At 68.3% G+C, this 56,027-nt stretch carries 57 protein-coding genes (2 of these 57 running past the window's edge); 33 read left to right on the top strand and 24 right to left on the bottom strand.

Going from position 1 to position 56,027, the window contains the following annotated elements:
• Both ACLJPX_RS39975 and ACLJPX_RS39970 read right to left on the bottom strand, forming a co-directional pair.
• Nucleotides 1-141, bottom strand: partial view of a magnesium transporter MgtE N-terminal domain-containing protein gene (locus ACLJPX_RS39975; protein WP_101612483.1) — the 5' end (the start) only. 1,167 nt of this gene lie to the left of the window's left edge; only the first 141 of its 1,308 coding nucleotides appear in the window; it begins with the start codon at nt 139-141; its stop codon lies off the left edge, out of view.
• A gap of 44 nt (nt 142-185) precedes the next feature.
• Nucleotides 186-1,097 (bottom strand): aminoglycoside phosphotransferase family protein, encoded by a 912-nt coding sequence (locus ACLJPX_RS39970; protein ID WP_410605435.1) that lies wholly within the window; start codon nt 1,095-1,097, stop codon nt 186-188.
• A 90-nt stretch (nt 1,098-1,187) separates the two neighbouring features.
• Between ACLJPX_RS39970 and ACLJPX_RS39965 the strand changes: the two genes are divergently transcribed.
• On the top strand, nt 1,188-2,048 hold the full coding sequence (locus tag ACLJPX_RS39965) for a slipin family protein (protein ID WP_410605434.1): 861 nt from the start codon (nt 1,188-1,190) through the stop codon (nt 2,046-2,048).
• Nucleotides 2,049-2,075: 27 nt separating this feature from the next.
• Here ACLJPX_RS39965 and ACLJPX_RS39960 read toward each other — a convergent pair whose 3' ends face one another.
• Genes ACLJPX_RS39960 through ACLJPX_RS39950 form a run of 3 tightly spaced genes read right to left on the bottom strand, consistent with a single transcriptional unit; the run spans nt 2,076 to nt 3,492 of the window.
• Nucleotides 2,076-2,714 (bottom strand): DUF4190 domain-containing protein, encoded by a 639-nt coding sequence (locus tag ACLJPX_RS39960; protein ID WP_410605433.1) that lies wholly within the window; start codon nt 2,712-2,714, stop codon nt 2,076-2,078.
• Between the two features lie 49 nt (nt 2,715-2,763).
• Nucleotides 2,764-3,141 (bottom strand): DUF4190 domain-containing protein, encoded by a 378-nt coding sequence (locus tag ACLJPX_RS39955; RefSeq protein ID WP_101612488.1) that lies wholly within the window; start codon nt 3,139-3,141, stop codon nt 2,764-2,766.
• A gap of 33 nt (nt 3,142-3,174) precedes the next feature.
• Nucleotides 3,175-3,492, bottom strand: a complete 318-nt coding sequence (locus ACLJPX_RS39950; RefSeq protein ID WP_410605432.1) for a DUF4190 domain-containing protein — start codon at nt 3,490-3,492, stop codon at nt 3,175-3,177.
• Between the two features lie 158 nt (nt 3,493-3,650).
• Between ACLJPX_RS39950 and ACLJPX_RS39945 the strand changes: the two genes are divergently transcribed.
• The 6 genes from ACLJPX_RS39945 to ACLJPX_RS39920 all read left to right on the top strand — a co-directional run bounded on the left by ACLJPX_RS39945 (nt 3,651) and on the right by ACLJPX_RS39920 (nt 9,937).
• Nucleotides 3,651-4,847, top strand: a complete 1,197-nt coding sequence (locus ACLJPX_RS39945; RefSeq protein WP_410605431.1) for an acyl-CoA dehydrogenase family protein — start codon at nt 3,651-3,653, stop codon at nt 4,845-4,847.
• 60 nt (nt 4,848-4,907) lie between these two features.
• The gene (locus tag ACLJPX_RS39940; protein WP_410605430.1) at nt 4,908-5,417 is read left to right on the top strand and encodes a general stress protein; all 510 of its coding nucleotides are present in this window, start codon (nt 4,908-4,910) and stop codon (nt 5,415-5,417) included.
• Between the two features lie 226 nt (nt 5,418-5,643).
• A complete protein-coding gene (locus ACLJPX_RS39935) occupies nt 5,644-6,966 on the top strand; it encodes an ABC transporter substrate-binding protein (protein WP_410605429.1) in 1,323 nt (440 codons plus the stop codon).
• The gene (locus ACLJPX_RS39930) at nt 6,963-7,913 is read left to right on the top strand and encodes a carbohydrate ABC transporter permease (RefSeq protein WP_410605428.1); all 951 of its coding nucleotides are present in this window, start codon (nt 6,963-6,965) and stop codon (nt 7,911-7,913) included. The genes ACLJPX_RS39935 and ACLJPX_RS39930 overlap by 4 nt, the downstream gene beginning before the upstream one ends.
• The gene (locus ACLJPX_RS39925; protein WP_101612496.1) at nt 7,913-8,755 is read left to right on the top strand and encodes a carbohydrate ABC transporter permease; all 843 of its coding nucleotides are present in this window, start codon (nt 7,913-7,915) and stop codon (nt 8,753-8,755) included. The genes ACLJPX_RS39930 and ACLJPX_RS39925 overlap by 1 nt, the downstream gene beginning before the upstream one ends.
• A 3-nt stretch (nt 8,756-8,758) precedes the next feature.
• Nucleotides 8,759-9,937 (top strand): ABC transporter ATP-binding protein, encoded by a 1,179-nt coding sequence (locus tag ACLJPX_RS39920; RefSeq protein ID WP_410605427.1) that lies wholly within the window; start codon nt 8,759-8,761, stop codon nt 9,935-9,937.
• 78 nt (nt 9,938-10,015) lie between these two features.
• Here the strand turns inward: ACLJPX_RS39920 and ACLJPX_RS39915 are convergent, their stop codons facing one another.
• Nucleotides 10,016-10,216, bottom strand: a complete 201-nt coding sequence (locus tag ACLJPX_RS39915; protein WP_101612498.1) for a PspC domain-containing protein — start codon at nt 10,214-10,216, stop codon at nt 10,016-10,018.
• A 200-nt stretch (nt 10,217-10,416) separates the two neighbouring features.
• On the opposite strand from ACLJPX_RS39915, the gene ACLJPX_RS39910 reads away from it, so the two are divergent.
• Nucleotides 10,417-11,343 (top strand): hypothetical protein, encoded by a 927-nt coding sequence (locus ACLJPX_RS39910; RefSeq protein WP_410605426.1) that lies wholly within the window; start codon nt 10,417-10,419, stop codon nt 11,341-11,343.
• A gap of 67 nt (nt 11,344-11,410) precedes the next feature.
• Here ACLJPX_RS39910 and ACLJPX_RS39905 read toward each other — a convergent pair whose 3' ends face one another.
• Nucleotides 11,411-12,088, bottom strand: a complete 678-nt coding sequence (locus tag ACLJPX_RS39905; protein WP_101612500.1) for a TetR/AcrR family transcriptional regulator — start codon at nt 12,086-12,088, stop codon at nt 11,411-11,413.
• Nucleotides 12,089-12,209: 121 nt separating this feature from the next.
• Between ACLJPX_RS39905 and ACLJPX_RS39900 the strand changes: the two genes are divergently transcribed.
• The gene (locus ACLJPX_RS39900; RefSeq protein ID WP_410605425.1) at nt 12,210-13,715 is read left to right on the top strand and encodes an MFS transporter; all 1,506 of its coding nucleotides are present in this window, start codon (nt 12,210-12,212) and stop codon (nt 13,713-13,715) included.
• 89 nt (nt 13,716-13,804) lie between these two features.
• Here ACLJPX_RS39900 and ACLJPX_RS39895 read toward each other — a convergent pair whose 3' ends face one another.
• The 3 genes from ACLJPX_RS39895 to corA form a co-directional block, all read right to left on the bottom strand.
• A complete protein-coding gene (locus ACLJPX_RS39895; protein ID WP_101612502.1) occupies nt 13,805-14,644 on the bottom strand; it encodes a ParB N-terminal domain-containing protein in 840 nt (279 codons plus the stop codon).
• Nucleotides 14,641-15,288 carry a metallophosphoesterase family protein gene (locus ACLJPX_RS39890; protein ID WP_410605424.1) on the bottom strand — a complete coding sequence of 216 codons (648 nt, stop codon included), beginning with the start codon at nt 15,286-15,288 and terminating at the stop codon, nt 14,641-14,643. Before ACLJPX_RS39890 ends, ACLJPX_RS39895 begins: the two co-directional genes overlap by 4 nt.
• Before the next feature lie 178 nt (nt 15,289-15,466).
• On the bottom strand, nt 15,467-16,555 hold the full coding sequence (gene corA, locus ACLJPX_RS39885; protein ID WP_410605423.1) for a magnesium/cobalt transporter CorA: 1,089 nt from the start codon (nt 16,553-16,555) through the stop codon (nt 15,467-15,469).
• 326 nt (nt 16,556-16,881) lie between these two features.
• On the opposite strand from corA, the gene ACLJPX_RS39880 reads away from it, so the two are divergent.
• Both ACLJPX_RS39880 and ACLJPX_RS39875 read left to right on the top strand, forming a co-directional pair.
• On the top strand, nt 16,882-17,385 hold the full coding sequence (locus ACLJPX_RS39880; RefSeq protein ID WP_076163453.1) for a MaoC family dehydratase: 504 nt from the start codon (nt 16,882-16,884) through the stop codon (nt 17,383-17,385).
• A gap of 32 nt (nt 17,386-17,417) precedes the next feature.
• On the top strand, nt 17,418-18,521 hold the full coding sequence (locus tag ACLJPX_RS39875) for a DUF2332 domain-containing protein (protein ID WP_410605422.1): 1,104 nt from the start codon (nt 17,418-17,420) through the stop codon (nt 18,519-18,521).
• Nucleotides 18,522-18,625: 104 nt separating this feature from the next.
• Here ACLJPX_RS39875 and ACLJPX_RS39870 read toward each other — a convergent pair whose 3' ends face one another.
• Nucleotides 18,626-19,054, bottom strand: coding sequence for an NUDIX hydrolase (locus ACLJPX_RS39870; protein ID WP_410605421.1), 429 nt, complete (start codon nt 19,052-19,054; stop codon nt 18,626-18,628).
• Nucleotides 19,055-19,231: 177 nt separating this feature from the next.
• Here ACLJPX_RS39870 and ACLJPX_RS39865 point away from each other — a divergent pair, with 177 nt between their 5' ends.
• The 7 genes from ACLJPX_RS39865 (at nt 19,232) to ACLJPX_RS39835 (ending at nt 24,335) form a co-directional block, all read left to right on the top strand.
• Nucleotides 19,232-19,402, top strand: coding sequence for a hypothetical protein (locus tag ACLJPX_RS39865; protein WP_085939772.1), 171 nt, complete (start codon nt 19,232-19,234; stop codon nt 19,400-19,402).
• 23 nt (nt 19,403-19,425) lie between these two features.
• Nucleotides 19,426-19,986, top strand: coding sequence for a PH domain-containing protein (locus tag ACLJPX_RS39860; protein ID WP_101612506.1), 561 nt, complete (start codon nt 19,426-19,428; stop codon nt 19,984-19,986).
• A gap of 51 nt (nt 19,987-20,037) precedes the next feature.
• Nucleotides 20,038-20,901, top strand: a complete 864-nt coding sequence (locus tag ACLJPX_RS39855) for a PHP domain-containing protein (protein WP_410605420.1) — start codon at nt 20,038-20,040, stop codon at nt 20,899-20,901.
• On the top strand, nt 20,898-21,527 hold the full coding sequence (locus tag ACLJPX_RS39850; protein ID WP_101612508.1) for a MarC family protein: 630 nt from the start codon (nt 20,898-20,900) through the stop codon (nt 21,525-21,527). The genes ACLJPX_RS39855 and ACLJPX_RS39850 overlap by 4 nt, the downstream gene beginning before the upstream one ends.
• 814 nt (nt 21,528-22,341) lie before the next feature.
• Entirely contained in the window at nt 22,342-23,202 is an 861-nt protein-coding gene (locus ACLJPX_RS39845) for a RecB family exonuclease (RefSeq protein WP_410605419.1), read from the top strand.
• A gap of 35 nt (nt 23,203-23,237) precedes the next feature.
• Nucleotides 23,238-23,582 carry a hypothetical protein gene (locus ACLJPX_RS39840; protein ID WP_410605418.1) on the top strand — a complete coding sequence of 115 codons (345 nt, stop codon included), beginning with the start codon at nt 23,238-23,240 and terminating at the stop codon, nt 23,580-23,582.
• A gap of 120 nt (nt 23,583-23,702) precedes the next feature.
• On the top strand, nt 23,703-24,335 hold the full coding sequence (locus tag ACLJPX_RS39835) for a hypothetical protein (RefSeq protein WP_410605417.1): 633 nt from the start codon (nt 23,703-23,705) through the stop codon (nt 24,333-24,335).
• Nucleotides 24,336-24,378: 43 nt separating this feature from the next.
• On the opposite strand, the gene ACLJPX_RS39830 is transcribed toward ACLJPX_RS39835, so the two are convergent.
• Together ACLJPX_RS39830 and ACLJPX_RS39825 are read right to left on the bottom strand one after the other, a co-directional pair.
• Nucleotides 24,379-25,773, bottom strand: a complete 1,395-nt coding sequence (locus ACLJPX_RS39830; protein WP_410605416.1) for a hypothetical protein — start codon at nt 25,771-25,773, stop codon at nt 24,379-24,381.
• A 35-nt stretch (nt 25,774-25,808) separates the two neighbouring features.
• Nucleotides 25,809-27,407, bottom strand: a complete 1,599-nt coding sequence (locus ACLJPX_RS39825) for a DEAD/DEAH box helicase (RefSeq protein WP_410605415.1) — start codon at nt 27,405-27,407, stop codon at nt 25,809-25,811.
• Nucleotides 27,408-27,911: 504 nt separating this feature from the next.
• Here ACLJPX_RS39825 and ACLJPX_RS39820 point away from each other — a divergent pair.
• The 3 genes from ACLJPX_RS39820 (at nt 27,912) to ACLJPX_RS39810 (ending at nt 30,249) form a co-directional block, all read left to right on the top strand.
• Complete coding sequence (locus tag ACLJPX_RS39820; RefSeq protein WP_034313407.1) at nt 27,912-28,565, top strand: ferritin-like fold-containing protein; 654 nt, start codon at nt 27,912-27,914, stop codon at nt 28,563-28,565.
• Nucleotides 28,566-28,623: 58 nt separating this feature from the next.
• Nucleotides 28,624-28,854, top strand: a complete 231-nt coding sequence (locus ACLJPX_RS39815) for a DUF3107 domain-containing protein (RefSeq protein WP_076163324.1) — start codon at nt 28,624-28,626, stop codon at nt 28,852-28,854.
• A gap of 114 nt (nt 28,855-28,968) precedes the next feature.
• The gene (locus ACLJPX_RS39810) at nt 28,969-30,249 is read left to right on the top strand and encodes a heparan-alpha-glucosaminide N-acetyltransferase domain-containing protein (RefSeq protein ID WP_410605414.1); all 1,281 of its coding nucleotides are present in this window, start codon (nt 28,969-28,971) and stop codon (nt 30,247-30,249) included.
• A gap of 72 nt (nt 30,250-30,321) precedes the next feature.
• Here the strand turns inward: ACLJPX_RS39810 and ACLJPX_RS39805 are convergent, their stop codons facing one another.
• Both ACLJPX_RS39805 and ACLJPX_RS39800 read right to left on the bottom strand, forming a co-directional pair.
• Nucleotides 30,322-30,648, bottom strand: a complete 327-nt coding sequence (locus ACLJPX_RS39805) for a DUF4873 domain-containing protein (RefSeq protein ID WP_101612514.1) — start codon at nt 30,646-30,648, stop codon at nt 30,322-30,324.
• Nucleotides 30,645-31,424 carry a TetR/AcrR family transcriptional regulator gene (locus ACLJPX_RS39800; protein ID WP_101612515.1) on the bottom strand — a complete coding sequence of 260 codons (780 nt, stop codon included), beginning with the start codon at nt 31,422-31,424 and terminating at the stop codon, nt 30,645-30,647. The genes ACLJPX_RS39805 and ACLJPX_RS39800 overlap by 4 nt, the downstream gene beginning before the upstream one ends.
• A 50-nt stretch (nt 31,425-31,474) precedes the next feature.
• Between ACLJPX_RS39800 and ACLJPX_RS39795 the strand changes: the two genes are divergently transcribed.
• A complete protein-coding gene (locus tag ACLJPX_RS39795; protein WP_168214502.1) occupies nt 31,475-32,383 on the top strand; it encodes an AurF N-oxygenase family protein in 909 nt (302 codons plus the stop codon).
• Nucleotides 32,380-33,303, top strand: coding sequence for an alpha/beta fold hydrolase (locus ACLJPX_RS39790; RefSeq protein WP_410605413.1), 924 nt, complete (start codon nt 32,380-32,382; stop codon nt 33,301-33,303). The genes ACLJPX_RS39795 and ACLJPX_RS39790 overlap by 4 nt, the downstream gene beginning before the upstream one ends.
• A 64-nt stretch (nt 33,304-33,367) precedes the next feature.
• Here ACLJPX_RS39790 and ACLJPX_RS39785 read toward each other — a convergent pair whose 3' ends face one another.
• Entirely contained in the window at nt 33,368-33,904 is a 537-nt protein-coding gene (locus ACLJPX_RS39785) for a carboxymuconolactone decarboxylase family protein (RefSeq protein ID WP_101612518.1), read from the bottom strand.
• 222 nt (nt 33,905-34,126) lie between these two features.
• On the bottom strand, nt 34,127-34,750 hold the full coding sequence (locus tag ACLJPX_RS39780; RefSeq protein WP_101612519.1) for a TetR/AcrR family transcriptional regulator: 624 nt from the start codon (nt 34,748-34,750) through the stop codon (nt 34,127-34,129).
• A gap of 243 nt (nt 34,751-34,993) precedes the next feature.
• Here ACLJPX_RS39780 and ACLJPX_RS39775 point away from each other — a divergent pair, with 243 nt between their 5' ends.
• The 4 genes from ACLJPX_RS39775 (at nt 34,994) to ACLJPX_RS39760 (ending at nt 39,334) form a co-directional block, all read left to right on the top strand.
• Complete coding sequence (locus ACLJPX_RS39775) at nt 34,994-35,851, top strand: alpha/beta fold hydrolase (protein ID WP_168214653.1); 858 nt, start codon at nt 34,994-34,996, stop codon at nt 35,849-35,851.
• An 81-nt stretch (nt 35,852-35,932) separates the two neighbouring features.
• Entirely contained in the window at nt 35,933-37,102 is a 1,170-nt protein-coding gene (locus ACLJPX_RS39770) for a DUF3152 domain-containing protein (RefSeq protein ID WP_410605412.1), read from the top strand.
• Between the two features lie 118 nt (nt 37,103-37,220).
• Nucleotides 37,221-38,399, top strand: coding sequence for an adenylyltransferase/sulfurtransferase MoeZ (gene moeZ / locus ACLJPX_RS39765; RefSeq protein WP_101612522.1), 1,179 nt, complete (start codon nt 37,221-37,223; stop codon nt 38,397-38,399).
• Nucleotides 38,400-38,536: 137 nt separating this feature from the next.
• Nucleotides 38,537-39,334 carry a TIGR02569 family protein gene (locus tag ACLJPX_RS39760; RefSeq protein WP_410605411.1) on the top strand — a complete coding sequence of 266 codons (798 nt, stop codon included), beginning with the start codon at nt 38,537-38,539 and terminating at the stop codon, nt 39,332-39,334.
• 44 nt (nt 39,335-39,378) lie between these two features.
• On the opposite strand, the gene ACLJPX_RS39755 is transcribed toward ACLJPX_RS39760, so the two are convergent.
• Genes ACLJPX_RS39755 through ACLJPX_RS39745 form a run of 3 tightly spaced genes read right to left on the bottom strand, consistent with a single transcriptional unit; the run spans nt 39,379 to nt 42,839 of the window.
• Entirely contained in the window at nt 39,379-41,619 is a 2,241-nt protein-coding gene (locus tag ACLJPX_RS39755; RefSeq protein ID WP_410605410.1) for an FtsX-like permease family protein, read from the bottom strand.
• Nucleotides 41,616-42,296, bottom strand: a complete 681-nt coding sequence (locus ACLJPX_RS39750; RefSeq protein WP_410605409.1) for an ABC transporter ATP-binding protein — start codon at nt 42,294-42,296, stop codon at nt 41,616-41,618. Before ACLJPX_RS39750 ends, ACLJPX_RS39755 begins: the two co-directional genes overlap by 4 nt.
• Nucleotides 42,297-42,314: 18 nt before the next feature.
• Entirely contained in the window at nt 42,315-42,839 is a 525-nt protein-coding gene (locus tag ACLJPX_RS39745; RefSeq protein WP_410605408.1) for a PadR family transcriptional regulator, read from the bottom strand.
• A gap of 707 nt (nt 42,840-43,546) precedes the next feature.
• Between ACLJPX_RS39745 and ACLJPX_RS39740 the strand changes: the two genes are divergently transcribed.
• From ACLJPX_RS39740 to ACLJPX_RS39715, 6 genes are read left to right on the top strand one after another with little or no spacing between them, the layout of a single operon-like run.
• A complete protein-coding gene (locus ACLJPX_RS39740) occupies nt 43,547-45,616 on the top strand; it encodes a molybdopterin oxidoreductase family protein (protein WP_410605407.1) in 2,070 nt (689 codons plus the stop codon).
• Nucleotides 45,613-47,040, top strand: a complete 1,428-nt coding sequence (locus ACLJPX_RS39735; protein ID WP_410605406.1) for an FAD-dependent oxidoreductase — start codon at nt 45,613-45,615, stop codon at nt 47,038-47,040. The genes ACLJPX_RS39740 and ACLJPX_RS39735 overlap by 4 nt, the downstream gene beginning before the upstream one ends.
• 29 nt (nt 47,041-47,069) lie before the next feature.
• Nucleotides 47,070-48,428: a nitrate/nitrite transporter gene (locus tag ACLJPX_RS39730; RefSeq protein ID WP_410605405.1), complete on the top strand. Its 1,359-nt coding sequence runs from the start codon at nt 47,070-47,072 to the stop codon at nt 48,426-48,428.
• Nucleotides 48,428-50,932: a nitrite reductase large subunit NirB gene (nirB, locus tag ACLJPX_RS39725; RefSeq protein ID WP_410605404.1), complete on the top strand. Its 2,505-nt coding sequence runs from the start codon at nt 48,428-48,430 to the stop codon at nt 50,930-50,932. Before ACLJPX_RS39730 ends, nirB begins: the two co-directional genes overlap by 1 nt.
• Nucleotides 50,929-51,276 (top strand): nitrite reductase small subunit NirD, encoded by a 348-nt coding sequence (gene nirD / locus ACLJPX_RS39720; protein WP_410605403.1) that lies wholly within the window; start codon nt 50,929-50,931, stop codon nt 51,274-51,276. The genes nirB and nirD overlap by 4 nt, the downstream gene beginning before the upstream one ends.
• Nucleotides 51,273-52,376 (top strand): uroporphyrinogen-III synthase, encoded by a 1,104-nt coding sequence (locus tag ACLJPX_RS39715; protein WP_410605402.1) that lies wholly within the window; start codon nt 51,273-51,275, stop codon nt 52,374-52,376. The genes nirD and ACLJPX_RS39715 overlap by 4 nt, the downstream gene beginning before the upstream one ends.
• Before the next feature lie 58 nt (nt 52,377-52,434).
• On the opposite strand, the gene ACLJPX_RS39710 is transcribed toward ACLJPX_RS39715, so the two are convergent.
• The 4 genes from ACLJPX_RS39710 to ACLJPX_RS39695 form a co-directional block, all read right to left on the bottom strand.
• The gene (locus tag ACLJPX_RS39710; protein WP_410605401.1) at nt 52,435-53,289 is read right to left on the bottom strand and encodes a hypothetical protein; all 855 of its coding nucleotides are present in this window, start codon (nt 53,287-53,289) and stop codon (nt 52,435-52,437) included.
• Nucleotides 53,290-53,333: 44 nt separating this feature from the next.
• Nucleotides 53,334-54,500 (bottom strand): hypothetical protein, encoded by a 1,167-nt coding sequence (locus ACLJPX_RS39705; RefSeq protein ID WP_410605400.1) that lies wholly within the window; start codon nt 54,498-54,500, stop codon nt 53,334-53,336.
• Nucleotides 54,501-54,718: 218 nt separating this feature from the next.
• On the bottom strand, nt 54,719-55,837 hold the full coding sequence (locus ACLJPX_RS39700; protein ID WP_410605399.1) for a DNA glycosylase AlkZ-like family protein: 1,119 nt from the start codon (nt 55,835-55,837) through the stop codon (nt 54,719-54,721).
• An 8-nt stretch (nt 55,838-55,845) separates the two neighbouring features.
• Nucleotides 55,846-56,027: the end of a DUF3224 domain-containing protein gene (locus ACLJPX_RS39695; RefSeq protein ID WP_410605398.1), read on the bottom strand. Its footprint extends 214 nt past the window's final position; only the last 182 of its 396 coding nucleotides appear in the window; its start codon lies beyond the right edge, outside the window; its stop codon occupies nt 55,846-55,848.

The raw sequence follows: 56,027 nt of genomic DNA, 5'->3' as shown, positions 1-56,027 counted from the left end.
GATGCCCAGGATCCGCGGCGGCTGCTGGTCGAGCCGGAGACCCGCCACCAGGTCCCGCACCTTGCCGATCGATTCACCATCGGGTCCGAAAACCGGCAAACCGGCCAGCTGAGCTGCGAATACCCTGTTCAAGGCGGCCATGTCCGAAGGTTATCGGCTCCCGGGCCGGGAGACGATTCGTGTGATCACCGCAATGCCCAGGCGGCGATTCCGGGGACGGCGGCGTAGGCCGGGTCTTCGGCGATGGATTCGGGCGAGGCGCCCTCGGCGAGGTCTTCGTACAGCCAGATCCAGTTCTCCACCGCACGGACGAGAGTCCACGCGCGCGTGCGTTCGGCGTCCACCCCGGCCGCCTTGGTGAACCACGCGATTTTTTCGTCCATTGTGGACTCGTCCGCACGGTTCCAGAGGATCGAGATCGCGCCGAACTCGAGGTCACCCGAAAGCGGCTTCGGGTCGATCACCAGCCAGGGTTCGCGTTCACCCGCCAGGACGTTCTCGAAGTGCAGGTCCTCGTTCACCATCAGCTCGCCGGCCGTGGGACCGAGGTTCACGCAGATTTCCACCGCCGCGTCGATGAACTTGCGGTCGAACGGTTCGCCCAGCTCGCTCCAGGTCTCCGGGAGTTCGGTGACCAGCTCCGCGGCCTCCTCGCGCAGGGACCGTTGCAGCGCTTCGGGAGCAGGGACGGCCAGCCGTCGCGCCATCACGCCGATGGTCTCGACGGCCTCCTGGATCGGCTCCGTTTCGAGCGACCGAGTGGCGTCGAGGCGCTCCAGAAGCAGCACGCCGTCCTCGGGAACGTTGTCGTACATCAGCACCGCGCCCTGACCGGCCCAAGTGGACAGTGCCAGGGGTTCGTCGTCGGACTCCTCGTGCGGCCAGCCGAGCTTGAGGATCGCGGGGGAGCCGTCCGCGCGGCGCACGGGCTGGGCGACGCCGACGAAGCCGTGCATGGCCTCGCCGTCGAGTTCGAGATTCCACTTGGCCGTGTACTTCTCGGCGAGGAACGGGAGGGAGTCGAGCCATTCGGCGGCTCCGGGGCCGAGGCCGGCGGCGCGGTCGAGGAATTTGGGCGGGATCTTGAAACCGGTCACGAACCCACCTTGGCAGGCCTGTCCACCGTGTTTCCCCCGTGACCCGCCGGGCGTACCGTGAACAGGGAGAACACAACCCCGGGAGCAGTCATGGTGGTGGAGATTCTCAGTACGATCGCCGTCGCGGGCGGCGCTTGGCTCGCGACGAGCCTTCGCGTGGTGAAACAGTACGAACGCGGCCTCGTCTACCGGTTCGGCCGGGTGCGCGCGACGATCCGGGAGCCCGGCCTCGCGCTGCTGATCCCGTTCGCGGACAGGCTGCAGAAGGTCAACATGCAGATCATCACGATGCCGATCCCCGCGCAGGACGGCATCACCCGCGACAACGTCAGCGTGCGGGTCGACGCGGTCGTGTACTTCAAGGTGGTCGATCCGGTACTGGCCGCGGTGAACGTGCAGGACTACCGCTCGGCCGTCGGCCAGGTCGCGCAGACGTCGCTGCGGTCCATCATCGGCAAGAGCGAGCTGGACGACCTGCTGTCCAACCGCGAACGGCTCAACGAGGGCCTGGAGCTGATGATCGACAACCCGGCGCTGGACTGGGGCATCCACATCGACCGGGTCGAGATCAAGGACGTCGCGCTGCCGGAATCGATGAAACGCTCGATGTCACGCCAGGCCGAAGCCGAACGTGAGCGGCGCGCGCGGGTCATCTCGGCCGATGGTGAACTGCAGGCGTCGTACAAGCTTTCGCAGGCGGCCGCGACCATGGCCGACACCCCGGCGGCGATGCAGCTGCGGCTGCTGGAGACCGTCGTGCAGGTCTCGGCGGAGAAGAACTCGACGCTGGTCCTGCCGTTCCCGGTGGAACTGCTGCGCTTCCTCGACGCGAATACCCCGAAGAAGGAAGTGCCGAAGAAGGAAACGCCGGAGGACAACGGTCAAGTGGCGCCCTCGCCTCGCGAACCGGACGACGCTGCTCCAGGACTCGTGAGTGGTAAGGACGGTTAGAACCGTCCTTACCACTCACGAGACCCGCTAATCCAGCTCGCCGTTGACACCCAAGATGATCAACGTCCCGAAGAACCCGACGTACAGCGCGAGCACGACGTAGCCGATGATCACCGCCGCGAGCGCCATGCCGCGCCCGCCCGCTTCGCCGCGGTTCGCCTTCGCCAGCCCGATGTGCCCCAGGATCAGCCCGACGATCACGGTCACGCACGAGCAGATCCCGACGAGCGAGCACACCAGTCCGGCGATCGCCATCCCGTTGTCCTGCGAACGCGGCGCCGCCGTTCCCGCGTACGGGTTGTACGGCTGGACGTACGGCTGCGGCGGGTACGCCATCGGCTGAGGCGCGGCCGGGTAGGCCGGAAGAGCCGTCGCGTCCGGAGTCGCGAAGGCGGGCGGAACGGGCTCGGCGGTCAGCGGGTCGATGGCCTGCCCGAACGGCTGAGACTCGGTGGCATCACCAGGAGCAGCAGGCGCGGGATCGGAAGCGGCGGGCGCTCCGAACGGCGGAGGCGGCGTGAACGGCGCGGGCGGCTCGAACCGCTGCGGTTCCGCGGGCGACGGGTTCGACACCGTTTCCGACGCGGACGTCGGATCCGAGAAAGTGTTCGAGTCGGTGTAGGACGACGTCGACGGCGTGTCCTGCGGGTCGGAACTGCTGCTCATCCGGTTGGCCCCCTGGTTCGTGCGGGACCCCACCGTATCCGGGCACGGGTCACGAGACGCCCGCGGCACCGATCGCGAACACCACGAAAACGAACCACAGGACGACCGGGATCAGCCACAGCCCGGTGACGACGTAGCCGATGATCATCCCGGCCTGCGCCATGCCCTTGCCGCCCGCTTCGCCGCGTTTGGCCTTCGACAGCGCGATGTGCCCGAAGATGATCCCCAGGATCGCCGGGAAGCACATGATCAGCCCGATCAGCGAGCACACCAGCGACGCCACCGCCATGCCCTGGTCCGGCGGTCGCACGTAGGTCTGCTGGACGTAGAACTGCTGCGAAGGCTGGTACGGCTGGAGGCCGTACGGCTGCTGGAACTGCCCGGAAGGCTGCTGCTGTTGCCCATACGGGTCGTGCGGATTCGTCATGCGGGGTCCCCTCGTCGGCTCAGGACGGTATCGCTAGCGGAAAGCCCCGTGTTTCGCGGCGATGCTGAGCACGACCGGGATCGCGATGGCGTACAGGATGATCATCAGATAGCCGACTATGAAAGCGGCCAGCGCCATGCCCTTGCCGCCCGCTTCGCCGCGCCTCGCCTTCGCGAAGGCGACGTGGCCCAGGACGATCCCCGGGATCACGGACACCAGTCCGATCAGCCCGAAGAGTGAAAAGATCAGGGCGGCGACGGCCAGACCGGAGTCCTTGCTCTGCGCCGGAGGCTGGTTCGGAAAGCCGTACTGCTGTTGCGGTGGGAACCCACCAAAGGGCTGCTGAGTCATCTTCGTCCCCCTCGGACTGTGATCGGCCTGTCACTGTAGTGCCATGGTCACGGATGGCGTACGCGTGACTGCGCTCATAGCGAGGTCCCCGGACAGGCGTCATACTCACCGGTAACCCAGCGCCGGGAGCCCGGTGCGCGCGAATTTAGGGAGCAGCGATGGCTCGCCTCGCCCAGACCGCCGGCTTGACCGACGTGCAGTCCGAAATCCTGGCCACGGTCCGCCAGTTCGTGGACAAGGAGGTCATCCCGCGCGCGCAGGAACTCGAGCACTCCGACACCTATCCCACCGACATCGTCGAGGGGATGAAGGAGATGGGCCTGTTCGGGCTCACCATCCCGGAGGAGTACGGCGGCCTCGGCGAATCGCTGCTGACCTACGCGCTCGTGGTCGAGGAGATCGCGCGCGGCTGGATGAGCGTTTCCGGCGTCATCAACACGCACTTCATCGTGGCGCACATGATCTCCCGCCACGGGACGCCGGAGCAGAAGCAGCACTTCCTGCCCCGCATGGCGACCGGTGAGGTCCGCGGCTCGTTCTCGATGTCCGAGCCGGATCTCGGTTCCGACGTCGCCGCGATCAAGACCCGCGCCCGCAAGACCGACGACGGTTACGTCATCGACGGTTCGAAGATGTGGCTCACCAACGGCGGCAGTTCCAACCTGATCGCGCTGCTCGTCAAGACCGACGAGGGCGCCGAGAAGGCCCACCAGAACCTGACCACGTTCCTGGTCGAGAAGCCCGAGGGCTTCGGCGAGGTCGCTCCCGGCCTCACTATCCCCGGCAAGATCGACAAGATGGGCTACAAGGGCGTCGACACCACCGAGGCCGTTTTCGACGGCTTCAAGATCGGTGCCGACAAGGTCCTCGGCGAAGCCCCGGGCAAGGGCTTCGCGTACATGATGGACGGTGTCGAAGTCGGCCGCGTCAACGTCGCCGCGCGCGCCTGCGGCATCGCGATCCGCGCGTTCGAGCTCGCGGTGGAATACGCCCAGCAGCGCAAGACCTTCGGCAAGGCGATCGCCGAGCACCAGGCGGTGGCGTTCAAACTCGCCGAGATGGCCACCAAGGTCGAGGCCGCGCACCTGATGATGGTCAACGCCGCCCGCCTCAAGGACTCCGGCGAGCGCAACGACGTCGAAGCCGGGATGGCCAAGCTGATCGCGAGCGAGTACTGCGCCGAGGTCACCCAGGACTCGTTCCGCATCCACGGCGGCTACGGCTACTCCAAGGAGTACGAGATCGAGCGCCTGATGCGCGAGGCCCCGTTCCTGCTCATCGGCGAGGGCACCAGCGAGATCCAGAAGACCATCATCAGCCGGGGCCTGCTCCGCGAATACAAGTCACGCTCCTGAACGTTCGCGCCTTTCGCCCGTCCTTGAGAAGATGGACCCGGACGGGCGAGAGGTGATTACGTGAGTGCTCCCTTTGGCGGAGGCGGCCGGGCCGCGGGTGGGTTGCCCAGGCTGCCGACACCGCCTTCAGGCTGGCCGATCGGCTCCTACGCGACGTACGGCGAAGCGCAGCACGCCGTCGATTTTCTCGCGGAGAAGGAGTTCGGGGTCACCGATGTGACGATCGTCGGTGTCGACCTGATACTCGTCGAGCGGGTTCTCGGCAGGCTGAGCTGGGGCCGCGTGTTGGGCACCGGCGCGGTGTCGGGCGCGTGGTTCGGCCTGATCATCGGCCTGCTGCTGGGCATGTTCAACAACCAGGGTTTCGCCTGGCAGCCGATGATCGGCGGGCTCCTGCTCGGGATTCTGGCCTGGACGGTCTTCGCGGCCATCAGCTACAGCATGTCCCGTCGCGACTTCTCGTCGGCAAGCCAACTGGTCGCCAACCGCTACGACGTGCTCTGCCAGCCACGTTCGGCCGAACAGGGCCGGGAGCTCCTCGCTCAGCTCGCGCTGCGACCGCATCGGTGACATTCGGCGGTACTGGTTCACCTGTTCGTCGTGCGATCCGCTGAATCGTTACCGATACTGCTTGCGGGCGTAGATCGCCCGGAATAGGTTGCACAACACCAGTCGGGCGGTCACGTACTCCAGCGGGGCTCGCCCGAGCACTAGCACGTCGGGGTGCTGGCGCGCGGCTTCTTCAACGCGTCCTAGTGCCGCCGAATCCCCCGGCGTGCGCGGGTGAGGAGGCCTCATGGGGAAGAGGATGAGCGCGAGCCGGAGGGGCCGCTCACCAGGCCGCACCGGCTCGCTACTCGGCGCGACAGCGCTGACGGTCGGCCTGCTGGCGGGCTGTGGGTCGGATGCCGGACTCAAGATCAACGTCTACTACGCGCCCGAAGACAACTTCCAGTCCGTTGTGGACGAATGCACCAAGGCCTCGAACGGGCGGTACGAGGTCGTCTACAACAAGCTCCCGCGCCCGGCCGACGGCCAGCGGGAACAGATGGTGCGCCGGCTGGCCGCCGGTGACGATTCACTCGACGTACTGGGGTTGGACGTCACGTGGGTCTCCGAGTTCGCCGAGGCGGGCTGGGCCGACGAATGGACGGGCGAAGCGAAGGCCGAGGCGACCGCCGGTGTGCTGCCGGGGCCGCTCGAAACCGCCATGTGGAACGGAAAACTCTACGCGGCGACCAAGAACACCAACGTCCAGCTGCTCTGGTACGACGACAGGCTGACCCCGAATCCGCCGAAGACCTGGGACGAGATGATCCAGCAGGCCCAGGCGCTCAAGGCGCAGGGCAAACCGGCGAACGTGGTGTTCACCGGCGCCCAGTACGAAGGCCTCGTGGTCATCTACAACACGCTCGTCGAGTCGGCGGGCGGCAAGATCCTGTCCGACGACGGTAAATCGGTCGTGATGGACGCGGGCGCGATCAAGGCGCTGGAGATGCTCAAGAAGGTCACCACGGCCGGGATCACCGATCCGTCGCTGACCAACTCGAAGGAGGACGAGGTCCGCCAGTCCTTCCAGCGCGGCAACGCCGCCTTCGAACTGAACTGGCCGTTCGTCTACGCCTCCTACGCCAAGGAGAAGAAGGACGAACTGCAGCACTTCAAGTGGACCACCTATCCGCAGCTCGAAGCGGGCAAGCCCGCCAAGACCACGATCGGTGGCTACAACCTGGCGGTCAGCTCGACTTCGAAGCACAAGGCCGAGGCCTACGAGGTCGCACTGTGCCTGCGCAACGAGAAGAACCAGAAGTTCTCCGCGCTCAAGGACGGTGTCCCGCCGACGCTCGAATCGCTGTACACCGACACGGTCCCGCTCGACGCGACCGCCGGGGTGAGCGACGACAACCCGAGCATGGACACGAAGTACCCGATGCGGGAAACGATCCTGGACGCGCTCAAGGACGCCGCGGTGCGCCCGCTGACGCCCGCGTACCAGAACGCTTCGACGGTACTGTCGAAGATCCTTTCCCCGCCTTCTGAAATCGATCCGCAGAAGACGGCGGAGAAGCTGAAAGAGCAGCTCGCCGACGCGCTCCAGTCGAAGGGAGTGATCCCGTGACCGTGCAGGAAACCGCCGGTTCGGCGACCAAGAGCGAGCCGGGCAAGAAGGCGAAACCCGTTCTCAGTGAAGGAAAGAAGGCCGAGCGCAGGCTCGGTCTCTGGCTGTGCGCCCCGGCGGCGTTCGTGATGATCGCCGTCACCGGGTATCCGATCGTCTACTCGATCTGGCTTTCGCTGCAGCGCTACGACCTCCGGTTCCCGGCGCAGCAGGAGTTCGTCGGGTTCGACAACTACGTCGCGGTGCTGTCCAACGGTTACTGGTGGACGGCGTTCGGGACGACGATGGGGTTGACCATAGTTTCGGTGGTGATCGAGTTCGTGCTGGGCATGGGCCTGGCGCTGATCATGCACCGGACACTGGTCGGACGGGGCCTCGTGCGGACGGTCGCCCTGATCCCGTACGGCATCGTGACGGTGGTCGCGGCGTTCTCCTGGTACTACGCCTGGACACCGGACACGGGGTATCTGGCCAATCTGTTCTTCCCCGACACCGCGCCGCTGACCGAGTACTGGCCCTCGCTGGCGATCATCGTGCTGGCCGAGGTCTGGAAGACGACGCCGTTCATGGCGCTGCTGCTGATGGCGGGGCTGGCGCTGGTGCCGGACGACCTGCTCAAGGCCGCGTCGATGGACGGCGCGACCGCGTGGCAGCGGTTCACCAAGGTGATGCTGCCGGTGATGAAGCCCGCGATCCTGGTGGCGCTGCTGTTCCGCACCCTGGACGCGTTCCGCATCTTCGACAACATCTTCGTGCTCACCAACGGCGCGCAGGACACGTCTTCGGTGTCGATGCAGACCTACAACAACCTGGTCAAGGGGTTGAACCTCGGGATCGGGTCGACGATGGCGGTGCTGATCTTCATCACGGTGGCGATCATCGCGTTCATCTTCATCAAGGTGTTCGGCACGGCCGCACCTGGTAGTGACAACGGGGGTAAGCGCTGATGGTGATGGGTGGAGCGGTCACTCCCGGCCGCAAACTCAAGTGGGGCGTGGTGGATCTCCTCGTCCTGGTGTTCGCGCTGTTCCCGGTGCTGTGGGTGGTGTCCCTTTCGTTCAAGACCAAGGAAACCCTGGACGACGGGTCCTTCATCCCGAAGGAATGGACCTGGCAGAACTACGCGGACATCTTCGAGACCACGGAGTTCATCCGGGCACTGGTGAACTCGATCGGGATCGCGATCATCGCGACGGTGATCGCGGTCGTCCTCGGCACGATGGCGGCGTACGCGATCGCGCGGCTCGACTTCCCCGGCAAGCAGCTGCTGGTCGGGATGTCGCTGCTGATCGCGATGTTCCCGCAGGTGTCGCTGGTGACGCCGCTGTTCAACATCGAACGTGAGCTGGGGTTGTTCGACACCTGGCCGGGGCTGATCCTGCCCTACATCACGTTCGCGCTGCCGCTGTCGATCTACACGCTTTCCGCGTTCTTCCGCGAAATCCCGTGGGAGCTGGAAAAAGCGGCGAAGATGGACGGCGCGACCCCGGCGCAGGCGTTCCGGAAGGTGATCGCGCCACTGGCCGCACCAGGGGTGTTCACCACCGCGATCCTGGTGTTCATCTTCTGCTGGAACGACTTCCTGTTCGCGATCTCGCTGACCTCGACCGAGTCCTCGCGGACGGTCCCGGCGGCGTTGTCGTTCTTCACCGGGTCCTCGCAGTTCGAAGACCCCACCGGGACGATCTCCGCGGCCGCCGTGGTGATCACCGTCCCGATCATCCTGTTCGTGTTGTTCTTCCAGCGTCGCATCGTGGCGGGGCTGACGTCCGGTGCGGTGAAGGGCTGACCCATGGCTGAAATCGTTCTCGAAAAAGTCTCCAAGAAGTACCCCGACGGCGCCCTCGCAGTGTCCGAAGTGGACATGACCATCGCCGACGGCGAGTTCATCATCCTGGTCGGCCCGTCCGGCTGCGGCAAGTCCACGACGCTGAACATGGTCGCCGGCCTGGAGGACATCTCCTCCGGCGAACTGCGCATCGACGGCAAGCGCGTCAACGAAAAGGCGCCGAAGGACCGTGACATCGCGATGGTGTTCCAGTCCTACGCCCTGTATCCGCACATGAGCGTGCGGGAGAACATGGCGTTCCCGTTGCGGCTGGCCAAGGTCGACGACAAGACCGTGCGCGCGAAGGTCGAAGAGGCCGCGAAGATCCTCGACCTGACAGGGCACCTCGACCGCAAACCGGCGAACCTCTCCGGCGGGCAGCGCCAGCGGGTCGCGATGGGACGCGCGATCGTCCGTAATCCCAAGGCGTTCCTGATGGACGAGCCGCTGTCCAACCTGGACGCGAAGCTCCGCGGCCAGATGCGGACCTCGGTTTCGAAGATCCAGAAACAGCTGGGCACGACGACGCTGTACGTCACGCACGACCAGACCGAGGCCATGACCCTCGGCGACCGGGTCGTCGTGCTCCGGGCGGGCTACGTGCAGCAGATCGGGTCGCCGCAGTTCCTCTACGACAACCCGGCGAACCTGTTCGTGGCCGGGTTCATCGGCAGCCCGTCGATGAACTTCGTGCCCGCGACGCTGGAGAACGGCACCGCCCGCAGCGCGCTGGGCGACATCCCGCTCACCGACCGGGTGCGGCAGCTGGTCGAGGCCGCCGACGCGCCGCGTGAGGTCATCGTCGGCATCAGGCCGGAGCACTTCGAGGACGCCGCACTGGTGGACGCGTCCGCCCGTCAGGGCGCGACGTTCACCGCCCACGTGGACGTCCTCGAGTCGATGGGTTCGGAGAAGTTCGCGCACTTCTCGGTCGAGGGTGAGGCCGCGTCGTCGTCCGACCTCGCGGATCTGGCCGCCGACAGCGGCTCCTCGGACGTTCCCGGCTCCGAGTCGCAGATCGTGGCCCGGCTGTCCGCGGCGTCCTCGGCCGCGGAGAACCAGAACGTAGAACTCTGGTTCGACGCAGACAAGATCAAGCTGTTCGACGGGGCCAGCGGCAAGAACCTGACCTACACCGCCTAGTCCATCCATGCCCCCGCCGCCGCCCTCAACGGAGGAGCTGCGCTCCCGGGGCTTGACCAAGGCTCGTCCTGCCCGGGCTCAGTACTCGCTCTCGGGCAGGGCGAGCCACATCACGAGGTAGACGATGAACTGCGGGCCCGGCAGCAGGCAGGAGAGCACGGCGAGCAGGCGGACCTTGCCCGGCGTGGTGCCGAACCGTTTGGCGAGACCGGCGCAGACGCCGCCGATCATGCGGCCCTGGCGGGGGCGGGTCAGGCGGGTGGCTACGGAGTTGCTCACGGGTTCTTCCCTCTCGGTCGTCGCGGTGTGTGAAACCCATTTTCGTCGCGCGACGCCGCTCCCGCATCCCACCGCGGAACGAAACAGACCCCTAAGGGCGTGAAATCGCCGTGAGGTGACCACCTGCGAAAACCCGGCTGACCCTGTGTTCTTCGCCCGTAAGGGGTGGTGTTCCGGGCTGTTTTGACGATACTGCTCCGGTGCGCCCGAAGAGTCTGATCGCAGTTCTCGGTGGCCTGTTCCTCGCCGCGGCCTGCGCCGCGCCGGAACCGGCGGTGACGCCGTCGCCGACCACGGCCCGCGACGAGGCCCTGACCGCCGCGGAGGCGCTCGGGGACTACTCGTCCCTCGATTACTGCAGCCTGGTCGACCAGAAAAAGGTGATCGGTGGCGGAAACGCCGTCAAACCACCGCTGACCTCCTTCGAATTCTGCCGCCTGGAATTCGTCGAAGGCGCCAATCGCTACACCGTGACCACCGGCCCGATCACTTCCGGGCAGGATCCGAACAACCAGCCCTACGACTACGCCGGCCTGTTGCCGGAAGGCGTCAGCGTCCAGCAGTCGACGTTCAACGAGGACACCACCTGTACGCGGCTGCTGACCTTCGCCGACGGTATCCGGCTGGCCGTCGCCGTCACCTCCGACAACACCGCCCCGGCCAACCAGGCCGACCGCTGCCGGATCGCCGACGCGACGGTCGGCAGCGCGTCGGGAGCGATCACCGCGCGGAAGGTCGGGCGGCTGAACCTCGACCAGCGCTCGTGGGGCCGCGTCGCCCCCTGCGCGACGCTCGACCAGCACGAGCTCGACGCCGCCGCGGGGCCGGAGACCAAACCCGCCCCGGCGCTGTCCGGGCACAGCTGCATCCGCGGCAAGGTCAGCTTCTCGCTGTCGGTGGGGGCGGACACCACGCCGGGCGCGACGGAGGCGCTGGGCGGACGGCAGGCCCAGGTCGTCACATCGGGCGCGTTCTGCCAGGTGACCACGCACCGGCCGATCCCGGGGACCCCGGAGCGGGTCGAGCAGGCGATGCTCTCGGTGGTCGGCGTCGACGGGGCGGAGGGAGACGCCACGTGCGCCGCGGCGCGGGAAGTCGCGGTGGTGGTGTTCCCGAAGCTCCCCTGACCGCGTTTCGTCCTCTAGTTGCGGTACTTGCGCGCGCAACTACCGCAACTAGAGGACGAAACGCGGGTCAACGCAGCTTCGGCAGCCTGAAGGAGCACATCACTTCGTCCAGTGCCTCGAAGTCCAGCGGCGGATGCGGCAGCGGGGTGGCGCGGCCGGGTTCGGCGCGCAGGCCGTCCAGGAGCAGCGCGAGGCAGCGGCGCCACAGGTCCGGCTGGATACCGTGCGTGAACTCGATGACCGAACCGACCATCTGGTGCAGCAGGGGCATGTCCGTCGGCACGATGTCGGCGCGGAGGACACCCGCCGTCTGAGCCCGCTCGACGAGCTGTGTGATCAACGGCACCATGCGTGCTTTCGCCTCGGCGACGCGTTCCTGGCCGAAGACGTTCGACAGCATGACTTCGCGTAACCCGCGGTCACCGGCGTGCAGTTCGGCCGCGCGCCAGGTGAAGTCGGTGAAGCCCTTCCAGGGATCTTCGGCCCGGAGCGCCTCTTCGGCGAACTGGCGGATCGTCTCGAACTGGTCGACGAACATGGCCTCGACCAGGTGTTCCTTGCTCGGGAAGCGGCGGTAGACGGTGCCGACGCCGACTCCCGCGTGATGTGCGACGTCGTCGAGCGTCGCTTCGAGCCCGCGCTCGCCGAAGACATCGCGTGCCGCCGCGATGATGCGCTGCCGATTGAGTTCAGCGTCGCGCCGCAGCGGCCGCGCCGGTGCGGCGGGAGCGAGGTCCCGTGCCATCTGTCCAGCTTAACAAACGAAGTAGAGGACGCTTCTCCGCTTTTCGGGTACCTTGGCGACGAAAGGGGAGATACCTACTCCACATAGCTTCTCCGTCACTATCGGTGAGGAAACCGCCCGTATGCCTGAGTCATCCACCGCTGTCGTCACGCCGCCGGGGGCCGGCGCCACGCAGCACACCAACCCGCACCACGCCAGGAGATGGCTCATCCTGGTGATGATCGGTCTCGCCCAGCTGATGGTGGTGCTCGACGCCACCGTCGTGAACATCGCGCTCCCGTCGGCGCAGCAGGACCTCAACTTCTCGAACGACGCCCGCCAGTGGGTCGTCACCGCCTACGCGCTCGCGTTCGGCAGCCTGCTCCTGCTGGGCGGCCGGCTCGCCGATCTCTTCGGCCGCAAACGCGCGTTCCTGGTCGGGCTCGCCGGTTTCGCCATCGTTTCGGCGATCGGCGGCGCCGCCGGCAGCATCGAAATGCTGCTCGTCGCCCGCGCCGCACAGGGTGTCTTCGGCGCCCTTCTCGCTCCGGCGGCCCTTTCGCTGCTGACCACGACCTTCACCGACCCGAAGGAACGCGGTAAGGCCTTCGGCGTCTTCGGTGCGATCGGTGGTGGCGGCGCGGCGATCGGCCTGCTGCTCGGCGGCGTGCTGACCGAGTACCTCGACTGGCGCTGGTCGATGTACGTCAACATCATCTTCGCGGTGGTCGCGTTCGCCGGTTCGTTCGTGCTGCTGAAGAACTCCGAGACCGAAGGCCCCCGCCCGAAGCTCGACATCCCGGGCACCATCACCGCGTCGGCCGGGCTCTTCGCGCTGGTCTACGGCTTCGCGAACGCCGAGCGCGACTCGTGGTCCTCGATCTCGGTCTGGGGTTTCCTCGCCGCCGGTGTCGTGCTGCTGGCCGCCTTCGTGGTGATCCAGCAGCGGGCCGAACACCCGCTCCTGCCGCTGCGCGTGCTGCTCGACCGCGACCGCGGCGGCTCGTACCTCGCGATGTTCCTGCTCGCCATCGGGATGTTCTCGATCTTCCTGTTCCTCACCTTCTACATCCAGCTGAACCTCGGGTTCACGCCGGTGCAGAGCGGGGTCGCGTTCCTGCCGATGGTGGCCACCCTGATGGCCAGCGCGACGTCGGCGACAGCCGTGCTGCTGCCGAAGTTCGGCGCGAAACCGTTGGTGTCACTGGGAATGCTGACCGCCGGGGCGGGCCTGTTCTGGCTCTCGGCGATCGACACCACCAGCACCTACGCCAGCGGCGTACTGTTCCCGCTGATGATCATGGGCGTCGGCATCGGCCTCGCCATGGCGCCCGCCATGAGCGTCGCGACCTTCGGGGTCGACACGCACGACGCCGGTGTGGCGTCCGCGGCGGTCAACACCGCTCAGCAGGTCGGCGGCTCGATCGGGACCGCGCTGCTGAGCACGCTGGCCGGTAACGCGGCGACGTCCTTCTTGGTCGGCAAGACGCCTACGCCGCAACTCGCGGCCGAAGCGGCCGTGCACAGTTACACGACCGCTTTCGTTTGGGGCGGGTGGATCTTCGTGATCGGTGCGGTGATCTGCGGGCTGCTGCTGCGGTCCGGCGCTCCGGCGAAGGCGACCGCTCCGGTGGCTGTGCACATGTAGGTCACTGTGCGCGTGGGGGGATGCTATGAAAGGCCCGTTACTTGCAAATTTTGCAAGTAACGGGCCTTTCATAGCACGCGCGGAGCGCGTCAGCGGGACTGCGACCGCACCGCTTCGAAGACCTCGTCGTCCCACCGGTGCGTCCGGATCAGCCGGTACCGTTCGCAGGCGACCCACAGGTAAGCCTCGGCGTCCGTGCGCGAGCCGATCAGATCCGCTTGCCGCAGCATCGCCACCACCGGAACGAATTCCTCGTCGAACCACCGCTGCGCCAGCGTCGCGCGGTCGGAGTAGCGGCCTTCGTCCTGCATCAGCCGGAAACCCCACGCCTCCACGTGCTCACCGAGCCGCGCGTAGTCCCACGGATCCGTGAACACCACCGAAGCCCGCGATTGCCCGGAAAGCGGGACGCGCTCCAGGAACAGCCGCCGGTAGTCCTTGACGATCAGGTCGCCGCGGTACCGGATCCCGCTCGGGTCCAGTTTGGTCCGCACCTCGGTGACCATCGCCTCTATTGTGGACAGTCCCATCGCGTGCGCCACCGAAACGCGGTGGTGCCCGTCGATGATGAAATGCAGTTCCCCGACGCGGTACACCTCGATCGGCGGAATCGACTCGCCGCGCCTGGTCGCGAGGGCCAGCCGTTCCCAGCGTTCGCGGACGCGGCCGGAGGTCGGGCGGAAGCGGCGGTCGAAGTCCCGGCCGCGGTCGACGCTGCCGACGATCGAGTCGAGCCGGATCACCCTTGCCCCGATCCTCCGCTCGCCGAGATAGCCGAGCGCGTCGACGACTTCGTGGAACGGCAGCATGATGTTGACGTCGTCGGGCTCGCCGCGCAGCCAGTTCGCCAGCCGGGACAGCACCTGACGCCGTCGCGCGCGGAGGAAGTCGTGTTCCGCGTCAGCCCTGGGAAATCCGGTGTCCTTCATAGGAACTCCATGATCCGGTGCCCGACCACGTTCCGTACCGTGGTCCCGCCGACCACCCGGTCCGGCACGGGTTCACCGTGCGGGTGGATGTGCCCGTGCAGCAACCATTTCGGCCGCAACAACTCGATCGTGCGATGGAGACAGTCGAAACCGCGGTGCGGCGGGTCCTCGCGGTCGCCGCAGTGCCGCGGCGGCGCGTGGGTGAGCAGGACGTCGACGTCCCGCCCGTCCCGCCAGCGGCGGAACCGCGCCCGGCGCACCAGCCGCCGGGCCCGCCGCGCCTGCTGGCGTTGCGTCCACTGGTTCGGGCCGTCGTTGTAGCGGACCGAGCCGCCGAGCCCGGCGAACCGGAGCCCGCCGATGTCGACGATCCGGCCGTCCGCGTTCACCCCGCCCGCCGGGCCCGGCCACACCGCGGGAAAGCCGTCCTTCATGGACAGCCCGCCGTAGCGGGTGTAGCCGGACAGGTCGGGATCGTGGTTGCCCGGGACGAAGACGCACGGCACGTCGAGCGCGCTCGCCAGGAACTCGAGGTAGTCGTACGGCAGGTCGCCGGCACCGATTACGAGGTCGGCCCGGTGATGGTGGACAGCGGACGTCCACAATCGCTCCTCGACCTCGTCCGCGACGACCAGCGCCTTCATGCGCTCCAGCGTAATGCCGGAGGCGCTACTTGGGGCCGTGCGCGAACGCGGGGTCCTTGGCGATGATCGCGATCACGATGCCCAGCCAGACGACGCAGAAGGCGAGGGCCCAGAACTTGAGGTTGGTCAGGATCCTTGGCATGAGGGAACTCCAGAACTACCGAAAGGGGAAGAGCGGTCAGAGCCAGCGGTTCTTCCGGAATATTCGGTAGAGCAGGATGCAGACGCCGAAGATGACCGTCATCGCCAGCGGGTAGCCGAAGCGCCAGTGCAGCTCCGGCATGTAGTCGAAGTTCATCCCGTAGATACCGGCCAGCGCCGTCGGGACCGCGATGATCGCCGCCCACGCGGTGATCTTGCGCATGTCGGTGTTCTGCTGGAGCGTGATCTTCGCCAGTGTCGCGTCGACCAGGGTGGTCAGCAGCTCGTCGAAGTTCGCGACCCGCTCCGCGACCGTGGTGAGGTGGTCCGAGACGTCGCGGAAGTAGGAGCGGACCTCGTCCGGGATCAGCCGCGTGTAGCCCTCGGCCAGCCGCTGCAGCGGGGTCCCGAGCGGCATGACCGCGCGGCGCAGTTCCAGCACCTCGCGCTTCATGAAGTAGATCTGCTCGGCGCTCACCTTGGAGCGCGGCGCGAAGACGTGCGTCTCCATCTCGTCGATGTCCGACTCGATCGCGGTGGTGACGTCGAGGTAGTGGTCGACGACGTGGTCCGCGATCGCGTGCAGCACCGCGGACGGCCCGAGGGCGAGCCGCTCCGGGTCCTGGTCGAGTTCGCGGCGCAGCCTGGCCAGGCCCGAGTGGTTCCCGTGCCGCACGGTGATCACGAAATCGCGGCCGAGGAACGCCATCAGCTCGCCGGTCTCGACGATCTCGTTCGCCGTCGCGGGCGACTCGTGCTCGACGTAGCGGACCGTCTTCAACACCATGAACAGCGTGTCGTCGTAGCGCTCGAGCTTGGGCCGCTGGTGCGCCTCCAGCGCGTCCTCGACGGCCAGTTCGTGCAGGCCGAAGGTCTCCGCGATGCCCTGGATCTGGACCGCGTCGGGCTCGTGCAGGCCGATCCAGACGAAGCCGGCGTGCCGTTTGCGGACCTCTTTGATGGCCTCGGAGTGCGACCAGCGGCCGGGCAGGCGCTTGCCCTCCACGTACACCGCGCAGTCGACGACGTACGCCGAAAGGGGGACGGGCAGCGGGCGCTCGGGGGCGCCTTTGGCTCGGCCGTTGCTCCGGCCGCGAAGGCCGCCGAGCGAGGGAATGGCAGGCATGGGATCTCCTGGGCAGACGTCGTGCGTTGATGCGCGAAGACGACGGGCCAAGCGGTCGGGGGGCCGCTCGGCGAGGCCAGCGTTCCCGGTTTCGTCAGCCCTGCCAGGTGGGGATCCGGCGAGACGTGAAGGCGGAAACGCTGCGACTACTAGGAAGCGGACTATCGCCACTGGACATCGGGTTCCTCACCTCCTTCGGCTCGGCGGACGGTTACGCAGTGGTGTGGGTCGCGTTGACGACCCGACACCAATGGTCGAGGGTACTCCTCAACACGAAAGCCTGTCGTTCCAGGTTCACGCCGCGTTACTTCGTGCAGGAGGAATGGGTGCAGTTCGGTCGCTATTACGAAGAGTTCGAGGTCGGCGCGGTCTACAAGCACTGGCCGGGCAAAACGGTCACCGAGTACGACGACCACCTGTTCTGCCTCATCACCATGAATCACCATCCGCTGCACCTCGACGCGCACTACGCCGGGGAGACCACCGACTTCGGCAAGAACGTCGTGGTCGGCAACTACGTCTACTCGCTGTTGCTGGGGATGTCGGTGCCGGACGTGTCCGGCAAGGCGATCGCGAACCTCGAGGTCGAGTCGCTGAAACACGTGAAGCCGACCTTCCACGGTGACACCATCTACGGCGAGACCGAGGTCCTGGACAAGACGCCGTCGAAGTCGAAGGACGATCGCGGTGTCGTCTACGTCGAGACCCGCGGTTACAAGCAGGACGGCACGATCGTGTGTGTGTTCCGTCGCAAGGTGATGGTGCCGAAGCGGTCCTACGGTGACGCCAGGGGCGGCGAGCAGCCCGGCCGTCCCGTGCCGCACGAATAACGGCTGTCAGGAACCGGAGAGGGAGCGCGTCGATGCCCATCGGGCTGGATGAGATCAAGAGCCGCCTGCGGAAGTTCGCGACGGTCGAGGCGGCCGGTGTTTCGCCGCTGTACGAGCACCTGGCGTCGAAGGCGTCCGAGGACGACGACGTCGCCGGGCTGCTGGCCGACGCCCGCGGCGGTGAAGCGCGCGGCACGCTGCTCCTGGCGACCGCGCACCGGCTCATCCAGGCCGACCCGATCCACCCGCTCTCGCGGTACTACCCGTCCGTCGGCGGTTTCGACGGTGTGGACTCGGAGACGTGGCCGCTGTTCCGCTCGTTCCTGCTGGAGCGGGCGGACAAGGCACGCGCGATCATCTCCTCGCGGTACACCCAGACCAACGAGGTCCGCCGGGCCGCGCTGGTCTATCCCGCGGTGACGGCGGCGGCGAAGGAGGCGGGCGGCAAGATCGCGCTGCTCGAGGTCGGCTGCAGTGCGGGCCTGCTCCTCGGCCTGGACAAGTACGCCTACCGCTACCAGTGCGCCGGCGGCGAGCAGCTCACCGCAGGGCCCGCGAAGGCCGCCGTCGGCCTGCACTGCGCGCTGGACCTCGCACCCGGCGCCGTCACGCCGAAGGTGCCGAAGAAGCTGACGGTCACCGCCCGCGCCGGCCTCGACCGCGCCCCGGTGGACCTGACCGACGAGGACGAACTGGCCTGGCTCGAAGCCTGCGTCTGGGCCGACCAGCCGGACCGGATCCGGCTCCTGCGCACGGCCGCGGCCGCGCAGGGCAAGCAGCGACCGGACCTGATCACCGGTGACGCCGTCGACGACCTCGCCTCGGCGGCCGCCACGCTGCCCGCCGACGTCCCGCTCGTCGTGCTGACCAGCCACGTGCTGGCGTACCTGGGGGAGCGGCGGGCGGACTTCCTGGAGGCGCTGAAGAACCTCGCCGGGGATCGGCCGCTGTGGTGGGTCAGCGAGGGGTTCTACGCCGCCACGCTGGAGCCCTTGGTGCCCGGCCGGGCCGATCTGGCGGAACCCGCGGGCCTGGCCGTACTCGGGCTCGTCCGCTGGGAAGGCGGTGTTCCGGACGTCCGCGCGCTGGCCAGGACCGCGCCGCACGGACAACGGATGACCTGGCTCCCGGTTTGACTCTTCTGCCCGGTCGCATGTCGATAAAGCATCGACAAGGACATTTTTCACCTCATGTGGCCGCTTTATTCACGGGTCATTCGCCGAATCGGCCACGGCACTTGTCACGCGGGTGAGGCATTCGCGGCGGGCAGGACATCCCAGTCGCGGAGAGTGACGAACAGGAGTTCGGCCAAACGGCCGCCTTTGTCGAGTTCGATCAAGGTTTCGGCGTCGATCCACCGGGCGTCGTCGGCGTCGTCCCCGGCACGGAGAGTGCCGCCGGTGATCGAGCAGGCGTAGTCATGGATGTCGAACGGGCCACGGCGGGCGTTGCCGACGTATGTGCCCGGCATCACGTCCAGTCCGGTCTCTTCGCGCATCTCGCGTATGACGGCCTCTTCGTCCGTTTCGCCGGGTTCAACACGTCCGCCGGGTACCGACCACAGTCCACGTCCGGGTTCATTCGCGCGCCGGATCAGCAGAATCCGCCCGAGTTCGTCATGGGCGATGCCGCCGACACAGCGGACGGTGCTGTTCGAAACGGTGTTCATTCCCGAATGGTAGACACTGGCTTCCTGACAATGGCTGTCCTGTACACGGAGAGTAGCCGTACGGTACACTTCCCCTCGCCGGCTGACCCAAGCGCGGGACTTCCCTCCCGCGCCGGTGGAAGGTGCGGTACAAAATGAATAGCCAGTATCCGCAGTCAGTCACCGTAAGAGACAGGATTGATCGCTGTGAACGCGAAAAAGCTACTCACTTTCGCAGGAATCGCGTTGGTGCTGTTCTTCGTGATCGCGCAGCCAGGTCAGGCCGCGGGCCTCGTGGGAAACATCATCGGGTTCCTGCGTGACTCGGCTGAATCGGTGATCACTTTCGTCAGCAACGTCTTCAGCTAGCGGACGGCGGATACTCTATCGGTATGTTCGCCCCACGCGATCCAGACGAGTATCTCCTCGACACCGAGCGACGGGTCATCAGGATTCGCCGTCACTGGGCGGTGCTGCTGTGGGACACCTTCGAGGCGGTGGCCTTGCTGGCCATCTGCGTCCTGGTGTCCTACCTGCTGCCGCCTGCCGCGTGGGTGATCCAGAACATCCTCTGGTACGCCGCGTTGCTCGTCATCCTGCGCTTCGCGTACGTGGTGATGGAGTGGTGGGTAGAGAGGCTGGTCGTCACGGACAAGCGCTTCGTCATGACCACCGGCGTCTACACCACCAAGGTGCTGATGATGCCGATCACCAAGGTCACCGACCTCACGTACGAGCGTTCGGCGACCGGCCGGATCTTCGGCTACGGGACGATGGTGGTCGAGTCGGCCGGTCAGATCCAGGCGCTGAACCGGATCGACTACCTGCCCAAGCCGGAAGAGTTCTACGACACGATCTCCGAGCTCGTGTTCGGCGACAAGCAGAAGCAGGCCGAGCGCTTTTCGATGATCAAGGCGCAGCGTGCGGCGCGCGGCAAGAAGAAGGTCGGTTAGCGCAGGTCCCGGGGTCGCTGTGACCTGGCGCATCCTCGATACTCATCCCTGATGCGCATCGACCTGCACGCCCACTCCACCGCCTCCGACGGTACCGACAGCCCTGCCGGGCTGGTCGCCGCCGCCGCGAAGGCGGGCCTCGACGTAGTCGCGATCACCGATCACGACACCACGGCCGGCTGGGCCCCGGCCGCCGAGGCACTCCCGCCGGGGTTGTCCTTGGTGCCCGGCGCCGAGTTGTCCACGATCTCCGTCGATCCGGTGACCGGGCGGCACGTCAGCGTCCACCTGCTCGCCTACCTCTTCGACCCGGAGTCGCCGGCGCTCGTCGCCGAGCAGACCCGGCTGCGGTCGGAGCGGCGGTGGCGGTTGCGCGTGATGGCCGAGCGGATGGCCGCCGACGGCCTGCCGGTCGATCCCGACGAGATCATGTCGCTGCTGCCCGAGGACGGTTCGGCCGGACGGCCGCATCTCGCGCAGGCCTTGGTGCGCGCAGGCGTCGTCTCGTCGGTGAACGAGGCCTTCGGGAGCTATCTCGGCAACGGCAGCGGGTACTTCGTGGCGCGCCAGGACACGCTCGTGGAAGACGCGATCGACATGATCGCGGACGCGGGCGGGGTCACCGTCATCGCGCATCCCTTCGCCTACACGCGCGGCGCGACCATCACCGTCGACGTGCTCGCCGCGCTGGCCGCGCACGGGCTCACCGGCGTCGAGGTCGACCACCCGAACCACGACGAGGAGACCCGCGTCCGGCTGCACGGGCTCGCGGGGGAGCTGGGGCTCGTTCGCACCGGGTCGAGCGACTACCACGGCACGAACAAGACCATCGATCTCGGCGACGAGACCACCGACCCGCTCGCGCTCGAAGAACTCGTCGCGCGGTCGACCGGCTACCAGGTCGTGTCCCGGTGACGATCACGGACTTCTTCGACGCGCGCCTGTTCATGAGCGCGACGATCACGCTGATCGTCATCATGGACCCGCCCGGCACGGTGCCGGTGTTCCTGAGCCTGACCGGCCGCAAGCCGGTGGCGTTCCGCGCCAAGGCCGCGCGGCAGGCGGTGCTCGTCTCGCTGCTGGTGATCTCCCTGTTCGCCGTCGCGGGGCAGGCGATCCTGTCGTACCTCGGCATCGGGATCCCGGCGCTGCAGGGTGCGGGCGGGCTGTTGCTGCTGCTCATCGCGTTGCAGTTGCTGACCGGGAAGACCGGCGGCGAGGCCGAGGCGGCGGGCGACGACGTCAACGTCGCGCTCGTGCCGCTCGGGACGCCGCTGCTCGCCGGTCCCGGCGCGATCGCCGCGACCATCGTCTTCGTGCGGCAGGCCGATGGGCACGTCGGCGCGTACGTGGCTCTCGCGCTTTCGATCGTGACGGTGCACTTCGTGCTGTACCTGTGCATGCGGTACTCGGGCGTGGTCATCCGGCTGATCAAGGAAAGCGGGATCACGCTCCTGGCGAAGATCGCCGGTCTGCTGCTGGCCGCCATCGCGGTCGAGCTGGTGGCGAACTCGGTGAAGGGCTTCATCGCCGGGAACTGACCGGGCGGGCGGGGCGTGGCGGGGGCTGAAGGGGCCTTTCCCCTCATGTCATGCGGCGAAAGCTCCCTTCACCGCGTCGGATGCGGGTATGGGCCCCTTCAGCTCCCGGCCCCGACACAGGACCGGCAGGCGATAGCAAAGGTCCCTTGCTGTCGCTGTGGCCTCGCCAGCGTGTCGTGAAGGCCTCCTTCCCTACCCTGAGGGTAGGGAAGGAGGCCTTCACGGACCGCCGCTTCACCCCAAGTGTCACAGAAACCCCAGGCACTTCAGCAACTCCACACACCACAGCGGGCGCCCAGGTACATGAAGGGGTCCTTCCCTGCGCTAGGCGCCAGGGTTCCGGCAAAGTCGGCTAACCGCTGGTCGCAGGGGTGACGGAGTGGGCTCGTCACTTGTGGCCTGACACGCTCCTCGAATGTCCACGGAGGACGGTCTTGGCGCATTTTTGCCCGATTTGGGTGGTTTGCAGGGTGGTCGTGAGTGGTAAGTGTCGTTCTAACGCTTCTTATCGCTCACGACCCCCGCGCGAAACGTGCAGAGTGCTCGAATCGGGCATCAGGGTCCGTCCTGCAGCCCCCTGTGGACAGTCTCACCTCGCCAGGCGACGACCAGCCCGCTGGAAACCCTCGAAACCTGACACGTGCGGATAGCCGACTTTGCCGAGACCCTGGAGCTAGGCGCAAGCAAGGGGGCCTTCATGTACCGACCGTCAGCGGCAGAGGCAGGCGATAGCAAAGGTCCCTTGCTCTCTTCGGCGGGGATGCCCTCGAAAAGTGTCGGTGGGGGTGCGTAGCGTTGCGGGCGGGGTGATCCGATGGAGCAGATTGGTTTCGACTTCGGCGTCGAGGCGCCGCGCAAGCTGACGAAGGTCTCGCCCGCGCGCCTCGCGACGTTCGAAGACTGCCCGCGCCGCTACCGCATGTCGTACATCGACCGCCCGCCCCCGACACGCACCGGGGCGTGGGCACACAGCACGCTCGGCGCGGTGGTGCACAACGCTTTGCGGGCGTTGTTCGACCTGCCGGTGATCAAACGCGTGCCGCAGCGGGCGATGGCGCTCGTCGCCGAGCACTGGAAGGACGCCGGGTTCGAAGACTCCGACCAGGCCGCCCGGTATCGCGCGCGAGCCAAGGGATGGGTCGCGGAGTACGTCGAGCACAACGACGTCAGCGTCGATCCGGTCGGGCTGGAGCGCTGGGTTTCGGCGCCCGTCACGCTCGAGCCGGGCAGCGGCCCCAGCCTCATCATCGAGGGCCGCGCTGACCGCATCGACCAGCGTGGCCGCGAACTGGTGATCATCGACTACAAGACCGGCCGTCGAGAGCCGGACGAGTACGAGGCGCGGTCTTCGCAGGCCTTGGCGCTGTACGCGGTCGCGGCGGCCAGGACGCTGCGTACGCCGTGCTATCAGGTCGAGCTGCACCACGTGCCCACCGGCACCATCGCGGCCGCCGAACACACCGAGCAGAGCCTCAAAAGGCATCTCCAGCGCGCCGACGAGACCGCCGGGGACCTGCGGCTGGCAACGGATACCCTGAAGGCCGGCGGCGACGAGGACGTGTTGTTCCCGGCTCGCCCCAGCCGCCGTTGCTCATGGTGCGACTTCCGGCCCAGCTGCGCGGCGGGCCAAGAAGCCGGTCCCGCGTCTCAGCCGTGGGAGCTGCTGGCGCCCTAGATTCTTCACACCCGACGGATTGGACAGGCGAGGACGTGTCGTCACCGGACACCGAAGAGCTCGCGACCACACCGGCGCCACTGGGCACGGACGAGCCCGCGACGCCCGGCCGCGGCCGGTTCTGGCGCGGGCTGACCGGTTCGCTCGCCGCCGGGATGGTCGTGCTCGCGGTGCTGGTCCTCGCGATCGCCGGGATCTGCCTGTTCACCGGCGCCCCGGGGCCGGGGCCGCTGATGCTGATCGGACATCCGGTCGCGGCGGTGGTCGCACTGCTGGCGCAACGGGTCGCCGATGGGCGCACTGGCCGCGTCGCGGGCTTCGCGGGTCTCGGGGTCGTCGTGAGCGTGATAGCGGCTTTGAGCCTGTTCTGGTGGAACTAGCCGGGACGGCAGCAAACTGCCATTCACCCGGCAAAGGGCTTCGGTGCGGCGAAACTTGGAACTCACTGGGCGCGTCGTAGAGGAACATCCGCCGCGCAGCGAGGACGAAGGGCACCGTTGATGACTTACCCACCCCAGCCAGGACAGCCCCAGCAAGGCCCTGGTGGGCAGCAGTACCCAGAGCAGCAGCAGTACCCAGGGCAGCAGTACCAGCAGGGCGGTTACGACCAGAGCGGCGCGTACCCCCAGCAGCAGTACCCGGGCCAGCAGCCGTACGGCCAGAACCAGCAGTACGGGCAGGGCTTCGGCGGGCCGCCCGCGAAGCCGAACAACAGCAAGACCGGCCTGCTGGTGGGCATCGCCGCCGGTGTCGTCGTGCTGATCACGCTGGGGATCACCGGGTTCGTCGCTCCCGGGTTCTTCCTCGGCGACGACAAGGCCGACAAGGCGTCCGGCCCCGAAGGGACCGCGCAGGCGATCGTCGACGGCATCAACGCCCACGATCAGGCCGCGTTGACGGCGCTCAAGTGCGGGAACGCGGAAAAGGACATCGACCAGATCATCGAACGGGTCGGCGACGCGTCGAACGCCACGCTCGGCGCGGTCACGAAGGTCTCCGAAACCAAGTACACGGTGGCGGTCACGGTGAGCATCGCGGGGCGGCCGGGCACCGCCACCGGCACGCTCGCCGGTGAGGGCGGCACCTGGTGCTGGAAAGAGGTCAGCCGGCTGCGCACCCGGCCCACCACGTGATGACGGCGGGCGACAGCAAGGGACCTTTGCTATCGCCTGGCGGTCACTTGAGGGCGGCCAGGGTGGGGCCGCGCTGCTCCAGCAGCACCGGACCGACCGAAGAGAGCTGCACCGGCCCGTTGTAGCCGCGCCTGTCGACGCCGACGGTGCGGATCGTGGTGCCGGTCAGCTCGTCGAGGACGGCGAGCCCGCCCTGGATCGGCACGACCAGCTGTTCCCCGAAGGTGATGCCGGGGCCGACGGAGCTGTTCAGCGTCCAGCGCGGCGTGAGGTCGTCCCGCGAGAACGCCATGGTCTTCGAGCCGGTGAACCAGTAGACGCCCTGCGCGGTCCACGCGGTCGGCATGATGCCGCCCACCGGATCCTGCGCGATGTCCGCGGCGGGCACGTCGAGCGGGTACGCCGACTTCTGCACGCCGTCGCCGCCGTAGATGACCAGTAGTTTCTGTTCCGGCAGCACGATCAGCGCGAGGTCGCCGGACATCGCGACCAGCTTCGCGTTCTTCCCGGCGAGCACGGTGCTGTAGTCGACCTTCGGGTCGTCGGCCTCGTCGTTGCTCGCGCGGTAGACGGTGAAGCGGTCGGCCGGGTCGCCGGGGCAGCGTTCGATCACGCCGATCTTGCCCGCCGCGGCCGCCACCGTGCCGTAGGTGCAGCCCGTCCTCGGCTGCTTGTTCGCGTTCACGATGGCGGGGACCTGGCCGTACTCCATGCTCTTGACCAGGTCGTCGCGCCAGGTGTTGAGCAGCTTCTTGCCGGTCGTGGTGACGTGAGAGCCGTCGACGACCAGCCGGGTGCCGAGTTCGGCGTCGCCGTTGCGCTGCGCGGTGCGGCGGCCGGTCCCCGCGTCGAGCTGGGTGACCTCACTGCAGCCGGTGTCCTTGCGGTACACCGCGTCCACCTTGATCCCGGCGAGCGCGACGGTGCACAGTTCGAGATCGCGGGAATACCGCCACCGGACGTCGCCGGTGTACGGGTCCCGGCCGAGTACTTCGCCCTTGTCGGCGGTGACGACGCTGTTCGCCTCGCCGATCGGGACGGGCGTGGACGAACTCGGCGCTTGCCACAGTTCGGTCAGCGAGCCGGGTACTTCCGCCGGCGCGGGCGGGAGCCCGGGCGGCAGGGTGGCGGCGACCTGCGCGACCGTCGCCGCGTTGTCGCTGGTCACGCCGATGACGACGCCGGTGACCGCGACGACCACCACGATCCCCGCGGCGAACATACGATCCCGCGTGCGGTTCCACGGCGAGCGCCGGGCGCGTTTCCCGGCCAGCGGTGGCTTGGTGGCCTCCGGCTGGGCGGGTTCGGCGTCCAGCACGTCCTCGGTGCCGATCACGGCCGAGGTCTCCGGCTCACTGCCGTTGGACGTCTGTTCGGGATCGACGGGCACGGGCCGCGCCGGATCGTTCTCCGGCGCGGCGTCCCAGCGTTCGCTCACGTGCCCCTAGCTCCCCACGTCCGCGGTCTGAAAACTCAGTCTGCCGACGCAGGTGTATCAGAAGTCGCCGAGGGACGGCGACGGCGGCGTCGGCGAGCCGGACGCTCGGCGCTGTCGCCGGCTTCCTTCTCGACGGCCGGACCGCTGACCTCAGGGCTCGGCTTCGCGGCGCCACGGCTGCGGCGGCGCGTGCGGGTGCGGCCCTCGGACGAGGTCTCGCCCTCGGTGCCTTCCGCGGAAGCCGCGGCGGCGGCGTCCGCCGCCTCGATCTTGGCGGCCGCGTCGGCTCCGCCGCGGGTCCGCTTGCGCGGCGTGCGGTTGCGCTTGCGGGGCGCCTCTTCGTCCTTGTCCTTCGCCGGCCCCTGGCCACGACCCCGGCGCTTGCCGCCCAGGTCTTCCTCGACCTCGGCCGAAAGCCCGGCGCGGGTCCGCTTCGACAGCGGGAGACGCCCGGTGGTGCCCTCGGGGATGCCGAGGTCGGAGAACAGGTGCTTCGACGACGAGTACGTCTCGGCGGGCTCGGGCATGTCGAGCCCGAGGAGGTCCGAGATCATCTTCCAGCGCGGCTCCTCGTCCCAGTCGACGAGGGTGATCGCGACACCGGTGCGCCCGGCGCGGCCGGTGCGGCCGATCCGGTGGACGTAGGTCTTCTCGTCCTCCGGCGTCTGGTAGTTGATCACGTGCGTGACGTCGTCGATGTCGATGCCGCGGGCGGCGACATCGGTGGCGACGAGCACGTCGACCTTGCCCGCCCGGAACGCGCGCAACGCCTGCTCGCGGGCGCCCTGGCCCAGGTCACCGTGCACGGCGGCGGCCGCGAAGCCACGCTCGACGAGCTCGTCGGCGACCTTCTGCGCGGTGCGCTTGGTGCGGGTGAAGATCATCGTCAGGCCGCGGCCCTCGGCCTGCAGCGCGCGGGCGATCAGCTCGGGCTTGTCCATCGAGTGCGCCCGGTAGACGAACTGGGTGGTGCGCTCGTGGATCGCGCCGGCGTCGTTCTCCTCGGCGCGGATGTGCGTCGGCTGGGTCAGGAACGTGCGGGCCAGCGTGATGATCGGGCCCGGCATGGTCGCCGAGAACAACATCGTCTGGCGCTTGTCCGGGACCATCCGCAGGATGCGCTCGATGTCGGGCAGGAAGCCGAGGTCGAGCATCTCGTCGGCCTCGTCCAGCACCAGACCGCGGACCTTGCCCAGCACCAGGTGCTTCTGCTCGGCCAGGTCCAGCAGGCGGCCGGGGGTGCCGATGACGACGTCGACGCCGCTGCGCAGCGCCGCGATCTGCGGCTCGTAGGGACGGCCGCCGTAGATGGCCAGGGTGCGGATGCCGAGGTGCTTGCCCGCGCCCTTGAGGTCGTTCGCGACCTGGATGCACAGCTCACGGGTCGGCACGACGACCAGCACCTGCGGGGTGCCGTCGCCGGGGACCTCGACACGGTGCAGCAGCGGGACGCCGAAGCCCAGCGTCTTGCCCATACCCGTGCGGGCCTGGCCGATCAGGTCGTCGCCGGCCATGGCCAGCGGCAGCGTCAGCGCCTGGATGGCGAAGGTGCGCTCGATCCCGGCCTCGCCGAGGGCCTTCACGATCTCCGGCTTGACGCCGAAGGAAGCGAAGGTGGGGGATTCGGGTTCCACCGGTGCGCCAGCCTGCAGCGGGTGCGACACGTCGAGGGCGGCCGGGCCGGTCTCGCTGTGCTCCAGCGCGACGGCCTCGGGGACGCTCGTGGTGTTCTCTTCGGTGGTGATTTCGTTCGTGGTCAGGGTGCTCGCCTCTCTCGTGACCAGCGCGCACTGCCCTGGTCACCGATCGACACTCGACCACGAAAATTCGCTCGGCTCCGCGCTACTGGCGCTGAAGCGGCCCTTCGTGGGAATGCCGCAGGATGGCGTGCACGCACATCATTCTTTGTGCTGACCGGTGCCGCGCCGACTGTCCTTCAGCCGCAGCAGCGTTCCGGTCCGGACGGAAGATCCGTCGTTTCCGGCCGCCAGTGTACCTGGTCTGCGCTTTTCGGATAGTCCCCATCGCGTCAGGAGGTGGGACGGGTCTCTTTCCGGCCGAGGTCGTGGCCGCGCCGACATGCGTGGGATCGGTCTCTTCGCGACGTCAGGGGTGTGTTCGGGGATACCCTCATCGCCGTGACGGAGGCAAAGCAGATCAGTGAAGGCGTAGTCGATTTGCTCGGCGTACTCGCCTATGGGGAATTGTCCGCATTCGATCGTATGGCGGAGGACGCGCGCACCGCGCCGACACTGTCCGGCCGGGCCGCGCTGGCGTCCATGGCCGCCGCCGAGATCGGGCACTACGACCTGCTCACCAAGCATCTCGCGGGGCATGGCGTCGCGATCGAGGACGCGATGCGGCCGTTCGTCGGGCACATCGACGCGTGGCACGCCTCCACGGCGCCGCGCTCCTGGCTCGAGTCCCTGGTGAAGGCCTACGTCGGCGACGGCCTCGCAGCGGATCTCTACCGCGAGATGGCCAGCTGGCTCGACCCCGAGACCAAGGATCTGGTGCTCACCGTGCTCGCCGACACGGGGCATTCCGCGTTCGCCGAGCGCGAAGTCGCGGCCGGGATCGAGGCCGACCCGAAGGCGCGCGACAAGCTCGCGCTGTGGGGCCGCCGCCTGCTGGGCGAGGCGTTGACGCAGGCCCAGTACGTGGTCGCCGAGCGGGACGGGCTCGCCGAGCTGATCGTCGAGGGGTCGGGCGACCTCTCGGGAATCGCCGCGCTGTTCCGCCGGTTGCAGCAGGGGCACACCAAGCGCATGCAGGTACTGGGGCTCGGCTGACGCCGGGTCGGCTAGCCTGGTCGGACAAGTAATTTCGAACTTCAAGCGGAGGTCCCACGTGGAGGTCAAGATCGGCATCAAGGACACGCCGCGAGAGCTCGTGGTGTCCAGCAACCAGTCACCCGACGAGGTCGAGGAACTGGTCGCGAACGCCTTGAGGGCCGGCGACGGGATCTTCCGCCTCGACGACGAAAAGGGCCGCAAGTACATCGTGCCCACCGACCGGATCGCCTACGTCGAGATCGCGCCGTCGGATGTTCGCAAGGTCGGCTTCGCTGTTGGTGGTTAACCCGATCGGGTTGTAGTCGGATGTCACAGTGGCGTCACCGCCGCGTCTCAGCCAGCTCTCAGATTTGATCGTCACGCTATGGCGGGGACGGCAGGGGGCTAGCCGAGAAATGAGGTGGACGGCGTCACTGTGATGGACCGCGCGCTGGTCGACAGCGTGCGCACTGTTCCCGAACAAGGCAAGCGGGTCGCGGGGCGGCTGACCGGTATCGACGTCGCCCGCGGCCTGGCCGTACTCGGCATGTACGCGGTGCATGTCGGCCCCGATCCCGCCAAAGGCGGCGTCGGGGTGCTGTTCAAACCGTTCGAAGGCCATTCCGCGGCGCTGTTCGCGGTGCTGGCCGGAGTCTCGATCGCGCTGATGTCCGGCGGCCGCCGTCCGAAACTGGGCCGCGACCGGACGCGCGTCGCGCTCAAGCTGGCGACCCGCGCACCGCTTCTGGTGGCGCTGGGGCTGTGGCTGACCAGCCTCGAGACCGGCTACATGGTGATCCTGGCCTACTACGGGGCCTGTTTCCTGTTCGCGATCCCGTGGCTGCGCGCGAGCGCGAAGGCACTGGCGATCGCCGCCGTCGCCGTCGCCGTGGCCGGACCGCTGCTCTCGCATCTGATCAGGGCTCAGCTGCTTCCCCGCGACCTGCTGTTCTTCGCGCCGGACCTGACCGCGGACGACGCCACGTCGACGGGGCTGCTGAAGGCCGCGACCGTTCTCGTCCTCACCGGGACGTTCCCCGCGTTGACGCTGATGGCGTACGTGTTCGCCGGGATGTCCCTCGGGCGGATGGACCTGACCTCGCGCAGCGTGTGCCGACGGCTGTTCTTCGGCGGCTCGGCGCTCGCGGTGGGCGGGTATGTCGTTTCCTGGATCGCGACCGGGCCGCTCGGTGGCATGCAGGCCGTCTACCGCTCACTGGAACCCGCTGCCGCGCAGGCGGGCATGACGCCGTCGGAGTTCTTCCGGCTCCACCAGACCTGGATCCACGGCACGCCGCCGACCACCAGCTGGGCCTGGGAGCTGCTGCCGACCGGGACCTCGTACACACCGTTCGACCTGCTGATCTCGATCGGGATCGCGGCGGCGGTGATCGGTGGCTGCCAGCTGCTGATGCCGAAGTTCGAGCGGGTGCTGCGGCCGCTTTCGGATCTGGGCGGGCGGGTGCTGAGCGCGTACGTGCTGCATTTCGTGGCGATCGCGCTGCTGTGGGACGAGAGCGACGGCGATTCGATCTTCAGCGTGCTGCACTTCGTCGAGTTCTCGGTGGTCGCGCTGACCGCCGCGGTGCTGTGGCGGAAGTTCGTCGGGCGCGGGCCGCTGGAATGGGCGATGAACAAGCTGTCGAGCTGGCCGAAGTACCTGTTCGACGCGGCTCGGGTGCCCGCTCAGCGGCGGGGCTGACGCACCTCCAAGTACGTGAAGGCCCCCTTCCTTGCGCTAGACGCAAGGAAGGGGGCCTTCACGTACTTGGGATCAGGCGTTGAGCTCGTTCAGTTCTTCGAGGCTGGTCGGCACGTGGAACGGCGGCGTGCTGGTGCCCATGATGCGGTAGCGGTCCCACGGGTCCGGGTCGGAGAGCTCGCCCTTCGCGCTGTACTCGCCCGCGCGGATCTCGACGGCGGTCTTCTTGCCGTCGGCGGCCGCGGACACCTGCTCGTTGGTGGCCACGCGGCCGTACCAGCGGTAGTACCCGTCGATGGGCTGGAAGTAGCCCCGCAGGTCGACCGTGGCCGCGATCTCGGTCCCGTCGATCACGAGGACCGCTTCGCCGGCGTAGCCGTCTTCGTCGTGCTCGCTCATTGCCCCTCCACCTGCTTTTCCTGGGTCTTCCGCATCTGGACGACCTTGTTCTCTTCGAGCGGCAGATTCGGGTCGATGACGATGCCCTGCTGCCGGGAGAGGCCGTCGATCGCGGCCCAGATGATCTGCGTCAGGTATTCGACGACGCTGTCGCGGCCCATCGAGCGCCGGTCCAGCCACCATTCGCCGGTGCTCTGCACCATGCCGACGATGCCGTGTGCCCACGGTTCGGCGGCGCCGGAGTCCATGTTGAACATCCGCATGTAGTCGCCGAGCAGCGCGGTGAGCGCGGTGGCGATCAGTTCCTTGTCCTCGGCGACGACGTCGGACTTGACGAGCACCTTCTCCTGCAGGCCGCCGCGGGCGAGCAAGCGGTAGAGGTTGGGGTGCTCCTCGATGACGCTGAAGAACGCGTCGAGCGCCATCCGGATCCGGGGGACCGGGGCCAGCTCGGAGTTGATGGCCGGGATCAGCCGTTGGAAGAGGATCTCCGTGCCGCGCTGCCCGAGCGCGACGTACAGATCGGCTTTGTCGTCGAAGTGCCTGTACAGCACGGGTTTCGTGACGCCCGCTTCGGCGGCGACGTCTTCCATGCCGAGGTCCGGGCCGTGCGTGTCGAGCGCGCGAAGGGCGGCCTCGACGAACTCCGCGCGGCGCGCGATCCGGTGCTTGCGCCAGCGGTCGCGACGGGCGTCGCCCGTGTCGGCCTCACCCGCCGTGGGGTGCTTGCTCGACTGCTTGCTGTTGCGCTTGACACGTTCGATCACCCAAGTCATGCTACCAGAGGTAACTGTTACCGCGAGTTACAGATAGGGGTGTGTCGGCAATGACGCGGGCGCTGAAGGAAACAGACCGGGAGAAGACAGCCGAGCGGCTGCTCAAGTCCTCCGCAAACAAGTTCTACGACCCCGACGTCGACATCGACTGGAACGCTCCTCTCGTGGACGGGAAGCGTTTCATCCCGGCCCACCGCTCCTCGCTCTACGGCACCAAGCTGTGGGATTCGCTGTCCGAAGAGCAGCGCATCGAACTCGGCAAGCACGAGGTCGCGAGTGTCGCCACGACCGGGCTGTGGTTCGAAATCCTCCTGATGCAGATGCTGCTCAAGGAGGTCTACGACGAAGACCCGACCAGCTCGCACGCGCAGTACGCGCTGACCGAGATCGCGGACGAATGCCGTCACTCGACGATGTTCGCGCGGATGGCGTCGCGGATCGGCTGCCCGTCCTACGGACCGGTGCCGTGGCTGCGGCGGCTGGCGAAACTGATGCCGTCGATCAGCTACGGCCCCGCGCGCTACGGCGCGATCCTCGTCGCCGAAGAGGTCCTCGACCGGCTTCAGCGCGAGCAGATGAACGACCCGGACATCCAGCCGCTGGTGCGCATGGTCAACCGCATCCACGTGCTCGAAGAAGCCCGGCACGTCACCTTCGCCCGCGAAGAAGTCACTCGCGGCATGGCGAAGCTGACGAAGAAGGAAATCGTCTACCAGCAGTTCATCATCGCGCTCATTTCGTACTTCGTGACGCGGGCCTTCATCAACCCGCGCGTCTACAAGGCAGTCGGCATCCGGCCGCGCGAAGGCGTGGAAGCCGCGATGAGCAACCCGCACTGGCAGGAGAGCGTGCGGTGGGCCGGCGAGAAGATCATGCCGTTCCTGCAGGAATCCGGTCTGGTCGGCAAACCCGGCATGTACTTCTGGCGCAAGTCGTTCCTGCTGCCGGGGAAGCGATGAGGGGCGTCAAGCAGCGCGGTTCCGTCTCCTGGGATCCGTCCCGGGAGCACCGGTTCGTGACCGGTGACGGCACCGCCCTGCACGTCGAGACGAGCGGTCCCGCCGACTCCGAACTCACGCTGATCCTCGTGCACGGCTGGACCCAGGACCACCGGACCTGGGACAGCGTGGTGGCCAGGCTCGGCGACTCCGTCCGGATCCTGCGCTACGACCTTCGCGGGCACGGTGGTTCCGCGCCGGCGAAGCCGGGTACGGCGACGATTCCGACGTTGGCGAACGACCTCGCCGAGCTGATCGAAGACCGCGTGCCGAACGGCCCGATCGTGCTGGCGGGGCACTCCATGGGCGGCATGACGATCATGGAACTTTCCCGCAGTCATCCCGAACTCGTGGCCCGGCGCGTCGCAGGGGTCGCGTTCGTCGCCACGTCGTCCGGTGAGATGGACCGGATCACCCTCGGCCTGCCGGGGATCGCGGGCAGCGGCGCGGCGAGGTTCGAACGTCGGCTCGCGAAGCTGCTCGCGAAGAACCGCCGGGACGCCTTGCCGTTGCCGCTGTCGGTGGTGCGCCCGGGCGCGCGCCTGCTCGTCTTCGGGCGGCGGCCGCAGCGGGCGGATCTGGACTCGGTCGCCGAGCAGTTGTTGTGCGCGCATCCGGCGAGCGTCGCGGGATTCCAGGACGCGATCTCACGGCACGACTGCCGGGTCACGCTCGCCGCGCTGCGCGGGAAACCGGTGATCGTGCTGTCGGGGGAGCGGGACCGGCTGTGCCCGACGACGCACGCCAAGGTCATCGCCGACGCGCTGCCGGACGCCGAATTCGTGCGGTACCCAGGTGCGGGGCACATGCTTCCGCAGGAACGCGCACAAGAGGTCTCGGCCCGCATCGCGGCTCTGGTCCGCAGCTCCGCGAGGGTCTAGAGAGCGGGGGACCTTTGCTGTCGCTCTCGGTGGGGCAAGCGATAGCAAAGGTCCCTTGCTCATTTCAGAGGCGCGTGTAGCCGTCCTCCAGCAGGCGGATGCCCGTGGCCTTGTAGGCGTCCTGGTCGTCCGGGGCGAGGGTCGCCAGCCCGTCGACGTAGCGGTTGAACATGCAGAAAGCGGCCGCGATCAGCACCGTGTCATGGATTTCGACGTCCGTCGCGCCCTCGGTGCGAGCGGCCGCGATCAGGTCTTCGCTCACGGACTTCCCGCCTTCGCGGACAGCCAGCGCGACATGCAGGAGCGCCTTCACCTTCGCCGACACGGGTGCGCCGTCGACGTCCTGCCACGCCGCCTCGACGACCGGCATGCCGCCTTCGAGCGCTTCGGCGGCGACGGCCGCGTGACTGCGGGAGCAGAACGTGCAGTCGTTGCCGCGCGAGACGACCGCGCCGATCAGCTCGCGTTCGCCCACACTGAGGCTGCTCGGGCCGCGAAGCAGGACCTCGGCGAGTTGCCCGAGCGGCGCCGCCGTCTCCGGTCGGTAGGCGAACAGAGCGGAGATACCGGGCAGGTTCTCGTCGAGCGCGATGTGGGGCATGGGCTACTCCTCGCGGATCGGCAACGCGGTCGCTCGATTCATAGCCGAAACCAGGCCCCTCACGATGCCGCTGGATGGACCAACGCGAGAGCAAAGGTCCCTTGCTCCCCGGCCGTGCGTGAGTGGCGTCGGGTGGGCTGTGTGGAAATCGGGACTTCGAGTGTCCCTATTTCCACACAGCTCCTCCGGATCCGACCGCACGGACGCTGACGAAACGCGGGGTCAGTGCTGCAGCGGGAAACCACCGCCGATGCCTCGCCAGGCGAGGTTGGCGGTGAGCGCGACGGCTTCTTCCTTGCTCATCGACTTGTGGTGCGCCAGCCAGAACCGAGCGCTGACCTGCGAGAGACCGACGAGGCCGACGGCGAGCAGCCGCGCCTTGTCCTCGTCGAGGCCCGCGTCGGCGGTGATGGTCTCGGTGATCGCGTCGACGCTGGCCGACGTCGCGCGGTCCACCGCCTCCTGCACGGCGGGCTCGCCGCGCAGATCGGACTCGAAGACCATGCGGAACGCGCCGGCGTCGTTGTTCACGAAGTCGAAGAACGCGCCGACCGTCGCCGGGACGCGCTGCTTGTTGTCCGTCGTGGAATCGAGCGCTTCCTTGACCCGCCGCACCAACTCGTCGACGTGGCTCTCCAGCAGCGCGATGTAGAGGTCGAGCTTGCCGGGGAAGTGCTGATAGAGAACCGGTTTGCTGACCCCGGCCTCTTCGGCGATCTCGTCCATCGCGGCGGCGTGGTATCCGTTCGCGGCGAACACCCGCTGCGCGGCGGCCAGCAGCTGGGCCCGGCGTTCCGTTCTCGGCAGGCGGACGCCTCGGGCCTGCAGTCGCGCCATTTCGGTCATCGTTCCTCCAGTCGAGCGGGGCTCCGCAGGGCGGGGTCACCGCCGCGTGAAGTGAACTCGAGATTACTCGCCGGTACGGCCGGACCGCCAAGGGTCGGGCATCCTGGTGCTGTGTCGTCTTCAGTTTCCCGTGCCGCCCGGGACCGCCCGCCGCTGACCCATGTGCCGCTCTCGCGCAGGTCATTGCCGTCGCTGGACCCCGCACCGCCGCCTTGGCCCGGGGAAACAATAAGTGTCGGCGGGGTGAAATTGCACATCCGCCGGACCCCGGGTGGCCCCGAAACGGCGGTTTACGTCCACGGACTCGGCGGATCGTCCACGAATTGGACCGACCTCGCCGCGCTCCTGGCGCCCCAAGCGGGCGGCACCTCGGTCGATTTGCCGGGTTTCGGCTATTCGGAGCCGCCGGACGGGTTCAGCTTCAGTCTCGACGCGCACGCCGAGATCGTCGCGACCCACATCGAGAGCCTCGAAACCGGGCCGGTGCACCTGCTCGGCAACTCGATGGGCGGCGCGGTCGCGCTGCTCGTCGCGGCCCGCCGTCCGGAGCTGGTGAAGACGCTGACGCTGATCTCGCCCGCGATGCCGGATCTCCGGCCCAGCATGAAGCGGCTTTCCGACCCGCGGATGGCGTTCGCGTACCTGCCGCTGATCGGTCCGCGGGTGCGCCGTCAGCTGGCCGCGCTCGGCCCGCGCGAACGCGCCATGCAGGTCATCAAGCTGTGCTTCGCCGATCCGGGACGCTTCGCCGAGAGCAGGCTGAACGAGCTCGAGGAGGAACACAGCGCTCGCGCCGCTTTCGCCTGGGCCACCCCCGCGCTCGCCCGCAGCACTTTCGGCATCTTCCGGACGTGGTCCGCACGCGGACCCGCGTCGTTGTGGGCCGTCGCGCCGACGGTCGCCACGCCGACACTCGTCGTCTGGGGGCAGCACGACCGGGTGATCTCCGTCCGGCGCGCCGAGCGCACCGCTCGGCTACTTCCGCACGCCCGGTTGCTCGTTCTCCCCCGAACCGGCCATGTGGCGCAGATGGAACGCCCGAATGTAGTAGCGAAGGCCGTTTTGGGGATGTGGGAATCGGTCGAATCGGGCACCTGGTAGCCCATTCGGGTGGGCAGGACACGCCGCACCACGCGCCGGTCGCTCACAACATCACAGTTCGGTTATGGCACCCTGGTGCCCGTGGACCGGGTGAAGCAAGACGCGCAGGGCGAAGGTCGGCGGTCTCAGTACTCCGCATCCGCCCGTCGTTCGCCGCGCGCGCAGCCCAGGACCTCGGACGTTCCGCGCACCGGGCAGTACCGGCCGTCGCCGCCTCCGTCGGAGCGGCTCGACGAAGACCGCTACCGCCCGGGCGGCCGCCGGACCAGCGCCCAGCCGCTCAGCGCGTCCTGGAAGCCGCACGAGCCCGGCGCCAAGGGCGGTGCCGCCAAGCGCAAGCCGAAGGGCGGCATCGGCCACTTCGCCAAGACCTACGGCTGGCGGGTGTACGCGCTGCCGATCCTGGTGGTGATCACCGCGCTGGTCGTGTTCAACACCGCCACCGGCCCCGCCGAGCCGATCGCCACCGACGGGGCGAGCCTCACTTCGGCGGACGGTTCCGCCGGCAACGGCGGCGAGCCGGGCGCGGGCGTCGACGGGGGCGGCGACGTCCTCCCGGAGAACCCGGCCAAACCGGTCGATCTCAAGATCCCGACCGCCGACCTGCCCAAGGGCGGCGACTTCACCCAGTCCGGCAAGGGCACCTATCACGTGGTGCCGGGCAAGGGCGAGAAGGTGGGCACGGGGCAGCTGTTCACCTACACGATCGAGGTCGAGGACGGCATCGACGCGGCCAGCTACCAGGGCGACGACAGCTTCGCCGCGATGGTGGAGGGCACCCTCTCCAATCCCAAGAGCTGGACGTGGGACGGCAAGAAGGCGCTCCAGCGCGTGGACGCGAGTTTCCCGAACCCCAGCTTCCGGGTGAGCCTCACCACACCGGAAACGACGCATCGCGCCGACGTCTGCATGTTCCAGATCACCTACGAGACGTCGTGCTACCGCTCGAGCTTCGACAAGCGCGTGGTGATCAACCTCGCCCGCTGGGTGCGGGGGGCGATGGCCTTCGAGAGCGACATGACCGGATATCGCCAGTACGCCATCAATCACGAGGTCGGGCACGCCCTGGGCGGGAAGCACGTGGGTTGCCAGGTCAACGGCGGGATCGCGCCGGTGATGATGCAGCAGACCTTCGGCGTCTCCAACGACTTCGTGGCGCAGCTGAACAATCTCCCCGGCGGCGACCGCGGCCGGGTGCCCGCGAACGGTTTCGTCTGCAAGCCGGGTTCCTGGCCGAATCAGACACCCTAGTCTTCGCCGTCTCACCTGCTGGAAAATCCCAGGATATGAAACAGGGGAAGTCGTTTCCGCCTGTCCGTGTTGTAGATACTGGGATGCGACCCGCGATCCACGCGAGATGGAGGACCCGATGTCAGGCACGCTGCCGCCGCTCGTCGAGCCGGCCGCCGAGCTCACCAAGGAAGAGGTGGCCCGGTACAGCCGTCACCTGATCATCCCGGACGTCGGGGTGACCGGGCAGAAGCGGTTGAAGAACGCCAAGGTGCTGGTCATCGGTGCCGGTGGCCTCGGCAGCCCCGCGCTGCTGTACCTGGCCGCGGCCGGGGTCGGCACGCTCGGCATCGTCGACTTCGACGAGGTCGACGAATCGAATCTGCACCGCCAGGTCATCCACGGCCAGTCCGACATCGGCAAGCTCAAGGCCGCGTCGGCGCAGGAGTCGATCGCCGAGATCAACCCCTTCGTGAGGGTGCATCTGCACACCGACAGGCTCGAGTCGTCGAACGCGCTGGAGCTGTTCGAGCAGTACGACCTGATCCTCGACGGCACCGACAACTTCGCCACGCGGTACCTGGTCAACGACGCCGCCGTGCTCACCGGCAAGCCCTACGTGTGGGGCTCGATCTACCGGTTCGAGGGGCAGGCGAGCGTGTTCTGGGAGAACGCGCCGAACGGCAAGGGCCTCAACTACCGCGACCTCTACCCCGAGCCGCCGCCGCCCGGCATGGTCCCGTCGTGCGCCGAGGGTGGCGTGCTGGGCGTGCTGTGCGCGTCGATCGGCTCGATCATGGTCAACGAGGCGATCAAGCTGATCACCGGCATCGGTGAGCCGCTGCTGGGCAGGCTCGTCAGCTACGACGCGCTCGAGATGAAGTACCGCGAGGTCAAGATCCGCAAGGATCCGGAGACCCCGCAGATCACCGAGCTCATCGACTACGAAGCGTTCTGCGGTGTCGTGTCCGACGAGGCCGCTTCGGCCGCTTCGGGCCACACGATCACTCCGGCGGAGCTCAAGGCCAAGTTCGACAACGGCGACAACTTCGCCCTCATCGACGTCCGCGAGCCGCACGAGTACGAGATCGTGAACATCAAGGGCGCGACGCTGATCCCGAAGGACAAGATCCTCTCGGGCGAGGCGCTGTCGGAACTGCCGCAGGACAAGCCCATCGTGCTGCACTGCAAGTCGGGTGCGCGCTCCGCGGAGGCGCTCGCGGCGCTGCACCAGGCCGGGTTCAAGGACGCGACCCACCTCGGTGGCGGCGTACTGGCCTGGGCGCGGCAGATCGACCAGAGCCTGCCGACCTACTGATCCCTTTCCGATGCGCGTGAAGGCCCCCTTCCCTCGGCTGAACCGAGGGAAGGGGGCCTTCACGCGCTGGGGGAGACGTCGCGTCACCAGCGCGTCTTCTCGTTCGTGGAACGGTTCACGAGGTAACGTCCCGTGCCGTGCGTGCCACCCTAGAAAGCCCTCCGGAACACGTCTGTTCGGCGTTCGGCGGACGTGACGGTGACGCGGAGCCGATGCCCGGCACCACCGCCTGGCGCTACGCCGATCTCGTGCTGAAGCCGGTCGTGGACAAGTCGCGGACCCTGTGGACGGCCCGGGCGCTGGAGGCCGTGGACGAGCCGGGGCTGCGGGTCGCGAGGCCGGTCCGGTCCAGCGACGGCCGGTGGGTGGTCGGCGGCTGGTCGGCGAACCGGTTCGTGTCGGGTACGGCCGAGCACCGGTACGACGAGGTCGTGCACACGGCGGTCAAGCTGCACCGGGCGACGGCGGGGCTGCCGCGGCCGGACTTCCTGGGGCGGCGCACCGACATCGAGGCCCTGGCCGACAAACTCGCGTGGGGCGAGGCGGACATGTCCCTCGACGAGAACAAGGGCGGCCGCTGGTTCGAGGTACTGGCCGGGTCCCGAAGACCGGTCAACCTGCCGGACCAGGTCGTCCACGGGGAGCTTCTCGCCGGGGTGCTGTTCGACGGCGACGAGGCCCCCGGCATCGTCGATTTCGTGCCGTACTACCGGCCCGGTGAATGGGGCGCCGCGATCGTCGCGGTCGACGCGCTGGCCTGGGGCGGTGCCACCATCGATCTGCTCGAACGCTGGGCGCATCTCCCGCAATGGCCCCAGCTTCTCCTGCGGGCCGTCCTTTTCCGCTTGGCGGCCAACGCCCTCGATCCGCGATCGACGCGAGCGGCGCACGACGGCCTCCGCGCCGCCGCCCGCGACGTCAGCGCCGTCTTGTAGACCAGTGAAGGCCCCTCCTCGGAAGAAGGGGCCTTCACCGGCTTTCACTCGGTGCGCAGGCTCTCCGCCTTCGCCGCCGAGCGCACGAACGGCAGCGTGGACGCCGTCACCAGCAGCACCATCACGATCGCCGCCGCGGCGAGCACCCCGACCGCGGTCCAGTCGATGTACACCGCGTCCCAGAACATCCGCCTGCCCACCGCGGCGATCCCGATCCCGGTGGCCGTCGCGATCACCATCCCCAGCAGCAACGGGATCCCGTTCTGCCACACCAGGGACCGGAGGATCACGCGCACCGGGACCCCGGTGGCGGACAGCGCGCCCAGCGCCCGCCGCCGTTCCCGCACCTGTTCCTGGGCGAGCACGAGCAGGCTCACCCCGGCCAGCAGCAGGACGAACAGCGCGCCGCCGAGCAGGATGTTCCGCGCGTCCCCGAACATCCGGGCCTCGTCGGTGATCCGCTTCTCGTTGTACGCGGCCACCGTGGCCTCCCAGCCGAGCGGGGCGACCGAGTTCCGCACCAGTTCGACGAAGTCGGGATTCCCGGTCCCGTCACGCAGGCTCACCGTGACCGAGGCGCCGGACAGGTCGGCACCTGCCATCGCCGACGGTGTCACGAACACGCGCACCGCGAGCAACTGGGTGATACCCGACGGCTTCCCGCCGAACGGCCGCGGCGTGGCCGGAACGGTCCAGGGCTGTTCCCGCTTGGTGTCGTCGGTCAGCGTCACGGACTGTCCTTTGTGGAGTGATACCGATTCGGTGAACACGTCGCCGTCCCGGCAGCCCGTGACCCCCGTCGACGCTTCGATCGTGGGGCAGTCGGCGACGGCGAGCGCGGAGAGGGCGTCCGCGGGGTTCGCGGTGACGAACAGCGAGCGCACGGTCTGGACATCGGCGGAGCCCGGCACCGCGCGTACCGCGGCCACCGCCTTGTCCGCCACCGGGCCCTCGGCGTAGACCATCGTCCGGCCGTCCGTCGTGTCCCGGTGGCCGTCCTGCAACGCTGCCTGGCCCGCCATCAGGCTCTGCAACCCGATCGCCCCGGCGAGCACCACGCAGAGGCCCGCGACCACCCGCGACGGCGTCCCGCTGTCGGTCCGCAGGCGGCGGATCGCGAGCTGGAACGACGGTGACCCGCCCTTGATCCGTGACACGACGCGGTCCAGCAGCCACGGCAGCAGCGCCGGGATCCCGAGCATCAGCAGGACCACCCCGGCGATCAGCGCCGCCCGGCCGAGTTCGCTCGCCACGCCGAAATCCGGGAGCACCAAGGCGAGTCCGGCGACGACCGGCAACAGCCGCCACCACAACCGCCGCTTCGGCGGCGCGGACTCGCGGACGACGCCGAGCGGTTCGACGATCGTGTGCCGCTGGGCGAACCACGCCGTCACCACGGTCAGCGCGGGGACGAGGAGCACGATCAGCACGACCAGTGGCCACGCCGGTGTGAGGTCCTTCGGGTAGAGCCCGAAGCGGAACACCTGGAAGTTCGTCACCGCGCCGCGGAAGAGCAGGAACAACGCGGCGCCGGTGACGAGCCCGGCCGCGGCGCCCACGAGCGATTCCGCCGCGGTGATCCGGCGCAGCTGGCCCGCGGACGAGCCCGCCAGCCGCAACGCGGCGAGCCGCCGGTCCCGGGTGGCGCCGCCGAGCCGGGAGATCGTCCCGATGAAGATGAACACCGGTGTGAGCAGGACGAAGAGCCCGATCAGCAGGAGCGCCAGGACTCCCTTCTCGACCGCGTCGTCGTAGCCGCGCTGGGCGCCGAAGCCGTAGACCATGGGGCCGGACTGCAGCGTGCCCGACCCGACGTAGGCGACCAGGTCGTTCGGATTGAGCACGGTCTCCGCGGCGATGACCCCGACCGGGTTGCCGGGCAGCCGCGGCCGCAGCAGGCCACTGGTGTCGGCCGCGACGAGTTCGTCCAGCTTCGGCGAAAGGAAGACCTCGCCCGGTGCGGGCAGCCGGTCCACACCCGGCGGGATCGGCGAGTTCGGCCCGGTGGGCCGCAGGTGGACGAGCGAGATCGCCTGACCGCGGAAGTCGGTCGTCGCCGGGAGGTAGGCCAGCGGGGCGACGCCCGGGATCGGCTCGCTCTGCACGTACGAGGCGAACGCCCGCTGGTCCCGGTTTTCCGTGATGGTGCCCGCGGAGGCTCCGGTCAGCAGGATCGCCACCGCGAGCCCGATGCCGACGGCGCCCAGGACGAGCCTGACGATCGAGCCCCGGCCACCCCCGACGGCCAGCCGGAACCCCAGCAACAGGTCTTCGCGTCCGGTCACCGGGTCACCACCGGTTCACGTGTCCGGCCGTCCCGCACGATGACCTCCCGGTCGGAGTAGGCGGCCACCCGCGGTTCGTGGGTGACCAGGACGACGGCGGCGTCGGTCTGCTTCGCCGTCTCGGAAAGCAGGCGCATGACGCGCTCGCCGCTGAGCGTGTCCAGCGCGCCCGTGGGTTCGTCGGCGAAGATCACCGACGGTTCGGTGATCAGCGCCCTGGCCATGGCGACCCGCTGGCTCTGCCCGCCCGACACCTGTCCGGGGGTGCTGTCGTCCGAGTCGCCGACTTCCAGCCTGTCGAGCCACTCCCGCGCGAGCCGCTCGGCGGGACGGCGTTTCATCCCGCCGAGCCGCAACGGCAACGCGACGTTTTCCAGGCAGGTCAGTTCCGGCACGAGCTGACCGAACTGGAAGACGAAGCCGAATTCGGTGCGCCGCAAGGCACTGCGTTCGCTGTCGGTCATGTTCGCGAGCTCGCGGCCGCGGAACAGCACCTCGCCGCGGTCGGGGCGCAGGATGCCGGACAGGCAGTGCAGCAGGGTCGACTTCCCCGAGCCCGACGGGCCCATGATCGCGACGATCTCCCCGGCTTCGAGCGTCAGCCCGGCCCCGGCGAGCGCCTGATCGGGACCGAAAGCCTTGTGCAGGCCCAGCCCTTGTAACAACGGTGTTTCCACTTTGTGGTCCCCAGGGTTTCAGTGCGCCAGCTGGCGCGCGAGATCGTCGAGGCGGGCCGCGGTGAGCTCCAGCCACCGCAGATCCGCCTCCAGGTGGAACAGCGCGTGATCGCAGATGAGCTGGTCGGCGAGGTCGCCGCCGGTTTTGCGGGCGGTGAGCTCACGCATGGCGCGGAGGTGGGAGCCACGCTGGGAGTCGAGCAGGTCCTGGGCGCCCCGGCCGGAGAGGATCGCGAGCACGACCTTGGTGTAGAGCGTGTTCTGCAGGTAGACCGAGGGATTTTCCGGGCTTTTCAGCCATTCTTCGACGTTGGTGACGCCGGCGTCGGTGATCGCGTACCGCTTCCGGTCCGGACCGCCGCCCGCCTCGACGCCGTTCTCTTCGACGAGACCGTTCTTCAGGAGCCGGTTCAGCGTCGAATAGACCTGCCCGTAGTGCAGCGGGCGGTCTTGCCGGAACTGCTTGTCGTAGAGCTGTTTGAGGTCGTAACCGTGCTTGGGGCCGGCTTCGAGCAGGCCGAGCAGGGTGTTCCCGATGGACATGCGGGCAACTATACACAGTGTGTATATGCACCATCTATACATCGAGTGCATAGCTGCTGAAGGGGCCTTTCGCCGCGTCGCATGCCAGGGTCTCGGCGAAGTCGGCTATTCGCACGTGTCAGGTTTCGAGGGTTTCCAGCGGGCTGGTTGTCGCCTGGCGGGGGCGACTGTCCACAAGGGGCTGCGGGATGGGTTGATGCCTGATTTGAGTGCTTTGCGCGGTTTTGCGTGGGGGTCGTGAGTGGCAAGGGGCGTTAGAGCGACTTTTACCACTCACGACCTCCATGCGAACCACCCAAATCGGGCAATGATGCGCCGGAAGTGTCCTCTGTGGACATTCGAGGAGCGTGTCAGGCCGCGGGTGACGAGTCCGCTCCGTCACCCCTGTGACCAGCGGATAGTCGACTTTGCCGGAGCCCTGCGTGGCATGGGGGAAAGGCCCTTTCAGCTTGCGTGGGCAGCCCTCTGACTGCTTTTGATGTCCCGAAAGTGGCTTTCGCGACGTTTGCGGCGGGCCGTCAAGAGCGGGGCTGAAGGGGTCTTTCACCGCGTCGCATGCGGGGAAAGGCCCCTTCAGCTCCTCGCGCCACCTCACCGTGTGACGTCCGCCGGGGGTGGGCAATGTCAAACGCCTGAAACATTCAGGAGTTTCCAGGTAACACGGCCTACCTACCTTCAGGCGCAATCGACGCCTGGAGGAGGTGCCCGTGCCGCTCGCCGCTCCCGCCCGAACCGCGGTGGACACGCACTGCCCGTACTGCGCCTTGCAGTGCGGAATGAGCCTCGACGGCGCCCGGGTCACCCCGCGCGACTTCCCGGTCAACGCGGGCGGTCTGTGCCAGAAGGGCTGGACGTCGGGAGAGCTCCTTACTTCCCCTTCCCGCCTGACGACCCCGCTGATCCGCATCGACGGCGAACTCCGGCCCGCGACCTGGGAGCAGGCGCTCGACCTCGTCGCGCGACGGCTCGCCGAGATCCGCGCGGCCAAGGGCGCCGACTCGGTCGCCGTCTTCGGCGGCGGCGGGCTCACCAACGAAAAGGCCTACCTGCTGGGGAAATTCGCCCGCGTCGCGCTGGGTACCTCGCAGATCGACTACAACGGCCGGTTCTGTATGTCCTCGGCGGCCGCAGCCGGGATCAAGGCTTTCGGCGCCGACCGCGGGATGCCGTTCCCGGTCACGGATCTCGCCGACGCCGACGCCGTCCTGCTGATCGGCGCGAACCCGGCCGAGACGATGCCGCCGTTCACGCAACATCTCAAACGCGCGGACCTGATCGTCGTCGACCCCCGCCGGACCCCGACCGCCGAACTGGCCGGACTGCACCTCGCGCCCGCGCCCGGTACCGATCTCGCTCTCGCGCAAGGGATCCTGCACGCCGTCGTCGCCGATGGCCTGCTCGATCAGTCCTATATAGACGAACGCACGAACGGCTTCGAGGAACTGTGGCGTTCGGTCGCGGCGTGGTGGCCGGAGCGCGTCGAGCAGGTCACCGGGGTCTCCGCCGCGGACCAGCGCCGCGTCGCCGCCAAACTCGCCTCGGCTCGCAACGCCTACATCCTCACCGCACGCGGCACCGAACAGCACGCCAACGGCACGGCGATGGTCAACGCGTGGATCAATCTCGCGCTCGCGCTCGGCCTTCCCGGTCGCAAGGGATCCGGATTCGGCTGCCTGACCGGTCAGGGCAACGGACAAGGCGGACGCGAGCACGGGCAGAAGGCCGACCAGCTGCCCGGCTACCGTAAGATCGACGACCCCGCCGCCCGCGAGTACGTCGCCGGAGTCTGGGGTGTGCCGCCGGAATCCCTGCCGGGGCCGGGGCGTTCGGCCGTCGAACTGCTGGAGGCGCTCGGCACTGAAGACGGACCGAGCGCGTTGATGGTGTTCGGCAGCAACCTCGTCGTTTCGTCCCCCGGGGCGGGAAATATCCAGGATCGCGTGTCCTCTTTGGACTTCCTGGTGGTCTCGGACCTCGTCCTGTCGGAGACCGCGGCGATGGCCGACGTCGTCCTGCCGGTCACCCAGTGGGCCGAGGAGGACGGCACGATGACCAATCTCGAAGGCCGGATCCTGCTGCGGCGCAAGGCGATCGACCCGCCGTCCGGAGTGCGGACCGATCTGTTCGTGCTTTCCGAACTCGCCCGGCGGCTAGGTCAGCCCGAAGGCCGGTTCCCCGCCGACGCGGAGACCGTCTTCACCGAGCTTCGCCGGGCGTCCAAGGGTGGTGTCGCCGACTATTCGGGCGTCACCTACGACAGGCTCCGCGACGGCGAGGCGCTGTACTGGCCCGTCCCGGCGGAAACGCATCCCGGCACGCCGCGGATGTTCCTCGGCTCCTTCGCGCACCCGGACGGCCGCGCGCGGTTCGTGCCGGTGGACCACGTCGGCCCGGCCGAGCCGCCCGACGCCGAATTCCCCTTGCAGGTCACCACCGGCCGGGTCCTGCAGCACTACCAGTCCGGGGCGCAGACCCGGCTGGTCAAGGAGCTGAACGACGTCGTAGCGGAGGCCTTCGTGGAAGTTCATCCCGACACCGCCGCCCGGGCGGGGCTGGCCGAGGGCGACCTCGCGGTCGTGCGGTCCCGGCGCGGGGAAACCGTCGCCCGGGTTCGGTGCGTGCCGTCGCTGCGCCCGGACCTGGTGTTCCTGCCGTTCCACTTCCCCGGTGAGGGCCGGGCGAACCTGCTGACCAATCCGGCACTCGACCCGACGAGCCGGATGCCCGAGTTCAAGGTGTGCGCGGTCGCGCTCGCCCCCGCCGAGGTCGTCGCGTGAGCCCCCGGTCGGTGGTCATCGCCGGATACGGGATGGCGGGCGCGCGGCTGGCGGACGACATCCGCCGCCGCGATCCCGACGGCGAACGCGTCCGGCTTACCGTCGTCGGCGCCGAGACGCACGCCGCCTACAACCGGGTGCTGCTGTCTTCGGTGGTCGCCGGGACCATGCGGCCCGAGGTCGTCCGGCTCCACGACGACGAATGGCCGACCCGCACCGGAGCCGATCTGCGTCGTGGGGTCGCCGCGACGGCGATCGACCGCGCGACCCGGCGAGTGCACCTCGACGATGGGTCCACTGTGGACTACGACGCGCTCGTGCTCGCCACCGGAGCCAATCCGTGGATGCCGCCGGTCGAAGGTCTCGAAGCGGGTCCGGACGTCGTCGCGTTCCGCACGCTCGACGACTGCGCCCGGATCCTCGACGCCGCCAAACTGGGCGCACCGGTCGCCGTACTCGGCGGCGGGCTCCTCGGCCTGGAGGCGGCGCGAGGCCTCGCTGGGCGCGGAAACCTCGTCACCGTCGTGCATCCGATGCCGCACGTCATGGAACGTCAGCTGGACGCGGAATCCGCGCGGGTGCTGACCAGGAAGCTCGAAGAACTCGGCGTCGGCTTCCGGCTCGGTGTCGGCGCGGCACGCTACGTGAGCGGCGACGGGCTCAAACTCGACGACGGCACGCACGTCCCCGCCGATCTCATCGTCGTCTCGACCGGTGTCCGCGCCGAGACGAAACTGGCCGTGGACGCCGGGCTGACCGTCGACGGCGGCATCGTCGTCGACGATCTGCTGCGCACCAGCGACGGCCGGATCCACGCGATCGGCGACTGCGCCCGGCATCCCGGCGCCTTCGGCGGTCTCGTGCAGCCCGCGTGGGAACAGGCCGCAGTCGTCGCGGATCTGGTCACCGGGACGAAATCCGCGTCGCGCTACCACGGCACCCAGGCGGTGACGCGGTTGAAGGCCCGCGGCATCGACCTCACCGCGCTCGGCGAGACGATGACCGGCGCGGACGATCCGACCGCCGAGGTGCTCACCTTCAGCGACCCGGCGGGCTGCCGCTACGGCAAGCTCGTCGTCCGCGAAAACAAGGTGGCGGGCGCGATCCTGCTCGGCCTGCCCGACGCGGCCGCGACGATCACGCAACTCTACGACCGGGGCACGCCGGTGCCCGAAGACCGGCTCGCCGTCCTTCTGGGGCGCGCGCTGCCCGCCGGGGCGCCGTCGGCGTCGAGCCCGGCCGATCTGCCCGCGTCGGCGGTCATCTGCCGCTGCAACGCGGTGACCAAGGGACGGCTCGTCGAGGCCTGGCGTGCCGGTGCCACCGACGTTCCCGCCCTCGCCGGGGCGACCCGCGCGACGACCGGCTGCGGCGGCTGCAAGGACGCCGTCGGCGGGGTCGCGAAATGGCTGGCCGCCCAGTGAACCCGAACGCATCCACCAAGGAGGACCGCATGGCAGCTCGTGGGAAGCGCTGGATCGAGCACTGGGATCCGGAAAACGAGCAGTTCTGGGAGGAGACCGGGAAGAAGGCCGCCCGGCGCAATCTCTGGTTCTCCATCCTGGCCGAGCACATCGGCTTCTCCGTCTGGACACTGTGGTCGGTCATGGTCCTGTTCATGGGACCGCAGTATGGTTTCTCGGCCGCGGACAAGTTCCTGCTCGTCTCGACGCCGACGGTGATCGGCGCGCTCATGCGGCCGCTGTACACGTTCGCCGTCGCGAGGTTCGGCGGGCGGAACTGGACGATCGTCAGCGCGTTGCTGCTACTGGCGCCCACCGCGCTGGCCGCGATCGCGATGGAACCGGGCACCTCGCTCGGCACGTTCCTGCTGATCGCCGCGCTCGGCGGGGTCGGCGGCGGCAACTTCGCGTCGTCGATGACCAACATCAACGCGTTCTACCCCGAGAAGCACAAGGGCTGGGCGCTCGGGCTCAACGCGGGCGGCGGGAACCTCGGGGTGGCGGCGATCCAGCTGATCGGCCTGCTGGTGATCGGCACCGTCGGCGCGACCGCGCCCCGGCTGGTGCTCGCGATCTACCTCCCGCTGATCGTCCTCGCCGCGACCTGCGCGTACTTCTTCATGGACAACCTCGCCTCGATGAAGGGCGACACCAAGGCGATGCGCGAGGTCGTCAAGGATCCGCACACCTGGGTGATGTCGTTCCTCTACGTCGGCACGTTCGGTTCGTTCATCGGCTACAGCTTCGCGTTCGGCCTGGTGCTGCAGAACCAGTTCGGCCGGACACCGTTGCAGGCGGCCGCGGTGACGTTCCTCGGGCCGCTGCTCGGCTCGTTCTCGAGGCCGGCGGGCGGCTGGCTGTCCGACCGGATCGGCGGCGGCAAGGTCACCTTCGTGACGTTCGTCGGGATGGCCGCGGCGACCGTGGTGCTGATCCTGGCTTCGACGTCGAATTCGCTGGCGCTGTTCACCGTCGCCTTCATCGTGCTGTTCGTGCTCACCGGCATCGGCAACGGTTCGACGTACAAGATGATCCCGGCGATCTTCCGCGCCAAGGCGAAGGTCGCGATCAGCGAGGGCGCGGACGAGGCGCTCGCAATGCTCAAGGCGCGCAAGCTTTCCGGTGCGCTGATCGGGCTGGCCGGGGCGATCGGCGCACTCGGCGGGCTGTTCATCAACCTGGCCTTCCGGCAGTCGTTCGCGGACACCAAGAGCGGGGTTCCGGCGTTCGTCGCCTTCCTCGTCTTCTACGGACTGTGCTTCGCCGTCACCTGGGCGGTGTACCTGCGCAAACAGCAGACGGAGGTGGCGAGCACCCGAGGTCTGGCGCTCGCCGGAGCGGAGGTCTGATGCGGAAACTCGTCGTCGCGGGACACGGTATGGTCGCGCACCGGCTCGTGGAGGCCGTGCGCGCGGAGGACAGGACCGGCGAATGGCAGGTCGTGGTGCTCGCCGAGGAGGCGCGTCCTGCCTACGACAGGGTCGCCCTGACGTCCTATGTGGACACTTGGGATCCGGCGTCGCTGGCTTTGGAAGGCGCCGACTACGCCGGTGACCCGCTGGTCGAACTGCGGCTCGGCGACGCGGTGACCTCGGTGGACCGGGAGCGCAAGGTGGTCGTCACCGAGTCCGGGTACGAGCAGCCGTACGACGCGCTCGTCCTCGCGACCGGCTCGCGGCCGTTCGTCCCGCCGGTGCCGGGACACGATCTTCCCGGCTGTTTCGTCTACCGGACGATCGAAGATCTCGACGCCATCCGGGAAGCCGCTCAGCGGCCCGGCCGAGGTCGCCGCTCGGCGGTCGTGATCGGTGGTGGGCTCCTGGGGTTGGAGGCCGCGAAGGCGTTGCGGGACATGGGACTCTCGCCGCACGTGGTCGAGATGGCGCCGCGGCTGATGCCGCTGCAGGTCGACGAGGGTGGCGGCGGTCTGCTGCGGCGACTCATCACCGAGCTCGACGTCACCGTCCACACGGGAACGTCGACCGACGCGATCGAGCCGGACGGCGAACGCTACATCGCCAAGCTCGGCAACGGCACGGAACTCGACGTCGACCTGGTCGTGTTCTCCGCCGGGATCCGGCCGCGCGACGACCTCGCGCGTTCGTCCGGGCTGGAGGTCGGCGCGCGGGGTGGCATCCTGGTCGACGACTCCTGCCGGACGTCCGATCCGGCGGTGTACGCGATCGGCGAATGCGCGGCCGTGGACGGCAAGGTGTACGGCATCGTCGCGCCCGGCTACGCGATGGCGGAGATCGTCGCCGCGCGGCTGACCGGCGGCGAGGGCACGTTCCCCGAGCCGGACATGTCGACGAAGCTCAAGCTCATGGGTGTCGACGTCGCCAGCTTCGGCGACGCGCACGCCGCGACCGAGGGCGCGCTGGAGGTCGCGTTCAACGACGCCGTCGCCGGGACCTACAAGAAACTCGTGATCTCGGACGACTCGAAGACGTTGCTCGGCGGGGTGCTGGTCGGCGACGCGAGCGAGTTCAACACGCTGCGCGCGATGGTCGGCAGGCCGCTGCCCGCCGAACCGGGCGCGATCCTCGCCCCGGCCGGTGGCGGGGCCGCTGTCGGTGTCGACGCGCTTCCCGACGCCGCGCAGATCTGTTCGTGCAACGCGGTTTCCAAGGGCGCCATCACGCACGCGATCACCGAAGACGGTTGCGATTCGGTCGCCAAGATCAAGGGCTGCACGCGGGCGGGCACGGCGTGCGGATCCTGCGTCCCGCTGCTGGGCAAGCTGCTGACGGCTTGCGGTGTGGAGCAGTCGAAGGCGCTGTGCGAGCACTTCCCGCAGTCGCGCGCGGAGCTGTTCCAGATCCTTCAGGCCACGCGGATCAGCACGTTCAGCGAGATGATCGACCGCTACGGTTCCGGAACCGGCTGCGCGATCTGCAAACCGGCGATCGCGTCGATCCTGGCCACGCTGGGCAACGGGCACATCCTCGCCGGTGAGCAGGCGACGCTGCAGGACACCAACGACAAGTTCCTGGCGAACCTCCAGCGCAACGGCACCTACTCGGTGGTCCCGCGCATCCCCGGCGGCGAGGTCACGCCGGAGAAGCTCATGGTGATCGCGCAGGTGGCAATGGACTTCGGGCTGTACACGAAGATCACCGGCGGGCAGCGGATCGACCTGTTCGGCGCCACCGTCGACCAGCTCCCGCTGATCTGGCGACGGCTCGTCGACGCCGGGTTCGAGTCGGGACACGCGTACGGGAAGTCGTTGCGCACGGTCAAATCCTGTGTCGGTTCGACGTGGTGCCGCTACGGCGTGCAGGACAGCGTCGGCCTCGCGATCGAACTGGAGCTGCGCTACCGGGGCCTGCGCTCGCCGCACAAGCTGAAGTCCGCGGTTTCGGGCTGCGCACGGGAATGTGCCGAGGCGCGGAGCAAGGACTTCGGCGTCATCGCCACCGACAAGGGCTGGAACCTGTACGTCGGCGGGAACGGAGGCGCGACCCCGCGCCACGCGGATCTGCTGGTGTCCGAAGTGGACACCGAGACGCTGATCCGCACGATCGACCGGTTCCTGATGTTCTACGTCCGCACGGCCGACCGGTTGCAGCGCACCGCGCCGTGGGTCGAGGAGATGGACGGCGGTCTCGACCATCTGCGCGCGGTGATCGTCGACGACAGGCTCGGCATCTGCGAGGACCTGGACGCGGCGATGGCCAAGCACGTCGGCGACTACGCCGACGAATGGCGCGGGGTACTGGAGGATCCGGAGAAGCTGGCGAAGTTCAGTTCGTTCGTCAACGCGCCGGGCACGCCGGACCCGACGATCTCGTTCCGCACCGAACGCGACCAGAAGGTGCCCGTGCTGCTGGGCATCCCGGAGGTGAAACAGTGACGACTTCGATCGAGCGCACCTGGACCGCCGTCTGCGCGGCGGGCGCCGTCCCCGAATGGTCCGGGGTCGCGGCCCTGCTCGACGACGGGGTCCAGGTGGCGATCTTCCGGCTGCCCGGCGACCGGTGGTACGCACTGTCCAATATGGATCCGGTCAGTGGTGCCGCGGTGCTCTCGCGGGGGATCGTCGGTGACGCCGGCGGGGTCCCGGTGGTGGCTTCGCCGGTGTACAAGGAACGGTTCGACCTGCGGACCGGCGCGTGCCTCGACGCCGAAGGTGTCTCGGTCGAGGCGTACGGGGTCCGGGTCACCGGGGGCGTGGTGGAGGTCGAGGCTTCGCCGTGACAGAAGTCCCTCCCCTGGCGGGATTCGTCATCGGGATCACGGCGGCGCGGCGGGCGGACGAGCTCGGCGCGCTGTTCGTGCGCAAGGGCGCGACCGTGCGGTACGGCCCGGCGATCCGGATCGTGCCGCTGGCCGACGACACCGAACTGCGGTCGGCGACCATGCGCCTGCTTCAGGACCGGGTCGACGCCGTCGTCGCGACGACCGGGATCGGTTTCCGCGGCTGGACCGAAGCGGCCGAAGGCTGGGGACTGGGCGAAGAACTGCTGGAGCGGCTGGGGGAGTCGTCACTGCTCGCGCGAGGACCGAAGGCCAAGGGGGCGATCCGGTCCGCGGGGCTCTCGGAGGACTACTCGCCCGCGTCGGAGAGCAACGCCGAGGTGCTGCGGCATCTGCTCGAATCCGGTGTGGACGGTCAGCGGATCGCGGTGCAGCTGCACGGTGAGCCGCTTCCATACTTTGTGGACAGTCTTCGCGCGGCGGGGGCAGAGGTGATCGAGGTGCCGGTGTACCGCTGGGTCGGCCCGGCCGATCCCGGCCCGCTGGACCGGCTGCTGGACGCCGTCCTCGACGGCTCGGTGCACGCGCTGCCGTTCACCAGCGCGCCCGCTGCCGCGTCGATGCTGGCGATGGCGAGGCGGACCGGACGCCTGCCGGGAATCGTGCGGGCGCTGGAGAAACGGGTCGTGGCGGCCTGCGTCGGGCCGATCACCGCGGGGCCGTTGGCCGCGCTCGGGATCCCGACGGTCCAGCCCGCTCGGTCGCGGATCGGGGCGCTGGCGCGGACGGTGTCCGAAGCGCTCGAAGCCCGCTCGTCGCGGCTTACGGCGGGCGGGCGGAGCATCGAACTGCGCGGACAGGCGGCGGTGGTCGACGGGCAGTGGTGCGACATCGCGCCCGCGCCGATGGCGCTGCTGCGGGCACTGGCGGAGTCCCCGGGGCGGGTGTTCTCGCGGCGGGAGCTGATCTCCGCGTTGCCCGATGGCGGCGAAGAGCACGCCGTCGAAACCGCCATCGGGCGCCTCCGAAGCTCCCTGGGTGCCCCGAAACTCGTCCAGACCGTCGTCAAACGGGGCTACCGCCTAGCCGTCGACCCGTGACCCCTCCCGCGTTTCGTCCTCTAGTTGCGGTAGTTGGCGTGACTTGAAACTAATTCTGTCAAGGGATGGGGAGCGCGCGAACATATGCGGGTGCCACGGTACGAATGGTGTTTTCCGGGACCGACCCGATCAGCGCCTCGATGGCGAGCCTGACTCCGGCGGTGTCCGCGCCGCCGAACTGTTCGCGCAAATAGACAAGGCCTGTGGCGGTCACATCGCCCACTCGGGAGTCCGCGAGAAGTGTTTGGAAAGTGTCGCCGACATCCCTGGCGCGGGTGCCCATCATGAGCCGGTAGACGTCGCCGGCATCCTTGTTGGTCAATCGGTCCGGGCGGGCGGCACTATCGTTCAACCGGTCGCGGATCTTGTGTGTTTTCGCGACCAGGAGTGCTGCGGCTCCCGCGACGTGTACTCGGATCCGGCGATCGTCGCCGGACTCCAGTGCGGTGATGATCATGGGCACGCGGTCGACCACGGCAGGCTCCAGGCCGGGCACACGCCGCGCGGCCATTCTGTCGTGGGGCTGGATCTTGACACTCCTGCTGCCACCATCGGCAAGGGTTTGGCCGATGAGTAAATCCAACTCGACCTTCGTGGTGGTGCCGCCCACGCTCTCAGTGCGGCCCCAGAGTCCTGGTTGGTGCTGCTGAAGTCGCTCAAAGCCGGCGTTCTGCAGCGCCTGTTCCAGCAAGGGCTCGTCGGCAAGCTGTTCGGGGTCGACGCCGAGGTCGCCGTCGGATGTGTAGGTAGCGGCGGCTAGTGGTACGTCCGCAGTTTGAAGATAGACCGCCTGAGCTCCGACGACGGTCAGCGCGTTGAGGTGCGGCTTGAGCGCGGTCAGTCCATCGAGGAGAACTTTCCGCGCGACGATGGTCAGTTCCTGAACGTCGACCCCGTCGGGGACCTTGGCCACAGTTGGATTCATCTTCCTGATGAGAACGAGATTGGCGGAACAGCTCAGCGGCGAGGTGTCGAGTTGACTGGCGCGAGCCAGGAGTGCCGCCAGGTTTTTTCGGTGCCTCGCATGCTGTCGAGCACTGCCTCGGCTTCGGCCGGCATCCGCCCAGGGCCGGAGAGACTGTCGATCACCAGCTGGCTCAGTGCCACGTGTGGGATGCCGTCGACCTTGCGACGACGTTGGAAGATCACCGCATCACGTGCACGCAAAAGCAGGACTTCGGCACCGTGGTCGACAGGCAGAAGACCAAGGTGGTCGGCCAAGGAATCGACAGAGTCGGGGGAGTTGTCGACGTAGAGCATCAATTGGCCGCCGGTGGCGACCGGGGCGACCGCGCGGGCGGCGTAGGGGCCGGTCACGATCGCCTGTGGCGGCCCCAAGGGCGAGTTTGGAAGGGCGGCCAGCTTATTTAGCACTGACTGGATCCCGGCAGGCGCGATCATGCCGAGATAGTTGTTGCCGGTAAGCAGCTTGGTCGTCATCGCCCGAGCGTGGAGAAGGTTGGCCCAGTCGACGTCGGTGATCGTACGATTCGCGCGCTCGATCAGGCGCTGGTCGTCGAGCGCGCCCAGCAGGCGCGAGACCCAGCCCAAGTCGACTTGGGTCGCGTTCGCGATGTCCGTGGCTATGTACGGTGGCGTGAAGTCCGCGAGGAAACGGACGATCCTGCCTGCTTTCTCTCCTGCCAGGGTGACCCGCTTGGCGCCGGTGGCTGTTCCGAGATTCATGCGGGGAGAGCGGGATGCGCCTTGAAGGCGAAGGTGAATCGCAGGGTTTGTGACCGATAGGAAGACGTTGCCGGTCAGGTCGAGATAGCCGATTCGGCGGTCGCGTAGCTCCTGTTGGGTGCGTGCGCTGATCCATGGCGAAACCACCAGCATGGTCGGCGAGGCGTGGGTGTGCGCCAGAATGTTTCGGATGGCCCCGAGTTGTGTCTCGACCTCGCGAGGCGTGACTGATTGTCGCGCCGTGATCAGCAGTTCAGTGTAAGGACCGTTGTCCGGCGGGGCGATCCTCACGCTGGCGTCGAAAGCGCTGTCGTCCTCGTGTTCTTTGTCTGGTGCGGGCGTCAACTGGGTCACCGACCAGCTATCGCCCAAGAGTGCCCGCAGGGTGTGAACGGCCTGCTCAACGAGGTCGATCGGCATGCTCTTGGCGTTGGACACGAAACGATCGTGTCACATTTGCCTACGGAGAGTCAACGAAACTTGCCCGATAGTGTTAGTTGTCCCGGCGGGGCAAGTTAGCTTCGTGGACAAGTCTGTCGACAAGCGGAGATTGTCTTCCGCGCGCAAGTAACTACCGGGACCCCTCTCGCGTTTCGTCCTCTAGTTGCGGTAGTTGGCAACGCGAACTACCGCGACTAGAGGACGAAACGCGGGGGTCAGGAGAAGGTGACGCGGTGGTCGGGGAACTCCCGGGCGGAGGCGACGCGGGCGGCCTCCGCCTCGGCCGCCTTCCGTACGGCCGGGCGGACGGCGTCGAACGGGGTGACGGTGAAGTCGAGCCGCTTCTTCCCGCTCGCCTTGGCCCGCCAGACCCCGGCGATCTCGCCGTCGGCCAGCAGGACGCCGGGGTTGCCGAGGATCTTCCAGACCTCCTTCTGCCTGGCCTTGTCCGGCACCAGCACAGCCCGGTCCCGCGCCTGGACGAACGGGTCCAGCGGAGGCAGCAGGCGGACCACGTCCGGCTCCGGCGGGTTCTCCAGCAGCGGTACCCGGTCTTCCGGCAGGAAGGCCTTCTTGCCGTCGACCCGGACCTCGACCAGACCGTCCGGCCACATCGCGTCGACGCCGGTGCGGGTCGTGCCGACGTAGACGGCGGCGTCACCGGGGGCGGCCGGACCGTTGATCCGCAGGTAGCCCTCGACGACGCGCGTGGCCGCTTCGACGTCCGGCGCGGTTTTGAGTCTGCCCCGCTCTTCCAGTGGTGCCAACGTGGCCGGGGTCGCGCCCGGTTCGAGCCGGACGCCGGCGTGGATCGACGCGACCCGCATCAACTGCTCGTAGATGTGGACGACACCGCAGCCCCGGCAGGCGTACGAGAGCCCTTCGGGGATCAGTTTCGTGACGGCGCCGCTCACCGTTCCCTTGGTCTGCACACCGGTGACGACCCGGCGGATCGCCTTCGCCGCGGTGAACAGCGCGTCCGTCGCGGACATCCCCGCGTCCTCGACCTGCTTGCGCTGCCAGAGGATCCGGGCCATCGCGTCCTTCTCGTCGAGCGGGACGAGCGCCGCCCTGATCGTGTCCAGTTCCGCGCGGCGGTGAAAATGCGGGGCGCCACGATGCGTCCAGGCGAGTACGAACCGATCGTCGTCCCAGACCGCGGGCGTCACGTCGCCGTCGAGACGGGCGGCGAGGCCCAGCAGCGCGGTGTCGCGCACGGAATCCTGCAGGCCGAGGTCGAACACGGCCGCCGCGGCCGGATCCGTCTCCTCGCGGTGCAGCCCGTGCGCCGCGATCCGGTACGCCAGCACCTGCTCGCGATCGACGTCGAGCACTTGTCCTCCTACAGCGAGTATTCGAGCGTGTACGACATCGTCGGCTCACCGAGGACGCCCGTGGTGGTGCCGGATCCGGTGATCCCGGCGAGTTCACCCGTTCCGGAGCCTTCGACCACCGTGAACGTCGACGAGATGCCCTGTGCGTCGAATCCGGTGTCGTGCTTGATCACGAAGCTACCCTTGCGCC

Source organism: Amycolatopsis sp. lyj-90 (assembly GCF_046549035.1).
GTDB lineage: Bacteria > Actinomycetota > Actinomycetes > Mycobacteriales > Pseudonocardiaceae > Amycolatopsis.
Note: the sequence above shows the minus strand (reverse complement) of the source record. Positions and strands in the feature narration are given on the sequence as shown.

What these genes read in the sequence shown, in the direction of transcription:
- ACLJPX_RS39965 (WP_410605434.1), top strand. Translation starts at nt 1,188, where the DNA reads ATGGTGGTGGAGATTCTCAGTACGATCGCCGTCGCGGGCGGCGCTTGG.
- ACLJPX_RS39790 (WP_410605413.1), top strand. Translation starts at nt 32,380, where the DNA reads ATGAGGGGCGTCAAGCAGCGCGGTTCCGTCTCCTGGGATCCGTCCCGG.
- ACLJPX_RS39955 (WP_101612488.1), bottom strand. Translation starts at nt 3,141, where the DNA reads ATGACGAATCCGCACGACCCGTATGGGCAACAGCAGCAGCCTTCCGGG.
- moeZ (WP_101612522.1), top strand. Translation starts at nt 37,221, where the DNA reads ATGTCAGGCACGCTGCCGCCGCTCGTCGAGCCGGCCGCCGAGCTCACC.
- ACLJPX_RS39745 (WP_410605408.1), bottom strand. Translation starts at nt 42,839, where the DNA reads ATGTCCATCGGGAACACCCTGCTCGGCCTGCTCGAAGCCGGCCCCAAG.
- ACLJPX_RS39960 (WP_410605433.1), bottom strand. Translation starts at nt 2,714, where the DNA reads ATGAGCAGCAGTTCCGACCCGCAGGACACGCCGTCGACGTCGTCCTAC.
- ACLJPX_RS39900 (WP_410605425.1), top strand. Translation starts at nt 12,210, where the DNA reads ATGCCTGAGTCATCCACCGCTGTCGTCACGCCGCCGGGGGCCGGCGCC.
- ACLJPX_RS39920 (WP_410605427.1), top strand. Translation starts at nt 8,759, where the DNA reads ATGGCTGAAATCGTTCTCGAAAAAGTCTCCAAGAAGTACCCCGACGGC.
- ACLJPX_RS39945 (WP_410605431.1), top strand. Translation starts at nt 3,651, where the DNA reads ATGGCTCGCCTCGCCCAGACCGCCGGCTTGACCGACGTGCAGTCCGAA.
- ACLJPX_RS39800 (WP_101612515.1), bottom strand. Translation starts at nt 31,424, where the DNA reads ATGACTTGGGTGATCGAACGTGTCAAGCGCAACAGCAAGCAGTCGAGC.
- ACLJPX_RS39805 (WP_101612514.1), bottom strand. Translation starts at nt 30,648, where the DNA reads ATGAGCGAGCACGACGAAGACGGCTACGCCGGCGAAGCGGTCCTCGTG.
- ACLJPX_RS39785 (WP_101612518.1), bottom strand. Translation starts at nt 33,904, where the DNA reads ATGCCCCACATCGCGCTCGACGAGAACCTGCCCGGTATCTCCGCTCTG.
- ACLJPX_RS39855 (WP_410605420.1), top strand. Translation starts at nt 20,038, where the DNA reads ATGCGCATCGACCTGCACGCCCACTCCACCGCCTCCGACGGTACCGAC.
- ACLJPX_RS39935 (WP_410605429.1), top strand. Translation starts at nt 5,644, where the DNA reads ATGGGGAAGAGGATGAGCGCGAGCCGGAGGGGCCGCTCACCAGGCCGC.
- ACLJPX_RS39730 (WP_410605405.1), top strand. Translation starts at nt 47,070, where the DNA reads ATGGCAGCTCGTGGGAAGCGCTGGATCGAGCACTGGGATCCGGAAAAC.
- ACLJPX_RS39895 (WP_101612502.1), bottom strand. Translation starts at nt 14,644, where the DNA reads ATGAAGGACACCGGATTTCCCAGGGCTGACGCGGAACACGACTTCCTC.
- ACLJPX_RS39875 (WP_410605422.1), top strand. Translation starts at nt 17,418, where the DNA reads ATGCCCATCGGGCTGGATGAGATCAAGAGCCGCCTGCGGAAGTTCGCG.
- ACLJPX_RS39795 (WP_168214502.1), top strand. Translation starts at nt 31,475, where the DNA reads ATGACGCGGGCGCTGAAGGAAACAGACCGGGAGAAGACAGCCGAGCGG.
- ACLJPX_RS39890 (WP_410605424.1), bottom strand. Translation starts at nt 15,288, where the DNA reads ATGAAGGCGCTGGTCGTCGCGGACGAGGTCGAGGAGCGATTGTGGACG.
- ACLJPX_RS39845 (WP_410605419.1), top strand. Translation starts at nt 22,342, where the DNA reads ATGGAGCAGATTGGTTTCGACTTCGGCGTCGAGGCGCCGCGCAAGCTG.
- ACLJPX_RS39925 (WP_101612496.1), top strand. Translation starts at nt 7,913, where the DNA reads ATGGTGATGGGTGGAGCGGTCACTCCCGGCCGCAAACTCAAGTGGGGC.
- ACLJPX_RS39950 (WP_410605432.1), bottom strand. Translation starts at nt 3,492, where the DNA reads ATGACTCAGCAGCCCTTTGGTGGGTTCCCACCGCAACAGCAGTACGGC.
- ACLJPX_RS39860 (WP_101612506.1), top strand. Translation starts at nt 19,426, where the DNA reads ATGTTCGCCCCACGCGATCCAGACGAGTATCTCCTCGACACCGAGCGA.
- ACLJPX_RS39870 (WP_410605421.1), bottom strand. Translation starts at nt 19,054, where the DNA reads ATGAACACCGTTTCGAACAGCACCGTCCGCTGTGTCGGCGGCATCGCC.
- ACLJPX_RS39780 (WP_101612519.1), bottom strand. Translation starts at nt 34,750, where the DNA reads ATGACCGAAATGGCGCGACTGCAGGCCCGAGGCGTCCGCCTGCCGAGA.
- ACLJPX_RS39835 (WP_410605417.1), top strand. Translation starts at nt 23,703, where the DNA reads ATGACTTACCCACCCCAGCCAGGACAGCCCCAGCAAGGCCCTGGTGGG.
- corA (WP_410605423.1), bottom strand. Translation starts at nt 16,555, where the DNA reads ATGCCTGCCATTCCCTCGCTCGGCGGCCTTCGCGGCCGGAGCAACGGC.
- ACLJPX_RS39905 (WP_101612500.1), bottom strand. Translation starts at nt 12,088, where the DNA reads ATGGCACGGGACCTCGCTCCCGCCGCACCGGCGCGGCCGCTGCGGCGC.
- nirB (WP_410605404.1), top strand. Translation starts at nt 48,428, where the DNA reads ATGCGGAAACTCGTCGTCGCGGGACACGGTATGGTCGCGCACCGGCTC.